The 47,723-nt window shown below is 28.1% G+C and carries 46 protein-coding genes and 1 pseudogene (1 of these 47 only partly in view); 31 read left to right on the top strand and 16 right to left on the bottom strand.

Features of this window, described 5'->3' with window-relative positions; all coding sequences use genetic code 11:
* Positions 1 to 9 precede the first annotated feature (9 nt).
* The gene (locus KJR01_RS10555; RefSeq protein WP_442862436.1) at positions 10 to 138 is read left to right on the top strand and encodes a cation transporter dimerization domain-containing protein; all 129 of its coding nucleotides are present in this window, start codon (positions 10 to 12) and stop codon (positions 136 to 138) included.
* A gap of 19 nt (positions 139 to 157) precedes the next feature.
* On the opposite strand, the gene der is transcribed toward KJR01_RS10555, so the two are convergent.
* Together der and flgK are read right to left on the bottom strand one after the other, a co-directional pair.
* A complete protein-coding gene (gene der, locus KJR01_RS03695; RefSeq protein ID WP_214117279.1) occupies positions 158 to 1,564 on the bottom strand; it encodes a ribosome biogenesis GTPase Der in 1,407 nt (468 codons plus the stop codon).
* Between the two features lie 34 nt (positions 1,565 to 1,598).
* Positions 1,599 to 3,449: a flagellar hook-associated protein FlgK gene (flgK, locus tag KJR01_RS03690; RefSeq protein ID WP_214117278.1), complete on the bottom strand. Its 1,851-nt coding sequence runs from the start codon at positions 3,447 to 3,449 to the stop codon at positions 1,599 to 1,601.
* Between the two features lie 193 nt (positions 3,450 to 3,642).
* On the opposite strand from flgK, the gene aroQ reads away from it, so the two are divergent.
* The 15 genes and pseudogenes from aroQ to KJR01_RS03615 all read left to right on the top strand — a co-directional run bounded on the left by aroQ (position 3,643) and on the right by KJR01_RS03615 (position 19,397).
* Positions 3,643 to 4,128 carry a type II 3-dehydroquinate dehydratase gene (gene aroQ / locus KJR01_RS03685; RefSeq protein WP_214117276.1) on the top strand — a complete coding sequence of 162 codons (486 nt, stop codon included), beginning with the start codon at positions 3,643 to 3,645 and terminating at the stop codon, positions 4,126 to 4,128.
* On the top strand, positions 4,128 to 4,607 hold the full coding sequence (folK, locus tag KJR01_RS03680) for a 2-amino-4-hydroxy-6-hydroxymethyldihydropteridine diphosphokinase (protein ID WP_214117274.1): 480 nt from the start codon (positions 4,128 to 4,130) through the stop codon (positions 4,605 to 4,607). The genes aroQ and folK overlap by 1 nt, the downstream gene beginning before the upstream one ends.
* 39 nt (positions 4,608 to 4,646) lie before the next feature.
* Positions 4,647 to 5,885: pseudogene (flhF, locus tag KJR01_RS03675) on the top strand (flagellar biosynthesis GTPase FlhF); the annotation flags it as partial.
* A 3-nt stretch (positions 5,886 to 5,888) separates the two neighbouring features.
* Positions 5,889 to 6,755 carry a P-loop NTPase gene (locus KJR01_RS03670; RefSeq protein WP_214117271.1) on the top strand — a complete coding sequence of 289 codons (867 nt, stop codon included), beginning with the start codon at positions 5,889 to 5,891 and terminating at the stop codon, positions 6,753 to 6,755.
* 5 nt (positions 6,756 to 6,760) lie between these two features.
* Positions 6,761 to 7,114, top strand: coding sequence for a hypothetical protein (locus KJR01_RS03665; RefSeq protein WP_214117269.1), 354 nt, complete (start codon positions 6,761 to 6,763; stop codon positions 7,112 to 7,114).
* Entirely contained in the window at positions 7,098 to 7,793 is a 696-nt protein-coding gene (locus KJR01_RS03660) for an RNA polymerase sigma factor FliA (protein WP_250325125.1), read from the top strand. The genes KJR01_RS03665 and KJR01_RS03660 overlap by 17 nt, the downstream gene beginning before the upstream one ends.
* Positions 7,786 to 8,886, top strand: a complete 1,101-nt coding sequence (fliM, locus tag KJR01_RS03655; protein ID WP_214117268.1) for a flagellar motor switch protein FliM — start codon at positions 7,786 to 7,788, stop codon at positions 8,884 to 8,886. The genes KJR01_RS03660 and fliM overlap by 8 nt, the downstream gene beginning before the upstream one ends.
* Positions 8,879 to 9,694, top strand: a complete 816-nt coding sequence (fliY, locus tag KJR01_RS03650; protein WP_214117267.1) for a flagellar motor switch protein FliY — start codon at positions 8,879 to 8,881, stop codon at positions 9,692 to 9,694. Before fliM ends, fliY begins: the two co-directional genes overlap by 8 nt.
* A complete protein-coding gene (locus KJR01_RS03645) occupies positions 9,691 to 10,218 on the top strand; it encodes an LOG family protein (protein ID WP_214117266.1) in 528 nt (175 codons plus the stop codon). Before fliY ends, KJR01_RS03645 begins: the two co-directional genes overlap by 4 nt.
* A gap of 44 nt (positions 10,219 to 10,262) precedes the next feature.
* Positions 10,263 to 12,551: a flagellin N-terminal helical domain-containing protein gene (locus tag KJR01_RS03640; RefSeq protein ID WP_214117265.1), complete on the top strand. Its 2,289-nt coding sequence runs from the start codon at positions 10,263 to 10,265 to the stop codon at positions 12,549 to 12,551.
* A gap of 67 nt (positions 12,552 to 12,618) precedes the next feature.
* Complete coding sequence (locus tag KJR01_RS03635; RefSeq protein ID WP_250325124.1) at positions 12,619 to 14,856, top strand: DNA translocase FtsK; 2,238 nt, start codon at positions 12,619 to 12,621, stop codon at positions 14,854 to 14,856.
* A 19-nt stretch (positions 14,857 to 14,875) separates the two neighbouring features.
* Complete coding sequence (gene brnQ, locus KJR01_RS03630) at positions 14,876 to 16,210, top strand: branched-chain amino acid transport system II carrier protein (RefSeq protein ID WP_214117263.1); 1,335 nt, start codon at positions 14,876 to 14,878, stop codon at positions 16,208 to 16,210.
* 108 nt (positions 16,211 to 16,318) lie between these two features.
* The gene (locus tag KJR01_RS03625; RefSeq protein WP_214117261.1) at positions 16,319 to 17,176 is read left to right on the top strand and encodes an isocitrate lyase/PEP mutase family protein; all 858 of its coding nucleotides are present in this window, start codon (positions 16,319 to 16,321) and stop codon (positions 17,174 to 17,176) included.
* A gap of 2 nt (positions 17,177 to 17,178) precedes the next feature.
* Positions 17,179 to 18,255, top strand: a complete 1,077-nt coding sequence (locus KJR01_RS03620; RefSeq protein WP_214117259.1) for a PrpF domain-containing protein — start codon at positions 17,179 to 17,181, stop codon at positions 18,253 to 18,255.
* 11 nt (positions 18,256 to 18,266) lie between these two features.
* A complete protein-coding gene (locus tag KJR01_RS03615) occupies positions 18,267 to 19,397 on the top strand; it encodes a PrpF domain-containing protein (protein ID WP_214117255.1) in 1,131 nt (376 codons plus the stop codon).
* An 83-nt stretch (positions 19,398 to 19,480) separates the two neighbouring features.
* Here KJR01_RS03615 and KJR01_RS03610 read toward each other — a convergent pair whose 3' ends face one another.
* Genes KJR01_RS03610 through rpsU form a run of 4 tightly spaced genes read right to left on the bottom strand, consistent with a single transcriptional unit; the run spans position 19,481 to position 21,192 of the window.
* Positions 19,481 to 19,957: a methylated-DNA--[protein]-cysteine S-methyltransferase gene (locus KJR01_RS03610; protein ID WP_214117253.1), complete on the bottom strand. Its 477-nt coding sequence runs from the start codon at positions 19,955 to 19,957 to the stop codon at positions 19,481 to 19,483.
* A complete protein-coding gene (locus KJR01_RS03605) occupies positions 19,957 to 20,520 on the bottom strand; it encodes a UPF0323 family lipoprotein (protein WP_214117251.1) in 564 nt (187 codons plus the stop codon). The genes KJR01_RS03610 and KJR01_RS03605 overlap by 1 nt, the downstream gene beginning before the upstream one ends.
* Before the next feature lie 8 nt (positions 20,521 to 20,528).
* Positions 20,529 to 20,945 carry a helix-turn-helix domain-containing protein gene (locus KJR01_RS03600; RefSeq protein WP_214117248.1) on the bottom strand — a complete coding sequence of 139 codons (417 nt, stop codon included), beginning with the start codon at positions 20,943 to 20,945 and terminating at the stop codon, positions 20,529 to 20,531.
* 34 nt (positions 20,946 to 20,979) lie between these two features.
* Positions 20,980 to 21,192, bottom strand: a complete 213-nt coding sequence (gene rpsU / locus KJR01_RS03595) for a 30S ribosomal protein S21 (protein WP_214117291.1) — start codon at positions 21,190 to 21,192, stop codon at positions 20,980 to 20,982.
* A 150-nt stretch (positions 21,193 to 21,342) separates the two neighbouring features.
* On the opposite strand from rpsU, the gene ccoG reads away from it, so the two are divergent.
* The 9 genes from ccoG (at position 21,343) to KJR01_RS03550 (ending at position 32,358) form a co-directional block, all read left to right on the top strand.
* A complete protein-coding gene (gene ccoG / locus KJR01_RS03590) occupies positions 21,343 to 22,680 on the top strand; it encodes a cytochrome c oxidase accessory protein CcoG (protein ID WP_214117245.1) in 1,338 nt (445 codons plus the stop codon).
* On the top strand, positions 22,659 to 23,252 hold the full coding sequence (locus KJR01_RS10370; protein WP_214117243.1) for a TetR/AcrR family transcriptional regulator: 594 nt from the start codon (positions 22,659 to 22,661) through the stop codon (positions 23,250 to 23,252). The genes ccoG and KJR01_RS10370 overlap by 22 nt, the downstream gene beginning before the upstream one ends.
* A gap of 65 nt (positions 23,253 to 23,317) precedes the next feature.
* Positions 23,318 to 24,457, top strand: coding sequence for an efflux RND transporter periplasmic adaptor subunit (locus KJR01_RS03580; protein ID WP_214117241.1), 1,140 nt, complete (start codon positions 23,318 to 23,320; stop codon positions 24,455 to 24,457).
* Entirely contained in the window at positions 24,457 to 27,600 is a 3,144-nt protein-coding gene (locus KJR01_RS03575) for an efflux RND transporter permease subunit (protein WP_214117239.1), read from the top strand. Before KJR01_RS03580 ends, KJR01_RS03575 begins: the two co-directional genes overlap by 1 nt.
* Positions 27,593 to 28,933 carry a TolC family protein gene (locus tag KJR01_RS03570; protein WP_214117236.1) on the top strand — a complete coding sequence of 447 codons (1,341 nt, stop codon included), beginning with the start codon at positions 27,593 to 27,595 and terminating at the stop codon, positions 28,931 to 28,933. Before KJR01_RS03575 ends, KJR01_RS03570 begins: the two co-directional genes overlap by 8 nt.
* Positions 28,887 to 29,900 (top strand): bifunctional diaminohydroxyphosphoribosylaminopyrimidine deaminase/5-amino-6-(5-phosphoribosylamino)uracil reductase RibD, encoded by a 1,014-nt coding sequence (gene ribD / locus KJR01_RS03565; protein WP_250325123.1) that lies wholly within the window; start codon positions 28,887 to 28,889, stop codon positions 29,898 to 29,900. Before KJR01_RS03570 ends, ribD begins: the two co-directional genes overlap by 47 nt.
* Positions 29,901 to 30,419: a YqhA family protein gene (locus tag KJR01_RS03560; RefSeq protein WP_214117232.1), complete on the top strand. Its 519-nt coding sequence runs from the start codon at positions 29,901 to 29,903 to the stop codon at positions 30,417 to 30,419.
* A gap of 9 nt (positions 30,420 to 30,428) precedes the next feature.
* Positions 30,429 to 31,430 (top strand): uroporphyrinogen decarboxylase, encoded by a 1,002-nt coding sequence (hemE, locus tag KJR01_RS03555; protein ID WP_214117230.1) that lies wholly within the window; start codon positions 30,429 to 30,431, stop codon positions 31,428 to 31,430.
* Positions 31,423 to 32,358, top strand: a complete 936-nt coding sequence (locus KJR01_RS03550) for an asparaginase (protein ID WP_214117228.1) — start codon at positions 31,423 to 31,425, stop codon at positions 32,356 to 32,358. Before hemE ends, KJR01_RS03550 begins: the two co-directional genes overlap by 8 nt.
* A gap of 23 nt (positions 32,359 to 32,381) precedes the next feature.
* Here KJR01_RS03550 and KJR01_RS03545 read toward each other — a convergent pair whose 3' ends face one another.
* The 5 genes from KJR01_RS03545 to KJR01_RS03525 are packed head-to-tail and all read right to left on the bottom strand — an operon-like array spanning position 32,382 to position 37,168.
* Positions 32,382 to 34,226, bottom strand: coding sequence for a transketolase family protein (locus KJR01_RS03545; protein ID WP_214117226.1), 1,845 nt, complete (start codon positions 34,224 to 34,226; stop codon positions 32,382 to 32,384).
* Entirely contained in the window at positions 34,227 to 35,267 is a 1,041-nt protein-coding gene (locus tag KJR01_RS03540) for a DUF7488 domain-containing protein (protein ID WP_214117224.1), read from the bottom strand.
* Positions 35,264 to 35,566: a YbaB/EbfC family nucleoid-associated protein gene (locus KJR01_RS03535; protein ID WP_214117222.1), complete on the bottom strand. Its 303-nt coding sequence runs from the start codon at positions 35,564 to 35,566 to the stop codon at positions 35,264 to 35,266. Before KJR01_RS03535 ends, KJR01_RS03540 begins: the two co-directional genes overlap by 4 nt.
* Positions 35,559 to 36,899, bottom strand: a complete 1,341-nt coding sequence (locus KJR01_RS03530) for a UDP-N-acetylmuramoyl-L-alanyl-D-glutamate--2,6-diaminopimelate ligase (protein ID WP_214117219.1) — start codon at positions 36,897 to 36,899, stop codon at positions 35,559 to 35,561. The genes KJR01_RS03535 and KJR01_RS03530 overlap by 8 nt, the downstream gene beginning before the upstream one ends.
* The gene (locus KJR01_RS03525) at positions 36,896 to 37,168 is read right to left on the bottom strand and encodes a NifU family protein (protein ID WP_214117289.1); all 273 of its coding nucleotides are present in this window, start codon (positions 37,166 to 37,168) and stop codon (positions 36,896 to 36,898) included. The genes KJR01_RS03530 and KJR01_RS03525 overlap by 4 nt, the downstream gene beginning before the upstream one ends.
* Before the next feature lie 104 nt (positions 37,169 to 37,272).
* Here KJR01_RS03525 and trxA point away from each other — a divergent pair, with 104 nt between their 5' ends.
* On the top strand, positions 37,273 to 37,581 hold the full coding sequence (gene trxA, locus KJR01_RS03520; RefSeq protein WP_214117217.1) for a thioredoxin: 309 nt from the start codon (positions 37,273 to 37,275) through the stop codon (positions 37,579 to 37,581).
* Between the two features lie 4 nt (positions 37,582 to 37,585).
* Complete coding sequence (gene dapB, locus KJR01_RS03515) at positions 37,586 to 38,323, top strand: 4-hydroxy-tetrahydrodipicolinate reductase (protein WP_214117215.1); 738 nt, start codon at positions 37,586 to 37,588, stop codon at positions 38,321 to 38,323.
* Between the two features lie 596 nt (positions 38,324 to 38,919).
* Here dapB and KJR01_RS03510 read toward each other — a convergent pair.
* The 5 genes from KJR01_RS03510 to KJR01_RS03490 all read right to left on the bottom strand — a co-directional run bounded on the left by KJR01_RS03510 (position 38,920) and on the right by KJR01_RS03490 (position 44,043).
* Complete coding sequence (locus KJR01_RS03510) at positions 38,920 to 40,059, bottom strand: tetrahydrodipicolinate N-succinyltransferase N-terminal domain-containing protein (RefSeq protein ID WP_214117213.1); 1,140 nt, start codon at positions 40,057 to 40,059, stop codon at positions 38,920 to 38,922.
* A 9-nt stretch (positions 40,060 to 40,068) separates the two neighbouring features.
* A complete protein-coding gene (locus tag KJR01_RS03505) occupies positions 40,069 to 41,235 on the bottom strand; it encodes a sulfate adenylyltransferase (protein WP_214117211.1) in 1,167 nt (388 codons plus the stop codon).
* Positions 41,216 to 42,082 (bottom strand): response regulator, encoded by an 867-nt coding sequence (locus tag KJR01_RS03500; protein ID WP_214117208.1) that lies wholly within the window; start codon positions 42,080 to 42,082, stop codon positions 41,216 to 41,218. Before KJR01_RS03500 ends, KJR01_RS03505 begins: the two co-directional genes overlap by 20 nt.
* Positions 42,063 to 43,232 carry a 2-C-methyl-D-erythritol 2,4-cyclodiphosphate synthase gene (gene ispF, locus KJR01_RS03495; RefSeq protein WP_214117205.1) on the bottom strand — a complete coding sequence of 390 codons (1,170 nt, stop codon included), beginning with the start codon at positions 43,230 to 43,232 and terminating at the stop codon, positions 42,063 to 42,065. The genes KJR01_RS03500 and ispF overlap by 20 nt, the downstream gene beginning before the upstream one ends.
* Before the next feature lie 115 nt (positions 43,233 to 43,347).
* Positions 43,348 to 44,043 (bottom strand): molybdenum-dependent transcriptional regulator, encoded by a 696-nt coding sequence (locus tag KJR01_RS03490; RefSeq protein WP_214117195.1) that lies wholly within the window; start codon positions 44,041 to 44,043, stop codon positions 43,348 to 43,350.
* 61 nt (positions 44,044 to 44,104) lie between these two features.
* Between KJR01_RS03490 and KJR01_RS03485 the strand changes: the two genes are divergently transcribed.
* The 4 genes in view from KJR01_RS03485 to KJR01_RS03470 are tightly spaced (at most 44 nt apart) and all read left to right on the top strand, a layout consistent with a single transcriptional unit that may run on beyond the window.
* Positions 44,105 to 44,770: an MlaA family lipoprotein gene (locus tag KJR01_RS03485; protein ID WP_214117193.1), complete on the top strand. Its 666-nt coding sequence runs from the start codon at positions 44,105 to 44,107 to the stop codon at positions 44,768 to 44,770.
* Positions 44,767 to 45,309: an MlaC/ttg2D family ABC transporter substrate-binding protein gene (locus KJR01_RS03480; protein WP_214117190.1), complete on the top strand. Its 543-nt coding sequence runs from the start codon at positions 44,767 to 44,769 to the stop codon at positions 45,307 to 45,309. Before KJR01_RS03485 ends, KJR01_RS03480 begins: the two co-directional genes overlap by 4 nt.
* Before the next feature lie 44 nt (positions 45,310 to 45,353).
* Positions 45,354 to 47,576, top strand: coding sequence for an efflux RND transporter permease subunit (locus tag KJR01_RS03475; RefSeq protein WP_250325121.1), 2,223 nt, complete (start codon positions 45,354 to 45,356; stop codon positions 47,574 to 47,576).
* Positions 47,569 to 47,723: the 5' end (the start) of a hypothetical protein gene (locus KJR01_RS03470; RefSeq protein ID WP_214117186.1), read on the top strand. Its footprint extends 2,263 nt past the window's final position; only the first 155 of its 2,418 coding nucleotides appear in the window; the start codon lies at positions 47,569 to 47,571; its stop codon lies off the right edge, out of view. Before KJR01_RS03475 ends, KJR01_RS03470 begins: the two co-directional genes overlap by 8 nt.

Genomic DNA, 47,723 nt, shown 5'->3' with positions numbered 1-47,723 from the left:
GATTATCATATACTAACAGCTCATATAATCTTAGATGATTTAAATGAGTTTAAAAGTGTTTTACAAAAGCTTAATGCTTTACTTAAGAATGAGTTTAATATACATCATATTACTATTCAGCCAGAAATTAGCGAATAATTAGGAATTAACTTCCTAATTACTCTTCAATTAATTCTTTTTCGCCTTTTTTACGAGCTGCTATGATTAGTGGGACTCCACTTAAATCATAATGCTTTCTTAATACATTTTGTAAATAGCGTTTGTAAGAAAAATGAAGTGCTTTTGGTCTATTCATTACAAGTGCTATTTTTGGTGGTGCAACGCTATATTGAGTAGCGTAATAAATCTTAACAAGTTTGCCTTTATCGTGTGGCAATGGATGAGCTAGACAAGCTTCTTCTATTATTTGATTTAGTTTTGAAGTTTGGATTTTTTGAATGTAGTTTGAATGCACTTTTAAGATTAAATCTAAAAGATTTTTAATACGCTTTTTGCTAAGTGCTGAAACGCTAATAATAGGTGCATAGGCTAAGAATTTAAATCTATCAAGCCTTAAATGTTTGCAAACTTCATCAAATTCTTTATCACTCTTACCACATAAATCCCATTTATTTAAAACTATAATCACGCCTAAATAATTCTTACCCAAAAGCCCAGCTATTCTTTCATCAAGCTCGTTAAATCCTTCAGCAGCGTCTAATACAAGCAAGGCGATTTGAGAGTTTTCTAGCATTTTTTCGGTGCGATTTAGAGCGTATTTTTCTATACCTAAAATTTTACTTCTTCTTCTAATTCCTGCGGTATCAACAAATTCAAGCGTTTTGCCATTATATTCAATACTTTCATTTACAGGATCAATCGTAGTTCCTGCAATGCTACTTACAACACATCTTTCATCATTTACAAGTGCGTTTAAAAGTGAGCTTTTGCCTACATTTACACGCCCTAAAATTGAGATTTTTATATGATTTTCATCAATTTCGCTAACTTCATTAATGCCTTCTTCATCATATTCACCAGCTATATTTTCATCTAAGAAATCTTCTAAGCTAAGCTCTGAATTATCAGGCACGAAAGTATCACGCAAATGTGAGCTTAAAAAATCATTTAATTCATCAATTCCCGTTGCGTGAGATACGCTTATATTAAATACATTTTTAAATCCAAAACGAGTAAATTCCAAGCTTCTTTCTTCATCTTTTTTACTATCTACTTTATTAATTACTAAAGCTGTTGGTTTTTTAAGCTTTAATAAATCATAAAAATAAGCCTTATCATCATCATTTGCACCCAATTTACAATCTACCATATAAACGATTATATCAGCGTCTTTTGCTTCTTTTAAGGTGTTCTTTTTAACATTTTGAAATAATTCATCTTTATCATCAAGCCCACCACTATCTACTAAAATAGCCTTTTTTCCATTAATATCAACTATTTTTCTATTAGTATCTCTAGTAGTGCCACTAATATCAGAAGTTATCGCTAAGCGTTCTTTTGCCAAGCGATTAAATAGTGAGCTTTTGCCAACATTTGGCTTTCCTATTAACATTATTTTTTGCATATATATCCTTTATTAAAAAAGCTCATTTTAGCTATTATTGTTTAAGTCCTAGCAAAGTATCTAACATTTTATCAACCGTTGTGATGATTTTAGCACTTGCACCAAAACTTGCTTGATATTTCATAAGATTGCTTAATTCTTCGTTCATATCAACACCACTTACTGATTGAAATTCTGCTGTTACATTAGCCAAGATAGCTTCGTTTGTTTTGTATAAAGTATTATTGTTTTCTGCACGACTTGCTATATCTGTTGTTAAAGACCTATAAAATCCTTCAAAAGTAGCTTGAGTGCTTTCTCCTTTAGTATCATAAAAATCAATTTTATTATATTGAAGTTGATTGATTGCATTTGCTACATCGTTATTTCCATCAGCACCAGAACTACTTGCTCTAAGTAAAGTTGGGTCGTGTCTTAGGCTAGTATCTACATTTATATTGCTACCATTAGTGCCTTCAAAGAATTTTCCAAGACCAAAAATTCCAGGAAAATTAGTGCCATGATCTTCTACACCTACTTTAAATCCATCTAGTTTAGGAATAAGACTAAAAATACCACTATCTTTTGTTTCATCATAAGAATAATCAGCTAAAAAATAATCATCAAAATCGTTTAAATTGTTATTATCATTATTATCATCTGTATTAGAATTAATTTTTTCTAATAAACTAGAACTTCTTACTCCACCTGTCATTGATGTGCTTGTATCAAGAGTGATTGTTTTTCTTGCTACTTCTTTACCATTATCGTTATATACGATTAAATCAAATGTGCCTGTTTTTAATCTATTATCTGCATTCATAATAATATCATCACTCTTTAGATGAGACATTTCATTTGATAATATTTGCTTTTGAGCTGCTCTTGAGTAGATATTGTTTGTTTCTGTAATCATAGTTTTTGCAAAAGAATCAAGATTGTTTATATAATCTTGCAAAATACCATCATCAAATCCATTAGTTTGGGTATTAAACTCACGACCCCTTAAATCAAGTTGAGCTCCTAATTGTCCCCCACTTAATTTAGAAGTTAAATCAGCAGTAGTTCCATCTTGAAGCTCATAATAAATCCTTTGAAAAGGGCTTCCTGCAGCAACACTATCTATTCTTAATGGATGAAATGTTGTCCCATCAACTATAGAAAAACCTTCAATATTTAAATGATAATCTATGCTCCCATCTTTTATATTTGTATCAAATGAAGCATTTTGTTCTAAATTCTCTTTAAAAACTGATGATTTAACGAGTTTTGAAAGTCTTAATTCTAATTCATCTCTTTTATCTCTTAAATCATTTGCCATAGAATCACCAGCACTCTCACTTGCTGCTATTTGAGCATTAATTGTAGAAATATCCTTACCAATTCTATTTATTTCTTCAATAGTTAAAACTACATCATCATTTACTGATTTTTGCATTTTAAACATATCATCTCTAGTAGCTTTTATATCTTTTGCAAGGGTTGTTGCTACTTGAACTAGATTTATTTTTGTAGCACCATCAGCAGGGTTGCTAGCATAATTATTCCAAGCTTTTTGATAAGCTTGTAAATCATTTAAAATTCCAACATCTTTTAAATCAGGAAATCTTTGTGCTGCTTCTTCAAGTTTTGTTTTTAGATATTTAGTATGTTCAAAATTATTTGTATTATCACGCATTTTTGTGAAAACATACTCATCGTGAATTCTTACAATCTTATCAACCTTAGTTCCAAGTCCAATATCACCAGCTGGCACATGTAAAGCATCTGCTGCTGATTGAACCACTCTTTGCCTAGTATAATAAGGATTGTTTGCATTTGTAATGTTATGTCCTGTTGTAGATATTTGAACTTGTGCAGCTCCAAGACCACTTACACCTGTATTTAGTGTTGAAAATATACTCATAATTAACCTTTAAAACTTTAACTTGATTTAAGCTTGTTAGCAAAATATATTCCATATCGTAAAAATTTTATTAATCTTTATATTTATTTGAAATTCTTTTTTTAGATATTGATTTAAAAAATATTTTTTAATAACTTATATTAAAATTAAAAACTTATAATCCAACATTAAAATATTTATTAAAGGAAGAAATATGAAAATAATGGTAATTCAAGGACCAAATTTAAATATGTTAGGTCAAAGAGACCCTAGAATTTATGGAACTATGACTATGGCTCAAATACATGAACAAATGAGTATAGCTGCTAAAGAAAGCAATGTTGATATAGAGTTTTATCAAAGCAATTATGAAGGCGAAATAATTGATAAAATTCAAGAGTGTGTAGGAACTTGTGATGCAATTATTATAAATGCTGGTGGATATACTCATACATCAATTGCGATTGCTGATGCAATAGCAGCTACTAGAATGCCTGTAGTTGAAGTTCATATTAGTAATATTTATGCTAGAGAAGAATTTAGAGCTAAGAGTTTCTTAAGTCCTGTTTGTGCTGGAACTATTAGTGGTTTTGGACCATTTAGTTATCATTTAGCATTACTTAGTGCTATTCAAATGGTTCAACAACAAAGAGCATTTATAGCAGCTCAAGAAGAAGCACTAAAAGCAAATAACGCTTAATGCCAAATATCAAGATAAATGAAGCGAGATATTTTAAAAGGATTAAGTATTATCCGTATTTTAGCAAGGATAATAAAGCTTATAAATATTTAGCTTTAATTTCTCTTGGTAGTAATATAGAGCCTGAGTGTGAAAGATTTGTAAGATTATTTAAAAAATTAAAATCTGATAGAAGATTTAAGATTATTCAAACTTCAGCATTATTAATAAATGAAGCTTTTGGGTATAAAGAGCAAAAAGATTTTACAAATGCTTTAATGTTTGTTAAAACAAGTCTTCACGCAAGAGAGCTTTTAAAAGTTTTACAACACTATGAGAATATTTTTCATAGGACAAGAAGTTTTAAAAATGCACCTAGAACTCTTGATTTAGATATTGTTTATTTTAGTGAAAAAACATATTGCGATAAGAGATTAGTATTACCACATTATGGTGCAGAAGATAGGATTAGTATAACTTTAGTATTAGGAACAATGTAAGGAAAAAATATGGCAATTAGGCAAGATAGTTTTAGAGTAGAAAAAGGACAAGATTATTTAGCTTATGTTAGAGATTATTATGGAGATGAAGCTGAAATCGTTGCTGTAACTCAAGTAGAAGGAAGAACTCCAACAAGCCCTGCTATGGTAGAAGTAGTTGTAGCTATTAATGATACAAAAGAAAAAAAGCAACCAATTGTAAATAAAAGAGCAGCGTTACACTACGAAAATAGTTTAAAAGAATTTAAAAGCGATAATTTTGATAGAAAAATAGCTATAGAAAATAAGCAAAATCAAAATGAAAATAAATCACTTAATCAAGATTTAAATTCTAAAAAAGAATTATCTAGATTAAAGTTTAATCCTAATTCTAGCAATAAGTCAAAAGATGATAAGCAATTATTAAATGAGTTAAATAGCAAAGTAGATTATTTAATGAGTATGAGATGGGGAGAACTTGCTCCTGCTAGAAATAATCTTGAAATTCCACCTGAGTTTGCATTAATTTATGATAAAGCAAAAAAAAGTGATATGTTACAAACTCATTTAGATGAAATTATGAGAGCAACTCTTAAAAATATGCCAAAAGCTTTATTGAGTAATAAAGAAGCAATTACTAGATATTTTACAACCTTACTTAAGAGTATGATACCTTGCAGAGTTGATGCACCTATTAGAAAACAAAAAATAATTATGTTAGTTGGTCCAACAGGGGTTGGCAAGACTACAACATTAGCTAAGCTAGCTTATAGATACGCATACGGAAGCAAAAGATACAAAACTGCTATAGTTTCACTTGATAATTTTAGACTAGGTGCTAAAGAGCAATTAGCTGAATACGCTAGGACTATGAGATTACCAATTGCATTTGTATCAACCGAAGAAGATTTACATAAAAACCTTGAGACTTTAAGTGGTTATGATGTGGTTTTAATAGATTCAACTGGTAATTCTCAATATGATAAGACAAAAATTGAAAAATTAGAAAGTTATTTAAAGGCTAGTGAGAGTGAAATTGAAGTTGCATTAGTATTAAATGCAGGTATGAAGTATGATGATATGGAAGAGACTTTTAATGCTTTTAATGCTTTAAATATTGATACTTTAATACTTACAAAATTTGATGAAACTAGAGCTTTTGGTAATATTTTTTCATTAATTTTTAATATTAAAAAACCTGTTTCGTTTTTTTCAATAGGTCAGAATGTTCCTGATGATATTTTAGTAGCTAATAGCGAGTATTTAATTAAATGCGTTTTAGATGGATTTAAAGGATAAATTATGCAAACACAAGCTGATAAATTAAATGAGCTTATGAAAAATGAGCATAAAGTAAATAAGAAAAATACAAAATTTATTGCAATTACAAGTGGTAAAGGTGGGGTTGGCAAAAGCACAATAAGTGCTAATATTGCTAATTTACTTGCAAATGATGGATATAAAGTAGGTCTTTTTGATGCTGATATTGGTCTTGCAAATCTTGATGTGATTTTAAATGTAAAAATAGGCAAAAATTTATTACATGTTTTAAAAGGAGAATGCAAACTAGCTGATATTATTAAACAAGTAAAACCGAATTTAAAACTAATCCCAGGTGATAGTGGTGGAGAGATTTTAAAATACAATAATTCAAGTTATTTTGATGCTTTTTTAGAAGATGCTGAATTATTAGAAGATTTAGACTTTTTGATAATTGATACGGGTGCTGGTATTGGTGGAACTACTTTACATTTTTTAGAAATTGCTGATGAAGTTATTGTTGTAACTACACCTGATCCTGCTGCAATTACTGATGCTTATGCTACTATTAAAGTTACTTCTGATGTAAGAAATGATTTTTTAATGCTTTTTAATGTGGTAAAAAGCGAAAAAGAAGCACTAGATTTATTTACAAATATTTCAAAAGTTGCATCAGCAAATATTAAAAATAATCCTGAATTAAAGTATTTAGGATATTTAGAAAGCTCTGCTTATGTTATTGATTGTATTAAAAGTAGAGTTTTGTTTTCTCAAAGTTCATCAAGAGAAACTAATCAATTAAAAAAAGCTACTAATAATCTTTTATCAAGATTGGAACGAAATGTGCTTAAAGATTCTGATTCAGGAAATATAAAAAGCTTTTTTAAAAGATTAATTGATAGGATTTAAGGTATATGAGAACGGATAATTATATTGCTTTTGTTACAGTTTGTGGATTTTTTATAGGTTTTATTTGTGCTGTATTTAAGATTGATGATCCGTTTATGATGATAGGTTTTACCTTATTTACTACTTTTGTTTTTTATATTTTAATTCATCTTGTTGTTCTTAATTTTGTTGATGCGAAGAAATTAGGTAGTAGAACTTTTGATAAATTTGCTTACGAAAATACTACAAATCATTTTATAAAAGAGCTTGAGATTAGAGAAAATAGAATGGATAAGATTATTCAAAGTGTAGAAAGTGAATTAGAAATTATCAAAAAACAAACAAAACCTGCAAGGAAATATAATGCAAAAGCGGCTTAATGCGTATGCAAGTGCTTTAAGAAATGCTCAAGATGAATTAGCTGTTAAATATCAACCAGCATTAAGAGCTATGGCATTTAGATTAAAAGAACGCTTGCCTGCTAGTGTTGATGTTAATGATTTAATAGGTGTTGGGACTGAAGAATTAATCAAATTAGCAAGACGCTATGATGATTTACAAAATGATAATTTTTGGGGATATGCTAGAAAAAGAGTATATGGTTCTATGCTTGATTTTTTAAGAAGTCTTGATACTTTAAGCAGAAGCAATAGAAAAATTGTAAAAGATATAGAAAAAATAATAAATGATTATATAAATGATTTTGATGAAGAACCAAGTGATGAGTATTTAGCAAGTGAATTAGGTATAGATATAGATAAGATTAAAGAAGCAAGATTAGCACAATCAATTAGCTATATCGTTCCATTAGATGAACAATTACAAGTATTAAGCGATGAAGACGCTAATGAAAGACTTGATAAAGAAAATTTATTAGAAAAAATTACCGAAGTTTTAGAAGAATTAAATGAAAGAGAACAATTGATTATTCAGTTATATTTTTATGAAGAGCTTAGTTTAAAAGAAATTAGTGAAATTTTGCAAATTAGCGAATCAAGAGTATCGCAGTTGCAAAGTAGGGTAATTAATACATTAAGAAAAAGGCTAATTGATGGCTGATATTTTATCTCAAGAAGAAATAGACGCACTTTTAAATTCCGTTGATTCAGCCGATAGTGTCCCTGAAGTAAAGAAAGAAAACGATGAAAGGCAAATCATAATATATGATTTTAAGCGTCCAAATCGTGTTAGTAAAGAGCAACTTCGTGCAGTAAAAGGAATTCATGATAAATTAGCAAGAAGCCTTGCTACTCAAATTTCTCAAATGATGAGAAGTATGGTGGAAATAAAGCTACATTCAGTTGACCAGATGACTTATGGTGAGTTTTTGATGTCTTTACCAAATCCTACTAGCTTTAATGTTTTTTCAATCAAGCCTTTAGATGGAACTTGTGTTTTAGAGATAAATCCTAGTATTGCCTTTCCTATGATTGATAAATTATTAGGCGGAGCTGGAGAAGGAAGTGAAAAAAATAGAGAATTAACAGATATTGAGATTAACTTACTTGATAGTATTTTAAGAATTATGATGGGTAGGCTTAAAGAAAGTTGGTCAATAATTACTGATATGTATCCTAGCGTAGAAGCTAAAGAAAGTAGCCCAAGTGTTGTTCAAATCGTAAGCCAAAACGAAATAGTAATAATGGTTGTTATGGAGCTTACTATAGGTAATAATAGCGGTATGATTAATATTTGTTATCCTGTAATTTATTTAGAACCAATTTTAGGTCGTTTAGCAAATCGTGATGTAATGCTAGGCGAAACAAGTGCTAAAAAAAGTAGAAATAAAGAAATCAAAACCTTAGTAGGTCGTGCTGATATGGTCTATGAAGTGATTTTAGGTAAGGCTTTTATTAGTGTAGAAGAATTTTTAGGACTTGAAAATGGAAATATTATTAAGCTAAATAGAAATGCTGATGATAAAGCTATTGTGAGCGTTGATGGAAAAGATGTATTTTTAGCTCAATTTGGTATTCATAGATACCAAAAATCAATTAAGATTTTAGATTTAATTAAAACTGATAAAGATGAGGTTAAAAACATACTTGAAGCTTATGAGTTAGAGCGTAAAACAAAGGCTGCAGAATTTGATAAAGTAGTAGAAATTCAAGAAGAATTGTCAATGGAAGATGAGGAAAAATTAGATGATTGATGAGTTTTTAGGTTTATTTGTAAATGAATGTATTGCCACTATTGAAGGGCTTACAGGAAAAAGTGCTAGATTTAGCGAATATAGTGAGTTTGATATTAAAAACAATGCCTTAAAGCCACCTATTTTAAAAGCAGTTTTTAAAAGCGAAGATAAAGAATTTGCATTTTTATCAAGTCCTGTGTTAATGAGTGCGATTTCTGAATGGATGATGGGCGAAGAAGAAATCTCAATGAATGAGAATTTAGGCACAGATGAGCTTGACGCTAGCAAAGAAGCAATTAGCAATATATTTTCAGCATTTTCAACTTCATTAAATGCACAAAAAGATTTACCTAAGTTTAATTTTAGCTTAGAAAAATGTGAGTTTTTGACTGATGAGTGTGATTTATCTAAGTTTTATAAAATTTATTTTTATGATGTAAATATCAATGATTTAAATGAGCAAATAAGTCTTGCTATCAATGAAAAAGCTTATAAGCTTTTAAATCCTAATTCAAATTCTACAAAAGAAAGTGAAGTAAGTGCGCCTAAAATGGATTTGGGTGAGTTAAAAAATATTAATTTAATAATGGATGTAAAGCTTCCGATTAGAGTTAGAATTGGTAGTAAAAAAATGCTTTTAAAAGATGTTTTAACAATGGATATAGGTTCTGTTATTGAGCTTGACCAATTAGCAAATGACCCTTTAGAAATATTAGTTGGGGATAAATGTTTTGCTGAAGGAGAAGTTGTTATTGTTGATGGAAATTTTGGTGTGCAAATTACTAAAATCGGAGATAAAAAAGAAAGGTTAGAAAGTCTTAGATGAAATCAGTTACAATTTTTGGCTCGGCTAGATTTGATGAAAATAATAAATATTATAAAGACGCTTTTGAATTAAGTGAAGTTCTAGCAAAGAACGGCTATAGCATTACTACAGGTGGTGGCGGTGGTATTATGCACGCTGCTAATAAAGCTGCTTTTTTAGTTGGCGGGGTTGAGAGTATTGGTATTAATATAAAATTACCAATGGAACAAAGATTAAATGAATATTGCACTAAATCTATTGAATTTAGTGATTTATCTTTAAGAAAAAAAGCCTTAATGCAAAATGATGTAATGATAGTTTGTGCTGGTGGATACGGAACTTTAGATGAATTATTTGAAGTTTTAACCTTAGCTCAAACAAAATTAAGAAATTATAAAATCATTTTATATAACGAAGAATTTTTTAAACCATTAGTTGATTTTTTTAAAAATACACTTTTAAATTCCGGTGCAATTGATGAGAGTTCTTTAAATATTTTTAGCATAGCAAATACACCTAGTGAAGTTTTAGACTTAATAAAATAATTTTTTTACCGATATACCCTAAAGATTATTAACAAGGAAAAAGAATGAGAATAACAAGCTCTTATATTTATTCACAAAATTTAGGCAATTTTCAGCGTCAGCAAAATATGATAAATGACGCAAATAACCAATTAACAAGTGGTTTGAAGATTAATCAATCTTATGATGACGCTGGAATTTATTCAGAAGGTTCAAGACTTGTTTATGAGATTTCTACATTTCAGCAAATTAGCGAAGCTGCTAGTAAAGCTATAAATATTACAAAAAACTCTGATAAAGCAGTAGATGAAATGAGTAAGGCACTAGACCAATTTAAAAACAAATTAATTCAAGGTGCAAACGAAGTTCATTCTGATACTTCTTTAAACGCTTTAGCAAATGACTTACAAAAAATAAGAGATCATATTGTAAATATTGCAAATACAAGTATTAATGGACAATATTTATTTAGTGGAACTAATGTTGGGACTAAGCCTTTTGATGAAAAGGGTAATTATTATGGCAATGATGAAAATATGCAAGTTTTACTAGGGTCTAATGTGTATAATGATTACAATATTTCAGGTCAGGAGCTTATGAAAGGTGTTGATAATGATTACAAAAAAATAATCAGCACAAATGTTCGTTTGGTTGATAGAAGATATGATATTAATAAACCAGAAGAAGTGCATTATATTACTCAAGATAGTAAGATTAAAGACTTAATTGGTAAAGAATATTTAAAACCACAAGCTAATGGAAAAGAGCTTAATGTGAATGATCATTTTTTAAAAAATGATGAAGGAAGATTTCCTGATACTTATTTTTATGTTCGTGGGACTAAGGGAAATGGTGAGAGTTTTAAAGCTAAGTTTAAGATGGGTGCTGATGAAGATGTTGGTGCTATGTTTAATAAAATAGGTGAGTTATATGGAAATACTAAGGAAAATAAGGTAGTAGATGTAACGCTTAGCAATAATGGAACAATAGAAATTACTGATTTAAAAAATCAAGAAAGTAGAATTAATTTTTCTATATTTGCAGCTACTGCTAAGGCTGATGATTTCGGACAAATTTATCCACCAAAAATACCTGATACACCACCAATGCCTATCATTCCTTTTCCTGTTAAAAGTGAGTTAGCAAGTGTAACTAATCCAAATGATTTAAGAAATAATAATGATGTTTTTGTTTTAGAATTTACAAATACAGGTAATATTGATACTTCTTTTACTAGCGATGGGATTGATTATTCTAGGTCTTTATTTAGTAAAAAAGATAATATCTTAAGCTCAAACATAGCTCAAGTAGATAAAAATAATAATGTAGCTACTAATGAGACTAAATTAGTTGAGGCTTCGCAAGGAACATTAAAGCTAAATCCAAATGATGCTACAAGACCTGATAGTGTTTTAAAACTAGAAATTACTTCAAAAAATAAGGTGCATTATTCAATAGATTTTAATATTACTCAAGGCACTGCAACGGCTAGTTATAAACAAAATGGTCAAGATAAAAAAGTAACTTTACCTATTACAAATGTGGTTTATGATAATAATCAGCATATTTCAGATAGTGTTAAGACAAATCCTGAAAATATAACATATAAGCAATTAGGAGATATTATTTCTATGTTTGCTAGTGATAATATCCCAACTAAAGATTATCAATTAGTGCCAAAATATCCAAATCAAGCTAATTCTCCTATGATTTTAAATAATGATGATAAAGCAGAATTAGAAAGGCTTTTAATTAATTCTAAAAATTCAGTTGATGTAGGTCTTAATGAAAAAGGTCAAATGACTTTAATAGACAAAGGTGCGACTACTACTAAAATAGATTTAGCTATATTTGATGCTAATACTATGAATAAAGATGAATTTGATTTTGGCGTTGATGCTAATGGTGTGGCTATTACTGAAGGTTCTAAAAAGGGAGATTTGTTTAATTTTAATACAAATTCTACTTTAATTGTTGATGAAGGCAGGGTTGATATTATAAAAGACCTTGATAAGATGATAGAAGCTGTTAGAAATGGAAATTATAGAGCAGATAGTAATAATCCTGAATTGTTAAAAAGTGTTGGTATTCAAGGAGCTTTAAAAAGGATTGACCATTTACAAGATCATATTAATAAAGTTCATACAAAAATAGGTGCAACTCAAACAAGTATTCAAAATTCTCAAGATAGAGCGGATTTAATGAAAGTAAATGTTGAACAAGTTAAGGCGAAGGTTCTTAATTCAGACCCTGTAGAAAGCCAATTAATGCTAATGCAAGCGACAATTACCTTACAAGCTACTTTACAAGCTAGTGCGCAGGTTTCAAAATTAAGCTTATTAAATTATATGTAAGATGAAAAAAGAATTTATATTTATATTTGTTTCATTTATATTATTTTATTTTAGTTTCGGGCTGTTTTTGCCCGAAGCTAATGGATTGTTTTTAGCAAGTGCTTATTTTAGCAAGGGCTTAAGAATTTGTTTTGGAAATCTTTCTTATATTTTTTTATTAGCATTTGTAGGAAATTACTTATTTGTATATAAATCTTTTAAATATGCTTTAAAAATATTAGCCAATATAATTTGTAGTATTTTGATATTATCTTTACCTTTTTCTAGTGTTTTTGATTTTGGAATTATTAGCTTTTTAGGTTTTGTAAATATTGTATTTTTTATCTTGCTTGTATTTGTTTTAATTTATTTTAATCATTCTTATATTTATTCAAAATTACAAGATAAAGATAAGTTCAAAAATCTTTTTAAAAGCAAAGAAAAACCTATTAAAAAAGAAAAAATCATAAAAGAAATAAAAACTCCTAAAGAAGACAAATCAAAACCAAAAGAAGAAATTTTAAGCGATTTAGGCAATATTAGATTTGTAAAATCATATGAAATAAAAACCACTAAAGAAGATGAAAAGACTAAAATTAATTTTACAAACGAACAAGGCAAAATAATTAGTGAGCCAAAAATAATCTTAGAGCCTTTAATGCAGAAAATAAACAAAGATAGCATTAATAAAGATGATTTTAAAATAGTTAAAAACGAAATAAAAGAAGAAAAATCAGTAGAGCAAACCGAAGAAATACAAAATGAAATTCCTGTTTTAAATTCTAATGATTTTCAAGATATTTTGATAGTAGATGAACAAGATTCTCAAAGTTTTGTCCCTAAAAAAGGCAAAAAAGTAGAGATTTTAAATGAACTTGAAGAAAATAAAGCAATTTTAAAAGATATTGAATTAGGAGCGATTGAAATACCAAGAGATTTTGAGCTACCTAGTGTGGAATTATTAGATAAAGCCGTAACTACAGAAATAATAATTAATGAAGATGAGCTTGATGAGAAAATAAACGAGCTTTTAGCAAAATTAAAGCATTTTAAGATTGATGGAGATGTGGTTAAAACCTATTGGGGTCCTGTGGTTACTACATTTGAGTTTAGACCTGCTGCTGATGTAAAGCTTAGCAAAATTTCAGGCTTAGCTGATGATTTAGCTATGGCACTTAAGGCTACAAGTATTAGAATTCAAGCACCAATTCCAGGAAAAGATGTGGTAGGGATTGAAATTCCAAATAAAACTTCTCAAACAATTAACATTAGAACTATTTTTGAAGATGAATTATTTTCAAAATCTAAAAGCAAATTAACAATAGCCTTAGGTAAGGATATAGTAGGAAATACTTTTGTAACTGATTTAAAACGCTTACCGCATTTATTAATAGCAGGAACTACAGGAAGTGGTAAGAGTGTAGGTATTAATGCTATGATTTTAAGTCTTTTATATAAAAATAGCCCAAGGACTTTAAGGTTATTGATGATTGACCCTAAAATGCTTGAATTTTCAATGTATAATGATATTCCGCACTTATTAACTCCTGTAATTACAAGAGCAGAAAAAGCAACTTTAGCTTTAAAAAATATGGTTTTAGAGATGGAAAGACGATATGAATTAATGGCTAGCGTTTATACTAAAAATATTGAAAGTTTTAATGAAAAAGCACCTAAATTAGGACTTGAGCCTTTTGCTTATATTGTAATTATTATTGATGAATTGGCTGATTTAATAATGACTAGTGGAAAAGAAGTAGAAACTTATATAGCAAGATTAGCTCAAATGGCAAGAGCAGCAGGAATTCATCTAATAGTAGCTACACAACGCCCAAGTGTAGATGTAATAACAGGTCTTATTAAGGCAAATTTACCTAGTAGATTAAGCTATAAAGTTGGAACTGGAGTTGATAGTAAGGTTATACTAGATTCTAAAGGAGCTGAGAGTTTGCTTGGTCGTGGAGATAGTTTATTTACTCCACCAGGAACAAGTCAGATAGTAAGATTGCACGCTCCATTTGCAAGTGAAGAAGAGATAATTAGAGTAGTAGAGCACCTAAAAAAACAAGAAAAAGCAAATTATGATGAGAGTATTTTACAAGATTCAAGCTTTACTCAAACCTATGTTAAAAATAATGATGATAGTGTAGATGAATTATTCGGTGAAGCTGTAAGAATTATGCAAGAGAGCGGAAAAACTAGTATTTCTTATATTCAACGCCAATTAAATATAGGTTACAATAGAGCTGCTAATATTGTAGAGCAGTGCGAAAAGCAAGGAATTTTGAGCGAACCTAATTCAAAAGGTGTAAGAAGTCTTTTATAAAAAAAATCTAAGGAGAAATATGACAAAAATAGGAAAAAAAGAATTTTATGTAGTAGCATTAATGTTGTTTGCTATGTTTTTTGGTGCGGGGAATTTTATTTTGCCACCAAAACTAGGAATGGATGCGGGGAATAATTTTTATTTAGCGATTTTGTTTTTTTGTGTAACAGGTGTTGCTTTACCTGTTTTAGGCGTTGCTGCAGTTGCTAAAGCAGGAACATTAAAAGAATTAGCAAGTAGAGTAAATGTAACATTTGCAGTAATTTTTGTAGCAGTTATTTATATTACCATAGGGCCTTTAGTAGCAATTCCAAGAGCTAGCACTATGCCTTATGAAATAATGATTTTACCTTTTGTTGATAATGAATATAATGTATATTATTTAGCTTTTTATAGTTTTATATATTTTGCACTTAATTATTATATATGCTTAAATCCTAGCACTATGTTAGATACATTAGGCAAGTATTTAACACCGATTTTACTTATTTTAATAGCAGTATTTTTTATATGCACTTTAATTTATTCAGAAGTAAATGTTAGCATTCCTAATCAAAATTACACTACCCACCCAGTAGCAACAGCATTTGTAGAAGGCTATCAGACTATGGATGCGCTTGCTGCTTTAGTATTTGGAATTAGCGTTGTTGGAGCTTTAAAATCATTAGGAGTTACTAATAAACATCAATTATCATTACTTACTATAAAAGCAGGATTATTTTCTGGAATTATTTTAATGATAGTTTATTTTGCTTTAGGGTATTTAGGCTATGTTTATGGTAATACCTTTAAAGACGCTAGTAATGGGGCTATTTTATTATCATTAATTAGTGATGATTTATTTGGTAGTTTTGGTAGATTTATTTTAGGATTTACTGCCTTACTTGCTTGTCTTACTACTACGATTGGTTTGATTGGCTCAAGTGCTAGCTATTTTAGTAGTGTTACTAAGATTTCTTATAAAACTTGGGTTATTATTTGGGTAGTTGCTAGTTTTGTTTTATCAATTCAAGGTTTAACGCAGATTTTAAAAGTAAGCGTTCCTATATTAATAGCGATTTATCCAATAGCTATAGTTTTAATAATTTTATCTTTAATAAATAATTTAATAAATGAGAGCAAAATCATTTATAGATTTAGCGTTTATACTGCGGCTTTTATAGGAATTTTAAACGCAATTGATAGCTCAATTTTAAGCATAAACGATGAAAAAATATTATCTTATTTAGGTATAGCTAAATATTTAGAAATGTTGCCATTTTACTCATCTATGCTTGGCTGGGTTATACCTGTGATTGTTATGTTTATATTAGGATATATTATTAATGCCTTTAGTAAAAAAGATGATTTTTAATTAAATCATCTTGTTACAATTCTACACACTTATGTCTTATTAATTAACAATTAATATCAAAAATTAAAATTTTGTGTTAAGATTAAGCATTTTTTAAAAGGAGTGCTAATGAAAGCAAAAATTTTAAAAGAAGCACTTAATTCACAAGAAATTCTAGTAGCACCAGGAGCTTCTTGTGCTTTATATGCAAGACTTATTGAATTAGTAGGTTTTAAAGTTGTTTATGCTACAGGAGCAGGTATGGCAAATATGCAGTTTGGTTTTCCTGATATAGGACTTGTTAGTATGAATGAAATGTTAGAAAATACAAAGAGAATAAACGACGCTACAAATCTTCCCGTAATAGCAGATATAGATAATGGCTACGGCAATGCTTTAAATGTTTATAGAACAGCAAAAGAATTTAGCAAAAACAAAATAGCAGCAATTCAAATAGAAGACCAGCAACTACCAAAAAGGTGCGGGCATTTTGATGGGAAAAAATTAATATCTCAAGATGAAATGTGTGCGAAAATCAAAGCTTGTAAAGACGCTTTAGAATATGATACTTTAATAATTGCAAGAACAGACGCAATTGCTGTTAATGGTTTTGATGATGCTATTAATAGAGCTAATGCGTATTTAGAAAGCGGAGCTGATATATTATTTATAGAAGCTCCTACTAGCATAGAACAAATGGCAAGTCTTCCTAAATTAGTAAAAGCTTATCATATTGCAAATATGGTAGAAGGTGGCAAAACTCCGATATTAAGCAATGATGAATTACAAAAAATGGGCTTTAATATAGTTCTTTATGCAAACGCTACTTTAAAAGCTGCTATTAAAGGTATGAATGATTTATTAAATCATTTAAAAACTACAGGCAGAACAGATAATGCAGAACATTTAATGATTTCTATGAAAGAAAGAAATAGAATATGTGAATTTGATAAGTGGATGGATATAGAAAATAAATTTAAAGGATAATTATGAAAATTAAATGCAGTGTTTATAGGGGTGGCACGAGTAGGGGGCTAATATTTAACGCAAATGACTTGCCTAAAGATAAAAGCACTTGGGCTGATATATTTAAAAAATCTATTGATTGTCATAACCAAAACGCTATTGATGGGCTAGGTGGTTCTATATCATCAACCAATAAAATATGCGTTGTAAAAAGTGTAAATAATAAAAATTATGATATTGAGTGGGAATTCTTTCAAGCTGGGGTTATGAAAGATAGTATAGATAATAAAGGCACTTGCGGGAATTTAATAGCTGCTGTTGGAGCTTATGCTATTAATGAAAAGTTATTTAGTTTTGATAGGTTTGCAAGCAATGTATGTGTTAGAATTTACAATACAAATATTCAAAAAATTATTGAATTTAAAGCTAAGATTAAAGATGGAGAATTTGTAGAAAAAGGCTCTAGTATTATGCAAGGAGTTTTTGGTGGTTGTGAGCTGGCTGATGTTTTTATTAAAAATGCAGGGGCTGAACAAACAGGACTTAAATATCCATTAGGAAAAATTAGCAATTTTAATGGTTATAGAGCTACTTTACTTGATTTAATAAATCCATTTTTATATGTTGATGCAAGGGAATTTGATTTAGATTTTAATTTAAATTATAATGATTTTAGTGCTTTAAAAGCTATTGAAGATTTAAACAAATTAAGAGATTTTTATGCTATTAAATTAGGTTTTGCTAAAGATGAAAATGATTTAGAAAACAATCAAGCTATACCAAAAATAGCAGCACTTTTTAAATCTGATAATAAAAGTGAATTTGATATAGGAATTAGGGTTTTAAGTCTTAGAAATCTTCACAAAAGCTCTCCTGCTAGTGGATTATATAATTTAGCCGTTGCAGCATTAGAAAATGGCACTTTAGCAAATGAGCTTAGTGGTTTAACTATGATACAAAATGGTATTCAAGATGTAAAAATTAAACATTTTTTAGGCGTAGTAGATGTTAGCGTAGAGATAGAAAGTGGTAAAATCATAGGTGTTGGACTTAAAAGAAGTGCAAGAAGAATAATGGACGGATTTATTTACATTAATTAAAAGGAGAAAATATGAAGAAATTTAAATGTAGTATTTATAGAGGTGGCACATCTAAAGCTGCTTGTTTTTATGAAAAAGATATGCCAGCAAGAGTTAAATGGGGCGAGTTTTTAGCTGATGTTATGGGAACTGCTACAAAGCAAATTGATGGAATTGGTGGTGCTGCGTCAGTAACTTCAAAAGTAGCTATAGTTGATATTAAAAATAATGAATTAACTTATACTTTCGCTCAAGTAAATATTGATAAAGAAATGGTTGATTTTAATAGTAATTGTGGAAATATTAGCTCATGCGTTGGTGCTTTTGCTTATGATTTGGGTTTGATTGATTTAAATGATTCTAAAATGTATGAAAAAATCATTATAAAAGATGAGTGTGATTTAGAAAATAAAATAATTTGCGTTAGGATTTTAAATACCAATACAAATAAATATTTAAAAGCTAGATTCAAATTAAGCGATGATTTAAAAAGTTTTGAACCAGCAGGAGATACTAAAATAGCAGGAGTGCCAAATACAGCTAGTGAAATTAAATTAGGTTTTATTAATCCTGAAGGCTCTATGAATAAAGGATTATTGCCTACAAATTCTGCAAAACAAGTTGTAAATACAAGTTTTGGCAATATTGAAATAAGTATAGTAGATGCTGGAGCAGCGCTTGTGTTTATGAGAGCTAAAGATTTATTAAGTGGCAATATATATGATGAAATTTCTCAAAACGAGCTTGATAAAATTGAAGAAGTAAGAAGTATAGCAAGTGAGCTAATTGGCTTAGCAAAAAAAGAAGAAGCAACAGCAAAAAATCCATCAGTGCCTAAAGCTTGTTTGGTTGATTTTGTGCAAGATTACACTAGCACAAGTGGTGCTAAAATATCAAAAAATGATATAAATGTATGCGTTAGAATGATGAGTATGCAACGCCCACACCCATCAATTGCAGTTACAGGAACGGTATGTATTTCAATGGCAGCAAAGACACAAGGCACATTAATTAATGAGCATTTAAGTAGCTTTTCTAATGAATTAGTAATAGCTCATCCAAGTGGGACAATTACGGGATTTATTGATAATGATAGCGTGAGTGTGATTAGGACTGCAAGATGCTTAATGCAAGGCTATGTATTTACTAGAAAAGATTATTAAGTTAAATTTCTAATTTAAATTCCTTTTTGGAATTTAAATTAGGATTAAGTATTTTATAAATTAATAATGGCTTATAAAATACTTTAAAAATTATTTGGTTTGATATTATTTTTTTCGTGTTTATTTAAAAACTCTTTCATATTAGACACTTCACAAGTAAATCTTCCTAGACTTTCATCAGAGCGAATTACTCTATGGCAAGGTAGTATTATTAAATAAGGGTTTTTTGATAATGCAGTTCCTACTGCACGATAGGCTTTAGAATTTATTCTATATGCTAATTCTTTATAAGTTATAGTGTTTGCATAAGGTATATTTTTAAGTTCATTTAAAACTTCTTTTGTAAAAGTAGAAAATTTATCAAGATTAAGTTTTATATTTGTAAAATCAAAATCTTCTCCCTTAAAATACTTTAAAAGTTCAGATTTTACTAATGAAGTTATTTGATTTGGTTTTTCTTTTAAAGTAGCAAGATTTGTAATATCAACTGAAATCAAATACTCATCATTAGCTTTTATTAAAACTATAAAGTTTTTAAATTTTATAATTTCAATATACATTAAGAGCCAAAACTACCAGAACTACTAGCACCACTTGTGCTTTGGCTTTTAAAAAATCCACTACTTTTTGAAGCTCCTGCACTAGGTGTGCTTTTAAAGCTATTTACACTTCTTTGATATGTGCTTGGGTTTTGATAATGCGTAGCTTTGTTTGCATTAAAATGTGAATTATTAAATAACTTATTGCCTATCCAAGAGCCAATTATTGCACCTGCTACAGAGCTTAGCAAAACTTCGCCTAATGAATGATTTGAACCAATACTTTCATTTGTTAATGAGCTTTGATTTGCTTCTATTTTTGCATTTTCAGCTTTTATTAGCTCATCCATCTCAGCCTTGCTTAATACTCTTTCATTTCCATTTAATTCTTTTAGAACTACTCTTGTTTCATCGCTTGGAAATTCATCTTTAATTCTGTATTGTTTAGGAGCATATTCTTCTATTATTAAAAATGAGCCTTTAGCTTGTTGTTGCTCTTCACCACCACAAGCACTTAATAATGAACCAGCTACAATTGCAGTTAAAGACGCTTTGTAAGTTAAGTTATTTAAATTCTTAAACATTTTTCCTCCTAAATCTTTGATAATTTTTTGTTTCTTATAAATACTTGATTGTTTTCTAGTTTTATTTTTTTACTTTTAAAAAGCCTTGATATGAGATATTTTTTTATTTTTTCACGCTTTTTTTTCTTAAATCTTAATAAATATTCATCTATTAAAATCCATTTTGCTTTTATAATTACTGGTAGATTTATTTTATTTTTTAATTCTTCGTTTTCTTTTTTTAATTCTTCGTTGCTTAGTTTTAAGATTTTTATTTGTTCTAATAGCTCATCTTTAATAGCTAAACTATTTTGTTCTGGTTCTATTAAAACATAGGTTTTATTATCTTCTTTTATTGATTTTAAAGTGCCTCTTCTAATTCTATTATAAATAGCTTCTTTGCTGATATTTAAGTATTTTGCGGCGTCTTTTACTAAGAGTTTCATTTCTAACCTTTAAAAAGGGGATAACCCCTTTTTATTAAAGCTTTGCTTCGTAATGTCTTAACATATATAGGCGTTTTAGCATTTTTTTTCTAGCTGAAATTTTTTGTTTTTTGCGAATTTCAGTCATAGGTTCAAAAAAGCGTCTTGCTCTAACTTCTGTTACGATTAGGTTACGATCAGTTTGCTTTTTGAATTTGCGATAAGCCTCGTCAAAAGATTCGTTATTATGAACTTTAATCCCTGGCACGGCAATCACTTCCTTTCGTTGTAAAATTAAAAGTGCTAATTTATAAAAAAATTGTTAATAAACAAAATATTTTTTAATTTACTATTCTTAATTTTTAAAGACTAAAATTATCTTAAAATTACAAATTAAGTTAAAATTAAGGAGAACGTAATGGGAAATATTACAAATTATTTTAAAAAGCGGACTACATTTTATGTTTTACTTACCTGTATTATTTTTATTATTCCATTTATTAGAATAAATGGTAATCATTTATTTTTGCTTAGTTTTGATAAACAAAAATTAGATTTATTTTTCATATCTTTTAATACAAACGAGTTGTATTTAATGCCATTTTTATTAATTATGATGTTTGTATTTATTTTTTTTATTACAAATTTACTTGGTAGAGTTTGGTGTGCTTGGGGCTGTCCTCAAACTATATTTAGAATAATTTTTAGAGATTTAATACAAACTAAATTATTTAGAATTTATAGTGGCAGAAAAAATAAACAAAATAAACCAAGAAATAAAATATTTGCAAGAATTGCAAGTGTTATTGTGTTTTATCCAATTAGCTTAATTGCTGCAAGTAATTTTTTATGGTATTTTGTTCCACCTGAAGATTTCTTTACTTATCTTGACCATTTTAATGAACACTTACTTTTATTTGGAATTGTTTTATGCTTATCTTTATTTATAACATTTGATATTACTTTTATTAAAGAGAATTTTTGTGCTTATATTTGTCCTTATGCAAGAATTCAAAGCGTTATGTTTGATAACGACACAAAAAGTGTTATATATGATGAAAGTCGTGGCGGAATTATTTATAAAGATGGAGAAAAAATTATAAAAAAACCAATAGGCGGAGAATGTATAGCTTGTGAAGCCTGTGTAAAAATATGTCCAACTCATATAGATATTAGAAAAGGAATGCAACTTGATTGTATAAATTGTCTTGAATGTGCTGATGCTTGTTCAAATGTTCAAGCAAGATTTAATAGACCATCATTAATATCTTGGTCTAGCACAAAAGAAATAAAAACTAAAGAAAAACTTAAATTCTTTAGATTTAGAACTATTGTTTATATAGTTGTATTGTGTGCTATGTTTATTGGGTTAGTTTTAACGGCTGGTAGCAAAGAAACTATGCTTATGAATATAAATAGAACTACTGAATTATATACAATAAATAAAGATGAAAATTATGTTGATAATGCCTATGTTATATTATTTCACAATACTAGCAAGCAAGACCATAGATTTTATTTAGAAATATTAGATGATGATATTAGTATTTTAAAACCTAAAAAAGATTTTAGAGTTAAAGCTGGTGAGAAATTAAAACAAATTGTTATTTTAAGAAGCGAGCTTAAGAAAGTTAAAAAACATCATAAGCATATTAATATAAGAGCTTATGCCTTAGATGATGATAAAATATTTACCATAAAGGATACAATATTTATATATCCTAAGGAGAAAAAATGGAAGGAAAAGAAGAAATAATTTTAAAAGTAGCCCTTGAACTATTTTTAGAAAAGGGCTACGAAAATACAAGTTTAAACGATATTGTTAAAGTAACTGGCGGTTCTCTTGCGACGATATATAAAAAATTTGAAAATAAAAATAATTTATTTTTAAAGGCTTTAAAATTTAGGGCAGAAACTAGGTTAGAGAATTTAAAAATTATGATTTCTTCAAAAGCCAACTTGGATTTACCAGATTTTTTAAATGTATTTGGTAATGAATATTGTAATTTTTTTATAGGCGAAGATAATGCAAAATTTTTAAGATTAGTTCTTGAGAGAACTTATCAAGATATTAATTTTAAACAAGAATGTGCAAAAGCAGATAAAGATGTAATAATTAGATTTTTATGTGAAGTATTTGAGAAAAAAATCAAAAAAGAAATTCTAAATGAAATAAGTGCTTATAATTTAGCTAATTTATACTGCTCTATGATTAGAAGTAATAAGATTTTTGATTTGATTTTTAACTCTAAAGAAATCTTTACAAAAGATGAATTAAGTGAGCATGTAAAAAATGTAAATATCTTATTTTTAAGGGCTTTGCGTTAATTTCATTAACTTAAATGTAATTATAATTACATCTTTAAAATTTAAAATTACAACAAGGAAGATTTATGAAAAGACTTATTAAATTAAGTTTCGTTGCTAGCTTATTATTATTTACAGCTTGCAATGACAAGGTAGAGCAAAAGCAGCAAGAAATGCCACCTTCTATTGTAGATATTAAAAAAGTAAGTTTAGAAAATGCTGAAATTTATTATCAATATGCAGCGAAATTAGAAGCTAATAAAGATGTAGTAGTTTTGCCAAAAGTATCGGGCGAGATTAAAAAAATATTATTTAAAGATGGCGATTTTGTAAAACAAGGAACAATTTTATATAAGATTGATGATGAGCAATATAAAGCTAGTTTGGATTTAGCGTTAGCTGATGTTGGTGTTGCTAAAGCAAACTATGAAAATGCTAATACTGATTATAATAGAACTAAAGACTTATATGCTAAAAAAGCAGTTAGCCAAAAAGAATTTGATGCAAAAGAAGCGGCATTTAAAAGTGCAAAAGCTAGTTTAGATAGAGCTAACGCATCTTATAAGATAGCTAAATTAAACTATGATTATACTAATGTAAAAGCTCCATTTGATGGATATGTGCAAGCTTCGTTAGTTGATGCTGGAAGCTATGCTAATGCAAATAATACTCAATTAGTAAAAATTGTAGATCAAAATACTTTAAAAGCTACATTTTTTATATCAGATACAAATATGGAACAAATTAAAAGAAATAATAATGATTTAAAAAGTGCAAAAGCTAATTTTACTTTAAATGGTAAGACTTATGAAGGTAAAGTTGAGTTTATATCAAATTATAATGAATTAGCAAGTACTAAAGCTTATGCGGTTTTTGAAAATACTAATCAAGAATTAAGTGCAGGAACATTTGTTAGTCTTAAACTAAGCAATATTATGCAAAATGATTCTTTTGTAATTAGTAGAGAAAATTTATTACAAGATATTGATGGATATTATGTATTTGTTAAAGACAAAAATATAACAAAACAAATTCATGTTAAAACAATTTTTGATGATGAGAAAATTGCCGTAATTGATGCAAAAACAAGTGATTTAAAAGTTGATGATGAATTGATTTTAAACAATTATAAAAAGATTTATCCTGGCGCAAAAATAGCAACTAAGGCAGAATTTGGTGCGATGATGCAAAAGCAAGCTCCTAAAGAGCAGACTAAGGAACAATAATGTTTTCTAAGTTTTTTATATATAGACCAGTATTTGCGATAGTTGTTTCAATTATAATTACTATTGCTGGTATTTTAGGAATGAAGGGTTTGCCTATTGAAGAATATCCTAATGTAACATCTCCAACGGTTAGGGTAACTGCTAATTATTCTGGCGTTGATGCAGCTACGCTTTCTCAAAATGTAGCAAGTATTCTTGAAGACGCAATTAATGGTGTTGAAGATATGATTTATATAACTTCAAGCTCAAGTTCAAGTGGTTTGATGTTTTTAAATGTTTATTTTAAGGTTGGAAAAGACCCATCAAAAGCATTAATTGATGTTAATAATAAAGTTCAAAGCGTTCAAGCAAAAATGCCTGAAGAAGTTAAAAAATTAGGTGTTAGTGTTGATGAAACTAGCTCAAATATTTTAGCTGTTGTTTCGTTTTATTCTCCTGATGATAGCCGTGATGAAACTTATCTAAGTAACTATGCTACATTAAATGTGGCTGAAGAGTTAAAGAGATTAGAAGGTATTGGTAGTGCTGAAGTAATTGGAGCTAAAGATTATTCTATGAGAATTTGGCTTGATTCAGAAAAGCTTAATAAATATGATTTAAATCCAGCTGTTGTAAGTGCAGCTATAAGAGAACAAAACTCACAATATCCAACAGGAACAATAGGCGATTTACCTATGAAAGAAATTAGTCCATTTGTTTATACAATGAGCGCTAAAGGTAAGCTTAGTAAGGTAAGTGATTTTGAAAATATCATAATAAAAGCACTTCCAAATGGAAATATTTTATATTTAAAAGATATAGCAAGAGTAGAGATAGGAACTAAAAACTATGGTTTTGCCGGACTTAATAATGGTAAAAAAATGGTTCCTATGATGATTAATTTAAAATCAGGTGCAAATGCTATAGCAGTAGCTAAAGCTGTGCAAGAAAAATTAGAAGAGCTAAGCAAATTCTTCCCAAGTGGTGTTGCTTATAGTATGCCTTATGATACTACCGATTTCGTAAAAGATAGTATAAGCGAAGTTGTTCAAACATTTGTTGAAGCTATTTTACTTGTTTTAATAGTTATGTATATGTTCTTAAAAAACCTTCGTGCAACTATTATTCCATTAATCGCTGTGCCGGTTTCTTTACTTGGAACTTTTGCTTTCCTTTATGTTTTTGGTTTTACAATCAATCTTATTACATTATTTGCTTTAGTTTTAGCAATCGGCATTGTTGTTGATGATGCTATTGTTGTTGTAGAAAATGTTGAGCGTGTGTTTAGAAGTGGTATTACAAAAGATGTAAAAGCAGCTACTAAAATGGCAATGGATGAAGTAACCGGACCTGTAATTTCTATCGTTTTAGTATTAAGTGCGGTATTTATTCCTGTATCATTTTTAGATGGATTTGTAGGGCAAATTCAAAGACAATTTGCAATTACTCTTGTAATTTCTGTTTGTATTTCAGGTTTTGTTGCATTAACGCTAACTCCTGCATTATGCGGTATATTATTAAAAGACCATGAAGATAAGCCTTTTTATTTAGTTAAAAAATTTAATGACTTTTTTGATTGGAGTATTAATATTTTTGGTAGTGCAGTTGCAAAAGTTTTAAGACATGTAATTCCAAGTTTAATAGTAGTTGCTATATTCTTTTATGGAATTTTTGCCTTACTAAAAATTATTCCTAGCTCACTTGTTCCTAGCGAAGATAAGGGTGCTGTATTAGTTTTATCACAATTAAAATCTTCTAGCAACCTAGATAAAACTCTAGCCTTTAATAATAAAATCTATGATATGGTTAAGAATAATCCTGCAGTAGAAAGTATGATTTCTTTAAATGGATTTGATGTAGAGAGTTCAGCTCTTTCTCCAAGTGCTGGAATTTCATTTATTACATTAAAAGATTATAAAGATAGAAAAGATTTAGGTATTAATGGAGATAGTGAAAATTTAGCTAATACTTGGATGAAAAATATGTGGCTTGACCCTGATGGTTTTGCATTTTTCTTAAATCCACCACCGATTATGGGGCTTTCTTTAACAGGCGGATTTGAAATGTATGTGCAAAATAAATCAGGTAAAAGTTATGAAGAAATTAAAAAAGATATAGATACTTTACTTGCAGCAGCATCAAAAAGACCTGAATTAACTCAAGCAAGAACGACTTTAAACACTGATTATCCTGAGTTAAAAGTAAGTGTTGATGAGAAAAAAGCTAAAATTTTAGGGCTTAGTTTAAGTGATATATATTCAAATTTAAATTTAATTTTTGGTTCTGTTTATGTGAATGATTTTACTGCTTTAGGTAAAAATTTCCAAGTAAATGTGAGAGGCGATGAAGAATTTAGAAATAAAAGAACAAGTCTAGAAAATATTTATGTTAAAAATAGTGAAGGCAAAAGTATATCTTTAGCTAGTGTTGTTGATATTAAGCCAAGTGTAGCAGCGTTTTCAGTAACTAGATTTAACCTTTTCCCAGCTGCAAAAGTTACAGCTTCGCCAGCTCCAGGATATACTAGTGGAGATGCTATTAATGCTATAGTTGAAGTGTTTAATGAAACTATGAATAAAGATGAATATTCTTATGCTTGGGCAGGAAGTTCTTATGAAGAAGTAAATGCTAGTGGTAGTGGTTCTACTGCATTTGCATTAGGTATGGTATTTGTATTTTTAATACTTGCAGCTCAATATGAAAGATGGTTAATGCCACTTGCAGTAATTACGGCAGTTCCTTTTGCAGTATTTGGAAGTTTAGCAGCAACTTATTTAAGGGGTATGCAAAATGACATATATTTTCAAATAGGTTTATTATTGTTAATTGGTCTTAGTGCAAAAAATGCTATATTAATTGTTGAATTTGCTATGGAAGAAAAATATAAACACGGCTTAAATACTTATGATGCAGCTATAAAGGCGGCAAAACTTAGATTTAGACCTATTATTATGACTTCTTTAGCGTTTGGTTTTGGTATTTTACCTTTAGTATTTAGCGAAGGTTCAGGTAGTGCTGCTAGACACTCACTTAGCACAGGGCTAGTTGGTGGTATTATTATAGCTTCTAGTATATCTATTTTATTTGTGCCTTTATTTTTCTATTTACTAGAGAGTTTAAATGATAAGGTTTTTAAAAAGAAAGGAAAGCAAATTAATGAATAAGCTTTTAATATCAGCAATCGCAGCTTTATTTTTAGCTGCTTGCTCTAGTGTTAATAATTATGAGCTTAAAACTCCAAATAATTTAGATAATAATACTAAATTTGAAATTAAAGATTGGAGAAGCTTAGGCAAAGATGAAAATCTTAATCGTTTGATTGAGATTGCTATGGAAAATAATGAAGATGTTAAAATAGCTATTAATAATCTTTTAATAGCTGAATCAAATTTAGTAAGTGTTGGGATTAAAAGAGAGCCTAGCATTAATCTTGGCATTAATGCAAATGAGAGATTAATTAAACACCAAAAGCCAACTTACGGGCATTCTTTAGGTCTTAATTTATCTTATGAAATAGATTTATTAAATAAATTTGGTAAGGCTAAAGATAATGCTATTTATAGTGCTAATATTAGCGAATTTGATGTAGAAAATACTTATCAAACTATTGGATTTAGTATTGCAAAACTTTATTATCAAGTTGTAGCAACTAATAAAAAAATAGAAATTTTAGAAGACTTTATAAATAGCTATGAAAAAACTTTAAAATTAAAAGAAGAGCAATATAAATTAGGCTTTATTACAAAATCAGTTCTTTTACAAACTAAAGAACAATTTACTCTAAATCAAACTAAATTAAGAAGTTTAAAATTAGAAAGAGATTTATATATTAATTCTTTAGATATTTTAGTTTATGGATTAAATCAAGAAAAAGAACCAATTAAATTTGCTAATAACTTAATAGAAGATTTTGTTATGCCAGCTACTATACCAAGCTCTGTTATGACAAATCGTCCTGATATAGCAAAAGCAATTTTAGATGTAAAAATAGCTCATAATAATGCAAAAATTGCTTGGGATAGCTTTTTTCCAACCTTTACAATAGGTGCTGGTGTTAGTTGGAGTGGAGATACACATAATGTATTTTCTGACCCTGTTGGCTCAATTACTGCTAGTTTGTTACAACCTTTATTTAATTTAGGTGATGTTGATGAGCAAGTAATTAGAGCAAATTTAGCTCAAGATAATGCAGTATTAGGCTATGAAAAAGTAGTAAAAACTGCGTTAAAAGAAATAGAAGATGCTATTTTAAAATATAATAATGCCGAAGTTAAATTAAGAGATTATGATGAAATAGTAAAACTAGAAGAAGAAATTTATGAGTTTAATAAGCTTAAATTTAATGAAGGAGAAATCAGCTTTTTAGAATTCTTAGATAGCGAAAGAGCTTTACAAAATAGCTTAATAGAGCAAATTGATTTAAAATTAGGCAAGATAACTGCAGGAATTGATGCTTATAAAGCTATTGGAGTTAAAAAACTTGAATTTAGGAAGTGATTTTTATATGAACCTAGCCTTAAAAGAGGCTTGGAAATATCAATTCTTAACTTATCCAAATCCTGCCGTAGGTTGTCTAGTATTAGATAAATACGGCAAGATTTTAAGTATTAAAGCACACCAAAAAGCAGGAACATTTCACGCAGAAAGATTATGTGTGAATGAAATCTTAGAAAAATATGGAAAAGATGCTTTAAAAGATAGTGTTTTTTATGTAACTTTAGAGCCTTGCAGTAAGCAAGGTCGCACTCCACCTTGTCATGAATTATTAATAAAATATAAAGTTAAAGAAGTAAATATAGGCTCAAGTGATAGTTCTCAAAATGGTATAAATGAATTAAGGCAAGCTGGAATTAAAGTAAATCTTGGGATTTTACAAGATGAATGTGATAAACTAATTGCTCCATTCAAATTCTGGCTAGATAATAAGCCTTTTGTTTTATTTAAATTAGCAATTAATCTAAATTATAACAATGAAGGTAGTATTAGTAATGAGTATTTAAGGACATATTTTCACGAAATTAGAACTAATATAGATTATTTAATAATTTGTGGCAATACTTTAAGACTTGATAATCCTATGCTTGATGCTAGATATTCTACTAGCAAAAAAGCACCTAATTTATTAGTATTTTCAAAATATTTTCAAGATTTAAATTCTAATTTTAAATCTCTAAATATTTTTAAAACTAATAGAGAAATTATTTTTGGTAAAAATCCTTTAAAATTAAAAGATGAATTGCAAGAGCAAAATATTAAATTTGTAATGATTGAAGGTGGGTTTAATGCCTTAGAACTTTTCAAAAATCAAATAGATTGGTTGTTTTTACAACAAAGTAATTCTACTTATAAAAATTCAAATAACTTTAAGTTAAGTTTAAGTCCTATTTATCAAAGCACTACAAAAGATTTTTATAATAAACCACACGAATACCAACAATTCGGATTTTATGAAATAAGGGAATAAATGTTAGAAAAATATTTTGAAAAATTCCTAGTAAATTCTAGGTTTATTACAATCTTACCTGTTATTTTTGGTCTTTTAGGTGCTTTTATGTTATTTTTTATTGCTAGTTTTGATGTGTATAAGGTCATAAAAGTTACATATACTTATTATTTTTTAGGTGCTGATATTGACATTCACGAAGAAGCTGTAAGCACTATAGTTGGAGCTGTTGATTTATATTTAATGGCTTTAGTTTTTTATATATTTTCTTTTGGAATATATGAATTATTTATAAGCGATGTTGAAGAATTTAAACAATACAAACAAAGCAAGGTTTTAGAAGTTCATAGTTTAGATGAGCTAAAAGATAAGCTTGGTAAAGTTATTATTATGGTTTTAGTTGTTAATTTTTTCCAACACGCACTTAATTTAAAATTTAGCTCAAGTATGGATATGCTTTATTTAGCAATCGGTATTATGTGTATTTGCCTTGGATTATGGGCTTTACATAAAAGTGATAATAAATCTAAAGAACACTAAGGAGCAAAGATGATATTTATAGATACTTGTTTTGGAAAAAAAAGTGATGTTATGCCTATTTGGATGATGCGTCAAGCAGGTAGATACCTAGCTGAATACAAGGCTACTCGTGCTAGAGCAGGAGATTTTTTAAGTCTTTGTAAGGATTATAAATTAGCTAGCGAAGTTACGCTTCAGCCAGTGGATATACTAGATTTTGATGCGGCTATTATATTTTCAGATATTTTAGTAGTGCCACTTGAGATGGGCTTACCACTTAGATTTGAAGCAGGTGAAGGTCCTGTTTTTGACGAGATAATATCAAGTGAAATTGATGTAGAAAAATTAAATATAAATGCAGCTAATAAATTAACTTATGTTTATGACGCTATAAAATTAACTCGTGAAAAATTAGCTTCAAATAAAGCTTTAATAGGATTTTGTGGTGCTCCTTGGACTTTAGCAACATATATGATAGAAGGAAAAGGCTCTAAAACTTATGCAAAAAGTAAAAGAATGATTTATGAAAATCCAGCCCTAGCACATAAATTATTAGCAAAAATTACTGAAGTTTTAAAAGAATACTGCGAAAATCAAATAAAAGCAGGTGCTAATGCTATTCAGATTTTTGATAGCTGGGCTAATGCACTTGAGCCTAGTGCTTATTTGGAATTTGCTTGGAAATATATTCAAGATTTAGCAAGTTATTTAAAGACAAAATACCCACATATTGCAATAATTGCTTTTCCTAAAGGAGTAGGTGGTTTTATTGAATGCTTGGATGCAAAAATTGATGTTTTAGGTGTTGATTGGAGCACTCCACTTCAAGTAGCAGCAAAAACTCCTTATGTATTGCAAGGAAATCTTGAGCCTTGCAGACTTTATAGTAAAAAAGCTATAAAAGAAGGCGTTGAAATTATAAAAGAACTTACAAAAGATAAGGCTCATATATTTAATTTAGGGCATGGAATTTTACCTGATATTCCAGTAGAAAATGTAAGATATTTAATAGATTGTGTAAGAAATGCTTAGTTTAATATCTCTTGGCGGGACAATTTCTATGCGTAATTTAGGCGAAGGAGCAATTCCTAGCCTAAATGCTGATGATTTAACAAGTTCATTTAAAGACATTAATGCAATAACTTTTAGCAATATCTCAAGTCCAAATATAACTTTTTCAATGTTAATTGAAGTTTTAAATCTTGCAAAAGAAGAGATTAAAAAAGGCTCTCGTGCTGTAATTATTACTCAAGGAACTGATACTTTAGAAGAAAGTTCATTTTTTTGTAATTTATTTTGGGATTTAGATGAGCCACTAATTTTTACAGGTGCTATGAAAAATCCTAGCGAGTTAGGAAGTGATTATCTAGCTAATATTAGCAATGCAATTACTTTAGCAAATAGTGAGTTAGCAAGGGGTTTAGGTGTGCTTTGTGTATTAAATGATAGCGTTCATTCAGCACAATTTATCCATAAAAGCAATTCATTTAGTCTTGAAACTTTTACAAGTTTTAATCGTGGTTTGGTTGGAGAGATTAAAGAAGGTAGGTTTTATTTATTTAATAATAATTATAAAAGGCTAAAACTAAAGCCTTTAAAAGAAATTACTAAAAAAGTAGCCTTACTAAAAATGTGCCTTGATTTTGACAATGATATGCTTGAATATGCTTTAAATAATTATGATGGTTTGGTAATTAGTGGCTATGGAGCAGGGCATGTAATGGCTAGAGCTATGCCAATTATTCAAAAAGCAAATATTCCAATAATTATGACAAGTAGATGTGAAAGTGGTAAAGCAGGTCTTAGAACCTATGCTTATGCTGGAGCTGAAGTTGATTTGATTAAAAATGGTGTAATTATGAGTGAATATTTAAGTGATGTTAAGGCTAGAGCTTTATTAATTAGTGCTTTATCTTTAGGAATTACAAATATAAAAGGTATGATTGAAGAATTGATTTAAAGGCAAATAAATTGCCTTTAAACTTATAGTTTTTCTTTTATTTTTTCTGCATCAAATCCAAAATATTTAAATACATCTTTTTCTTTACCACTAGCGCCAAAACTATCCATTATGAAAAGTTCATCGCAGTATTTATATAATTCATAAGACCTTGCAGCTTCTATTCCGATAATCTTGCCTTTTAATAAAGATTTATCAAATTCTTTATCAAATAATTCAAAGCAAGGCATACTTAATACATTTATATTTTTATCTTTTGCAACTTCAAGTGCAAGTGCAACCTCACTACCACTTGCAATTATTGTAGCTTCTGCATTATCGCTATATTTTATAAAATAAGCTCCTTTGCTAATATCAGGAATACTTGTATTTAAGCTTGGAAGTGCTGAGCGACTAAGTGTGAATGCACTTGGATTATTTAGCTTTAAAGCTACTTGCCAACAAGCTATATTTTCAGCCATATCAGCAGGACGGAAAGTGTATAGATTAGGAATATTTCTAAGAGTGCTGATTTGCTCAATTGGTTGATGAGTTGGACCATCTTCTCCTACTCCTATGCTATCGTGTGAAAATACAAAAAATGCTTTCAAATTCATTAAAGCCGCTAATCTTATTGAAGGCTTTAAATAATCACTAAATACTAAAAATGTAGCACAAAACGGATGCAAACCATATCTTGCCATTGCATTTATAATTGCACCCATTGCATGCTCACGAATACCAAAAGCTATATTTTTACCACCATTTCTAATATCTGCATAATCTTTTAGATAAGTTTTATTTGATGGTGCTAAGTCTGCTGAACCACCTAAAAATGTAGGAATTTGTTTTGCTATTTCGTTTAGACAAGCGTGGTTGCTATCTCTTGTAGCGTAATTTTTACTTAAATCAAGTTTAGAAAAATCCACATTTAAATCTTTTTTACCTTCTAAATAAGCTATAAATTCTAATTGTTCATCATTAAATTTATTTGCTTTATCCCAACTTGCAAAATACTCATCACTTCTTCTACACATTTTCTCAAAGCCATTTTTAGCTTCGCTATCTATATAAAACTCTTCTTCATTCCAATTAGCTGCTTTTTTAGCTTTTAAAGCTAGTTCAGCACCTAGTGGTGAGCCGTGAGTTTTCTCGCTTCCTTCTAATTCACAAGCACCTTTTCCAATCTTGGTTTTAGCTATTATAATACTTGGACGCTCAGCATTTTTAGTCATTTCTAAAGCCTTGCTAATTTCATCAAAATTATGCCCATCAATAGTATAAACATCAAAGCCAACGCTATTAAATCTAGCCTTTATATCATCACGAAATGCTTGTTTTACATCGCCTTCAATACTAATTTCGTTACTATCATAAATTAATACTAAGTTATTTAAATTATGAACATTTGCTAAAGAACAAGCCTCATAGCTAATTCCTTCTTGCAAATCCCCATCTCCACAAAGGCAGTATATTTTATGATTTAACGAATTATTTAGTTTGCTACTAGCAAATTTTGCTGCCATTGCAAAACCAACAGCATTTGCAATACCTTGACCAAGTGGACCTGTATCTATTTCTACTCCGTGAGTTTTAATCTCAGGATGCCCTGCTGCAAGTGAGCCTAATTGGCGAAAATTTTTAAGCTCATCAAGACTTAAATTAAATCCACTTAAATGTAAAAATGAATATATTAAAGAACTTGCGTGTCCACCTGAAAATACTAATCTATCACGATTTATATGATTTTTTGTATTTAGATTAATTTTTGTGCTAAGCACTGCTAAAATATCACTAAGTCCCATTGCTACGCCTGGATGACCACTATTTGCACGATTAATCATATCTACACTTAAAAATCTTAAATTATTTGACATTTTTTCTAACATTTATTTTCCTTTGTTAATTGTTATAAAGAATTGAAAATCCCCGTTTTTATTCTCGTCTTTAATATATCTTTGAATTAATATATTTAAAACACCGCTTTGTTGAATTTGTTTATTAAAATCTGCTTTAGTATTTACTATTACATTATTTACTCTTAGGATTTTATCTTTTAGCTTAAAGCCTAAATTTTTATTTGAAATTCCTATTACATTTAGATTATTATCTAAAGTTATTCCTAAAGAATTTGAAATCTGTTTTTTAACAATTGCTTTTTTTGTTGTAAATACTGGTTGTTCATATATTTTAGGACTTACAACAGAGCTTATATTAATTTCTTCATTATCTCTTAAAACTTTTAAATAAATAGTGCTTTGATTTTCTGCAAAAAGTATTCTTTCATTTAATGCCCTAAGTGATTCTATAGGCTTATCATCTATGCTTAAGATTTCATCATTTAATCTTAAGTTGCTATTAAAAGTAATACCACTTACAAAATATCTATCCCCTCTTTGAGTAAATGTAGCACCAATATCGCCCCAATAAACATCATTATATTTTTTAAAATGATTTAAATAGCGATTTCCTATAAATTCTCCATTTAATAAACTAATACCCAAAACCTTGCAACAAGGAGAATTTAATAAGCCAATTTTTGTATTAAAATCAAGCTTATCTCTTTCAAACAAACCTTGAGCTAGATATTTTAAATGTCCTATATATTCTTTTTTAGCATCAATAATTCCTAGCCAATCATTTCTAGTTCTTGTTGTTTCATCATCTGTGATTGGCTTTATTAAAGAAAAATCAGTCCTTACTAAATAAAGATTTAAAAATGGGTCGTATTTAATGTATGAATTTAATTTTGTATCAGGTAATTTTACTACAGCTAAAAGATTTTCATCTAACACAAAAGCAGGTAAGCCTTCGTAATTTAACATACTTGCTTTATTTTTTTCATAACATGCTAAATAATCATCAAATGTAGGTCGCTCTACGCCAAATAAGGTCGCTACTAACATTAAAGATAATGCAAGTTTTCTCATTTTCCTGCCTTAAAAAACATATCAGCCGCAGCATTTTTTGTGCTTGAACTTGCACTTTCTAATGCTTCATTTAGTGCAGAAATTAATAATATTTGCATAGATGATTTGTCTTTTAATAATTCATCATCTATTTTTATATCAATTACTTGAAATTTGCCATTTACTTTAACTTCTACCATTCCAGCACCACTTTTTGCTACAAATTCTTTATTTGCTAATTCGTTTTCAAATTCTTTAGCTTTATTTTGGACATCTTGCAACATTTCTTGCATTTTAGAAAAATCAAAATCTTTAAACATATTCACCTTTCAATCTAATTTTTTCTTCATAATTGTGTATTTCATCTAAGCATTCAAGTGCTATTTTTTCATCTAAAAATGGATATTTTACACCTTTTATTTCTTGGTAATCTTCATCACCTTTACCTAAAATCATAACACATTCATTTTTATTTTGAGCTAAAAGTGCTTTATAAATTGCTAATCTTCTATCAATTACAATATTTATATTTTTTAATTCGTTTTCGCTTAAGCCATCTATCATATCTTTAAGAATTGCAATAGGTTCTTCATCTCTTGGATTATCACTTGTTAAAAATAAAGTTTTTGCATAATGACTAGCTATTTTTGCCATAGGAGTTCTTTTGCTTTTATCGCGATTACCACCTGCGCCTAATACTACTATTAATTCTTTATGCTTCATTGCTTCTAGCACATTAGCAATTCCATCTGGAGTATGGGCAAAATCTACTATTATTTCTTTATTATATTTATTAGGAATGCTTTGCATTCTTCCCATTACCCCTGCATAATTAGCAATAGCATTAGTTAAATCATCTTTATTAGGTTTTACTAATTCATTAACACAAGCAAAAGCTGCAAGAAGATTATAGATATTAAATAAGCCTTTTAAAGAAGAGCTAATCTCATAAAGCTCATTTTTAACAGCAAAAACTGCTTCAATACCATCAATTAATGTATAAGCTTTTACGCTATATAAAGCAGGATTTTCTATACCATAAGTAATAGCACCTTTTACATTATAAGAAAATTTATAAGCATCTTGATTTATTATTTTTAAGCATTCATCTTGAAAAAAACTTGCTTTACAATTTGCATAATTTTCAAAAGTTTCGTGAAAGTCTAAATGGTCTTGAGTTAAATTAGTATAGATTTTAGCAGTGAATTTCATATCTCCACAGCGATTTTGTGCAATTGCGTGAGAGCTTACTTCCATTACAAAATATTCGCAATTATTTAAAGTTGCAATTTGTAAATACGATAATAATTCTAATAAAAATCCTGTTGTTAAAGATTTTGCCGCAACTTTTTTATCATTACAAAATGCCCCACGAGTTCCACATAAAAATACTTTTTTACCTAAATCAAGCAATATAGAATAAATTGCAGCAGCGGTAGTGGTTTTACCATTTGTGCCTGTTATACCTATAATTTTTATATTTTCATCGATTTTTAAAAGTTCTCTTGCTTTTGCTTCGTTAATTACTAAAGCACCTTTAGATTTTGCATCGTTTTCGTATTTGGAATTTGAATTAGTTAGTAAAAAATAACAACCTTTTTCACATTCATTTGAATTATCTGTTATGTAAGAATTATCTAAATTAACTTTCATAGTTTTTCAAAAGCTTCCTTTCCACCTTCAAGATTTATTAGCGAAATATTGCTATCAATTTGTTCTTTTAAAGCCCTTTCAAGCCCTAATTTTAAAGTGGTATTTGCAGCAGCACAACCATGACAAGCACCAAGTAATTTTATATAAACAACCCCGTTTTTAACACCCAAAAACTCCAAATCGCCACCATCATTATGAAGTATGTGAAGCTTTGATTTTAGGACATTTAAACAAGGTTCAATTAATTCTTCATCACTAAATATCATAATTTTTCCTTATTGTAATTTGTGTTATTGTGCTTTAATAAAATAAATATTCATTAACTAAGTTAGATGATAATTTTTATTTACAAATATTTTTTTAGGAGAATAAAATGGCAAAAGAATTAACAAGTGAAAATATTAATTTAGCTAAAAAAGGCGTTGCTTTAGTAGATTTTTGGGCACCATGGTGTGGACCTTGCAGAATGCTTGCACCTGCTATTGAAGAATTAGCAAATGAATTTGAAGGTAAAGCATTAGTGGCTAAAGTTAATATTGATGATTGTGAAGAATTAGCTGCTGAGTTTGGAATTCGCTCAGTTCCTACTATGTTATTTTTCAAAAATGGCGAAATAGTTGATACGGTAATTGGTGCTCAAGCAAAACAAGCTTTAGCTGATAAATTAAACTCACTATTATAATAAAATGATAAATCTAGCAGTATTTGGGGCAAATGGTAGAATGGGTAAGGAGCTAGTAAAACTAGCTTTGGCTGATGAGAATATTGATTTAGTATATTCTTTTACTAAGGAAAATAATGATTATAATGAGCTTTTTAAAGCTAATGTTATAATAGATTTTTCTACTCCTGCTGCTAGTGTTGAGTTACTTGAAAAAGCTAGCTTATTAGATAATCCACCAGCTTTAGTTGTTGGAACTACTGGGCTTAAAGATGAATATTTTAAAAAAGCTAAAACTTATAAAGGTAAGTTTTTTTGGGCTTCTAATACTTCATTGGGTGTTGCAATATTAAATGAACTTACGAAAATTGCTGCACTTGCTTTAAAAGAATTTGATATAGAAATTTATGAAAAACATCATAAGCATAAAGTTGATGCTCCTAGTGGAACAGCTCTAACATTAGCAAAAAATGCACTTGAAGCTAGAAATAAAGCTTTAAATAAAGAGCATAAGATTTGCTTTAATAGAGAAGGCAAAAGAGAAGATAACGAAATAGGTTTAGTAAGTCTTAGAGGTGGAAGCGTTGCAGGGTATCATAGTGTTGGATTTTATGGAGATGATGAAAGTATAGAATTAATTCATAATGCAAATTCTAGAGTAATATTTGCTAAAGGTGCTATTAATGTAGCAAAATGGCTTATTACTAAAGAGAATAAAAATTATTCTATGAGTGATTTTGTAGGTGAATTATTAAATAAGTAATTATAAAACATATTTTATTTTTAAGGTTGCTTATAAAATTTACAATTAGTATTGCTTAATAACGAATAAAAATAATACCTTAAACAATACAGGTTTAAAATTTATAATCGTTATTTGAGCTTAATTTTTACAATATAAGTGATTTATAAAAAGGGCTTTTGCTTTATAAAATGTTTTTAAAGTCCTTAAAATGTAATTTAATAATTTTTGTAAAACCTACTAAATAGATTTTAAAATTAATTTATGTGTTAAAATTGATAGATTTTTTTATTAAAACAGATATTACAATTTTTAAGAGAATTTAAGCTAAGATATTTTAAAGCTTCACAAAATAATTAGTATTCAAATTTATGGATTGTATTTGCTTAATTAAAATATTTATAAAATTTTTTATTGCAGAGCAATTGTTGTTGTAAAATAAATTTGTTTTTATATTCTTTTATATTCATAAAATTATATATCAAACTAGAAATAAACTTATAATTCAAAGAATTTTATAAGCATATTATTATTGATTTATAAGTTTATATTTAATACTAATAAAATACATATTTTAAGTGATATTTAGAAATTACGATTTCTCGTAATTTCTTAGTTTAATGTAAATCTTTATTTAGTTTAATTGCTTTTTTATTAAAGCCTACTTGAAGTTTTCCATTAGTTGAGTTTAGTCTAAAGTGTAGGGCATTTAATCCTGATAATTCTTTAGCTTTATAAACATTTTTATCAAAATTAAAATTAGGATTTGCATTCTTAAGTCCATCACATAATAACAATTCAACCTTGCTTCCACCTAAAATTGCAATACCTGCATCAATTACACAATCATCTCCTAAAACTATTCCTGTAACACTATTTGCTCCTAATAAACATCTTTTACCAACACTAATTGGTGTGCCATCAGTCCCGCTTAATACTCCTAAAATACTTGCACCACCGCCAACATCACTACCTTCGCCTACTATTGCAGAGCTTGAAATTCTACCTTCACACATTACTGAACCTAGAGTTCCTGCGTTAAAATTCACATAACTTGCACCTGGCATAATCGTTGTTCCATTAGCTAAATGTGCTCCTAATCTAACCTTAGAAGTATCTAAAATCCTTGTATTATCAGCTGGGATTATTGTTTGTAAATATCTTGGGAATTTATCTACAAAATCAATTTCAGGATAAGTTTTGCTAAATTTTAATTCAGCTTCAAATTCTCTTAAATATTCTAATTCATAAGGTTTTGAATTGCTCCAAGCAAGATTTTTTAATAGTCCAAAAGCTCCATTTAGATTAATCTCTCTTGGTTTTACGAATTGTCTTGATAATAAATGTAGTTTTAAATAAACACTAGCAATACTTTTAGGTGCTTCATCGCTATTTAGTGCAACTAGAAAAAATCTTTCATTTTTTATATTTTTTAAAGCTGCTTTTAGACTTATTATATTTTCGTGTCTTTTACCATCGTTTTCAAAGCATTCAAAATGTTTTAAGATATTTTTGATTTGCTCTTCTTTAAGCTCGATACAAAACTCACTTTCATTTTTGTAATTATTTAGTGCTAATTCTTTAAAATACACAGCAAAAGTGCCAAAATTTTGCATATAATTTACATTTGCAAAATCAATATAAATTAATTCTTTGCTTTTTTGTCCGAAATACCCAACACCTAAAGCAAAAGCAAGTGGTTTAAAAAAGTCTTTTTCGCTTTGAACTTTTTCACAAAATTCATTAAAATTATTCATAAAATCTCCTTAAATCATATAACTTGTTTGATATAAAGTAATTAGCTCTTTATAAAGGTCTTCATCACTTCGTTTTTCTATAATACCATTACTTGGAAATAATCCATCATAAATCATTTGAACATTTTTAAATCTATTAGGGTGTAAGTGTGCTAATAGCTTTGCTGATATTTCTTTTCTTACTAAAACGGTTGGCGGGATTAGCCCTGAATGAAGCATTTCTCTAATCATTGATGAACGATATTTTATGTGATGATGAGCTCCGTGTGGGCATGATTTTGTGCTTACCATTACATTGCATTTATTACAAAATACAAATTCAGGTAAAACTATTAGCTCTAAGCCTGTTTTTTTAGATAATTCATCTATAGCTGTATGAGCTAAATTATTATCATAAAACAATCCTAAACCTTGATGATTTTGTCCTATTACTAGCTTATTTGCACCAAACGAACTTGCCAATAAACATTCGTAATTTGGGTCAAGGTAAGGACTAAATAAATCTATGTTTTTTAAATACACAGGGAAAATTCTCTCAAGTGGTAAAAAGTTTTTCGCATAGTATTCAAAGCATTCTTTTTTTGCTTGAAAATTTAAAGAATTTGTATCATATCCTTCAACTACGAAAATTATCACTAAATCAGCCTTATCAATAGTCCATCTTAGCATTCTTTCGTGTGCTCTTGTGATTGGGTCGGCATTTAGGATTAGGGCTGTTATTTTCTTAGCATTATTTTTTTTGATTTTATTATTTAGAGCAGTTTTTACTTTTTTAAATTCATTATTAAAAATCTCAACCTTTCCTGCTATGCAAGGATTTAATTCTTTATCTAATTTGCAAGTATTTGCACTAAATATATTTGTATATGCTTTATCATTATCAAAAGTAGTTGCTTGAGTGATTTTTCCTACTTTTTTATCATTTAATATTAATGTAATTTCATTGTTAAATTGATAGTTTTTAATATTATCATTTAATTCATAATTAGGAGAAAAAGCTAAAGTACAGGCTGATATATTTTTATCAATTGTGGCGGAATTAAATTCCTTAAAAACTTCTTCTTTATTTGGTAAATATCCATTGGTATTAAAAGAATTAATTTCAATTAAACTTAATATACTTAATTCTTTTTCAGTAATTTTTATTTCTTTTATTTTATTTTTTATTGATTCCATATTTTCTCCTTTTTTCCCAAAGTGATTTTCTGCTTAATCCTAATTTTTTACTAAGTTCTGTATCAGAATAGCTTTTTTGCCAATTAATTATCATATTTTTTATGTAATCATCAATTGTTAGAATTTCTCCTAATGCTAGTGTATTTGAATTGTCTTCTAGCTCAATTATGTTAAAGCCTTCAATATCGGCATTTCCATTAGTGTGAAATATAAAATTTTGCCCTTTACTAAGCTTGATAATTTGCTCTAATTTAGAGCCTTTTAAAACTTGAAAATTTGTAAAATATCTAATATCTCTATCTCCTACTAATAAATTATTTAGATTAAATGAGCTACTTAAATCAGTAAAATGAATATTTACATTATGAGAGAATACATAATTAAAAACATAGCTATCTGCTAAGATTTGCTTATTTGTTTTTATTAGTGTTGGAAATACTAATCTTTTTGCTGTATGAAATTTTGAATCAATAACTGATTTTATATAGCTACTTAATGCGGTATTTTGAGCTTTTAGCTTGTTGTAGCCATAAAAATAGTTTATTTTTCTAATAAGTTCTTCTATCATAAAAGGTTTTTGTATGTAATCATACGCTCCAGCTTCAATAGGCATACTAACTGTATCACTACTCACATAAGAAACTAACAATAATATAACGCTATTTTTATGATTTTGAATAACTTTTAAAAAATTATCTATATTAGTAGATAGCAAAATAACATCATAATATTTGTTTTTTATATCTTTAAAATCATTTGCAACTTCACAAATATATCCAGCATCATTTAGCTTTAAAGCCATACTTTGAGCTAAGTAAATCTCATTTTCAACTATTAATATTCTCATACTCGCTCCAATCAAATAATTTCATATTAACAACTACGCTTACGCTTATACCTTCGCATCGCCCAACAAAACCTAGTTTTTCTGTTGTAGTAGCTTTTATATTAATATTGCTTGTTTTTAGGGTAGTGATTAAATTTTTTAGCATTTCTTGTTTATATTTTAAGAGTTTTGGTTTTTCAGCACATATTGTAATATCAGCATTAATTAGCTCGTATCCATAAGATTTGCATTTATCATAAGCAAGTTTTAATAGTTGCATAGAATTTGCGTTATGATAATTATCATCATCAGGGCTAAAAGCAGCCCCAATATCTCCTAAGCCACAAGCTCCAAATAAAGCATCAGTAAATGCGTGAGCTAATACATCTCCATCAGAGTGTGCTTTTAGAGCATATTCTTTTCCTAGTCTTACACCTGCTAAGATTAATTCTTCATTTTTATTATCTTCATCTAATTTATGCCCTACATTAGAGTGGCAAAACTCATGAACATCGTATCCATATCCAACAAAAATATCTTTACTTGGCTTTGCTAGATTGAGTAATTTTAATTTTTGCAAGTCATTTTTTGTAGTTATTTTAAAGCTTAATTCATCTCCATTTATAGCTTTTATAGTTCCGTTATTTGCTAATATTGCCGAGCTTTCATCTGTAAAATTTTTTAAATTCGCAGATTTTAAAGCAGAGCTTTTGCTAAGTTGTGGGGTTTGAACCAATCTTAGTTCATTTCTATTTAAATAGCATTGTTTTTCTTCATTATAAATTGTATCAACAATTTTAATAGCTGGAAAAACGCAATCATAATTTTTAGCATTTAATATAAGTTCATTTAATACATTAGGATTTATAAAAGCTCTTGCTACATCAGTAATTAAAACATATTGAGAATTTACTTTTTCTAAAGCATTTTCAATACTTTCAAATCTTTCTTTACCGCCTTTAACATAAATATAATTTGGCTCTTTAACTTCATAAAAACAAGGCTCATCACAAACAATTATTATTTTTGAAAACTTATATAATTTCTCAAATTCTTTTGCTAAATATAGCCATAATGGGGATTTATTTATATATAAATTTTGCTTTTTACAAGGTAAATTAAACCTAGTAGAATTACCTGCAGCTAATAAAATAAGCGTTATATCCAACATAATTATCCTTAAAATTATGATTTTGAGTAAGTTTTTAACATAATTTTATTTAAATCTTATCTAAAATGTAACATTTTTATAAATTAAATTAAAAATTGTTACATTCCGTAACAAGTTATAAAGATACTATGATTTTTTTAGCGGGAATTTGAAATTGAATTACATCATTTATTGAGTAATTTTTACATAATTTATTTTTTTTACCAATTGCTTTGATGATTTGATTATTGAAATTTAATGTAAAATAAATTAACTCATCTTTAATATCTATATTTTGAATAATTGCATTAAAGCTATTTTCTTTATTATTTTCTAATTCTATAAAATTAATTTTTGTTATTAATATAACTTCATCAAATAATTTTAGATTTAATTCAGTAAGAGCAGCTACTGAAATATTTGCTTTTATTAAGTCATCACCGCATTTGCAAGTTAGATTTATATAATTTTTCTCATTTTTAATCTCAACTATTTTAGCTTTAATTTTATTTTGAGCTGATAGTTTATAGGTAAAATCATCATTGAGTTTTGCTTTAAATTTGCAAAACTCTTCATATTTTTTTAATATATCTTCGCTAAAAGCACTTAATTTACTTCCTTCTTTTCTTGAAGTATTTGAAAATAGATTATACTCACTAGCTTTGCTTATTTCATCAAGACTATCCCAAGCATTTTTATAAGAAATATTCAAATTCTTAGCAGCTTTGCTAATGCTTTTGTCTATTTTGATTTGTTGCAAAAGCAATATATGTTTTTTTGTAATTTTTACATTATCATTTAAAATAAATTCAATTTCTAGATTAATTTTCATAGTTTGTTCTTAATATTTTTTTGTTATTATTTGCCAAAAATACTAAATATGGAGTAATTTTGTGATAAAAAAATTATTTTTTATCCTTTCTTTGATTACGCTAGTAGTTGCGAACGAAATTGATGATTTTGAAGCAGAATTTAATCAAGTAGAAAGAGTAGATAAATTTTATAATTACAATAAAGCTGTTACTAGTTTTAATTATGCAGTTTATAATATGAGTTTAAGACCACTTAGCAATATTTACAACACTATCACCCCTCCAATAGTTAAAAAAGGTGTTAATAATTTTTTCCACAATTTAGGGTCTCCGCTTAGATTTATTACTTTATACTTGAGTGGAGAATTTAAATCAGGAACTGCTGAATTAGGAGCATTTTTAGGTAATACCACATTGGGTTTAGGTGGTATTTTAAGACCTTTTAAATATGAAAAAGAAAGTGATTTTGGCTTGATGCTTGCTAGATGGGGTGTTCCACCAGGAGAGCATATTGTTTTACCATTTTTAGGGCCTGCAAATGTAAGAGATGCTTTAGCTTTGCCGTTTGATTATGCTTTAAAGCCTAGTTTTTATTTAACTAATAATGCTAGTATTAGCGTTTCTGCTTTTGGGCTGATTGATAAAACAAGTAGTAATTCTGCTTTAATTAATGAAGCTTATAAAAGTATAAATCCTTATGTAACAATAAGGGATTTTTATGAAAAAAACCGAAAGGAATTAGAATGAAAAAATTATTAATAATAGCTTTAAGCTTAGCAAGTTTATATGCTTACAAAATTGATACTTTTAAAGATGATATTGTTTTAGATGTTGCAAAAATACAAGATATCTTTAAGGGTGATAGCAACGATAAATCACAAGATTTATTTAATTTATTAAAAGATGATTTAGATATTGAATTAATGACGAAATTAGTTCTTTCAAAAAACGCTAATGAGTTAAGCGCTGAAAAATTAGCAGAATTTCAAAGTATTTTTATAGAAAGACTTAAAAAAGATTTTTCATCTAAAATTGATTTGGTTAAAGGTAGTAGCCTTGAATTAACAAGCACTAATATAGATGATAAAAGATGTCAGGCAAATATGAAAGTTGAGTATGAAGAACAAGTTAAAGAAATGATATTTAAGTTTAGAATTATCAATAACGAATGTAAGTTATATGATATTGATATTTTAAATACAAGTTTAATAGCTAGTTATAGAGCTCAGTTTTTAGATATTATAAAACAGAGTGGAATTAATGGCTTATTTGAAAAGCTTAAATGAATAAAATAATTAATTTTCTTCTTGTAAATTCTAAAAAAGTTTTTATGATAACTCTATTAATTTGTTTAGGGTTATCATATTATTCTACTAAGATAGAAGTTGAAGCAAAATCAACTAGCTTTTTCTTAGAAGATGATAAGGATTTACAACTATTTAATGAAAGTATAAAAACTTTTGGTTCCCAAGATTTTTTAGTATTAGCCTATAAAAGCCAAGGCGATGTCTTTAGTATTGAAAGTATTGAAAAACTTCAAAATATAGAGAAAAAACTATTAAAAATAGATGGTGTTAAATCAGTTCTTAGTATTTTAAATGCTCCATTATTTTTAAGTGATGGAAAAAGTATAAATGAAGGAGCTAATTTATTAAAAGCTAAAGATGAAATAAGTAAAAATAAATTCTATTTAAAGAATTTAATTAGCCAAGATTATTCTGTTGTTGATTTTTTAATATATGCAAATAACCCAGATGATTTGATTGTTACATTAAAGCAATTTGCGCTTGATAATGATTTGATTTTAGGTGGGATGAGCGTTATTGCAAGTGATATGATTACTTATGTTAAATCTGATTTATATGTTTATGGAATAGGGTTGTTTGTATTATTATCAATTGCTATTTTTATATTTTTTAGAAGTTTGTATTTTGTATTTGTTTGTATGTTTATATGCTTAATTTCTCTTTTTAGCACGACGGGAATTTTGGCGATTTTGGGTTATAACATAACCGTTATTTCAAGTAATTATGTAGCATTGGTTTTAATTATTACAATTTCTGTTATAGTGCATTTATTATCTCATTTTTCAGAACTTATAAATTTTAATAAAAATACAGATAGATTAACACAAGTAAGACACACATTATTAGCTAAGGCTAAACCTAGCTTTTATGCTATTTTAACAACCGTAGTTGGGTTTTTAAGTCTTGTTTTTTCAGGAATAAAACCTATTAGTGAATTAGGTGTTATGATGAGCATTGGTATTAGTGTTAGTTTGCTTTTATGCTATTTATATTTGCCTTATTTGTTACTTGCAAAAAAAGATTTTAAAAATGTATATTTTGCTAAAGAGCCTAAGTTTTTATTGTTTTGTGCAAATACTGCAATAAATCATAGAAAAATAGTATATTTTGTAAGCTTGATAATAGTTGTTTTTGCTATTGTTTCAATTCCAAAGCTTAGTGCTGAAAATAGTTTTGTGAATTATTTTAAAGATAGTAGTGATATTAAAAAAGGTTTATTATTAATTGATGAAAAACTAGGTGGAACGCTTCCGTTAGATGTAATTGTTAAATTTAACGATGAAGACGATGAACAAGCTGATGAGTTTGCTGAATTTTTAGATAATAGTGATAAGTACTATTTAACACCATCAAAAGTAGAAATTCTAAAAAAAATTCATAATTTCTTAGAAAATCAAAATTATGTAGGCAGTGTTTTAAGCCTTTATTCGCTTTTAGATTTTGCAAAATCTATGAATAATGGTAAAGATATTGATGGCTTTTTGCTAAATATATTGCAAAATAACCTTGAAGAAAGCACTAAAAAGCAAATTATTTATCCATATTACAACGAAAAATCAAAAGAATTTAGAATAGCAATTAGAATGGTTGATAGTGATAAAACTTTAAAAAGAGCTAAATTTTTAAAAGATTTAAATGATAATTTAAGAGAACTTACAAAAAATGATAATATAAATATTCAAGTAAGTGGAGTTATGGTGCTTTATAACAATATGCTAAGCTCACTTATAAGCTCTCAAGTAGATACTCTTAATTTTGTTATACTTAGCTTATTTGCATTATTTTTAATAATTTTTAGAAATATAAGATTTAGTATTATTGGAATAATTGCTAATTTGATTCCTATTTCATTATTATTTGCGATTATTGCTTTTAGCGGGTTAAGTCTTGATTTAATGAGTATTATAATTGCAGCAATTTCTATTGGAATTGGAGTTGATGATATAATACATTATGTTCATAGATTTAAAGAAGAAATCAAAAAAAGGAATTTAAATGATGCTATTAGGGCAAGTCATCAAAGTATTGGTTCAGCACTTTATTATACAACTTGCACTATTGTTTTAGGATTTTGTCTTATGATGAGCTCTAATTTTACACCTACTATTTATTTTGGATTACTGACTGTTTTAGTTATGATTTTATTATTATGCGGTTCTTTGTTTTTATTACCATCACTTATAATTAGTTTATATTTTAAGGGTTATTTTAAAAACGAATTATCAAAGAAGGATTTAAGTGCTTAAGTTTAATAATATAATTTGGCTTTTAAGAAAAAATTTTTTTATTACTTTTATTTTACTTGTATTAGTATTATTTTTTAGTTTTTATGTAAATTTTACAACAGTCAATGATAAACTAATTAATAATAACAAATTGATTTCTCATAGTAT

The sequence above is a fragment of the Campylobacter sp. 2018MI10 genome (genome assembly GCF_018501175.1).
GTDB lineage: Bacteria > Campylobacterota > Campylobacteria > Campylobacterales > Campylobacteraceae > Campylobacter_E.
This window is presented reverse-complemented; position numbering and strand designations above follow the sequence as displayed.

What these genes read in the sequence shown, in the direction of transcription:
- der (WP_214117279.1), bottom strand. Translation starts at nt 1,564, where the DNA reads ATGCAAAAAATAATGTTAATAGGAAAGCCAAATGTTGGCAAAAGCTCA.
- flgK (WP_214117278.1), bottom strand. Translation starts at nt 3,449, where the DNA reads ATGAGTATATTTTCAACACTAAATACAGGTGTAAGTGGTCTTGGAGCT.
- aroQ (WP_214117276.1), top strand. Translation starts at nt 3,643, where the DNA reads ATGAAAATAATGGTAATTCAAGGACCAAATTTAAATATGTTAGGTCAA.
- folK (WP_214117274.1), top strand. Translation starts at nt 4,128, where the DNA reads ATGCCAAATATCAAGATAAATGAAGCGAGATATTTTAAAAGGATTAAG.
- KJR01_RS03670 (WP_214117271.1), top strand. Translation starts at nt 5,889, where the DNA reads ATGCAAACACAAGCTGATAAATTAAATGAGCTTATGAAAAATGAGCAT.
- KJR01_RS03665 (WP_214117269.1), top strand. Translation starts at nt 6,761, where the DNA reads ATGAGAACGGATAATTATATTGCTTTTGTTACAGTTTGTGGATTTTTT.
- KJR01_RS03660 (WP_250325125.1), top strand. Translation starts at nt 7,098, where the DNA reads ATGCAAAAGCGGCTTAATGCGTATGCAAGTGCTTTAAGAAATGCTCAA.
- fliM (WP_214117268.1), top strand. Translation starts at nt 7,786, where the DNA reads ATGGCTGATATTTTATCTCAAGAAGAAATAGACGCACTTTTAAATTCC.
- fliY (WP_214117267.1), top strand. Translation starts at nt 8,879, where the DNA reads ATGATTGATGAGTTTTTAGGTTTATTTGTAAATGAATGTATTGCCACT.
- KJR01_RS03645 (WP_214117266.1), top strand. Translation starts at nt 9,691, where the DNA reads ATGAAATCAGTTACAATTTTTGGCTCGGCTAGATTTGATGAAAATAAT.
- KJR01_RS03640 (WP_214117265.1), top strand. Translation starts at nt 10,263, where the DNA reads ATGAGAATAACAAGCTCTTATATTTATTCACAAAATTTAGGCAATTTT.
- brnQ (WP_214117263.1), top strand. Translation starts at nt 14,876, where the DNA reads ATGACAAAAATAGGAAAAAAAGAATTTTATGTAGTAGCATTAATGTTG.
- KJR01_RS03625 (WP_214117261.1), top strand. Translation starts at nt 16,319, where the DNA reads ATGAAAGCAAAAATTTTAAAAGAAGCACTTAATTCACAAGAAATTCTA.
- KJR01_RS03620 (WP_214117259.1), top strand. Translation starts at nt 17,179, where the DNA reads ATGAAAATTAAATGCAGTGTTTATAGGGGTGGCACGAGTAGGGGGCTA.
- KJR01_RS03615 (WP_214117255.1), top strand. Translation starts at nt 18,267, where the DNA reads ATGAAGAAATTTAAATGTAGTATTTATAGAGGTGGCACATCTAAAGCT.
- KJR01_RS03610 (WP_214117253.1), bottom strand. Translation starts at nt 19,957, where the DNA reads ATGTATATTGAAATTATAAAATTTAAAAACTTTATAGTTTTAATAAAA.
- KJR01_RS03605 (WP_214117251.1), bottom strand. Translation starts at nt 20,520, where the DNA reads ATGTTTAAGAATTTAAATAACTTAACTTACAAAGCGTCTTTAACTGCA.
- KJR01_RS03600 (WP_214117248.1), bottom strand. Translation starts at nt 20,945, where the DNA reads ATGAAACTCTTAGTAAAAGACGCCGCAAAATACTTAAATATCAGCAAA.
- ccoG (WP_214117245.1), top strand. Translation starts at nt 21,343, where the DNA reads ATGGGAAATATTACAAATTATTTTAAAAAGCGGACTACATTTTATGTT.
- KJR01_RS10370 (WP_214117243.1), top strand. Translation starts at nt 22,659, where the DNA reads ATGGAAGGAAAAGAAGAAATAATTTTAAAAGTAGCCCTTGAACTATTT.
- KJR01_RS03580 (WP_214117241.1), top strand. Translation starts at nt 23,318, where the DNA reads ATGAAAAGACTTATTAAATTAAGTTTCGTTGCTAGCTTATTATTATTT.
- KJR01_RS03575 (WP_214117239.1), top strand. Translation starts at nt 24,457, where the DNA reads ATGTTTTCTAAGTTTTTTATATATAGACCAGTATTTGCGATAGTTGTT.
- KJR01_RS03570 (WP_214117236.1), top strand. Translation starts at nt 27,593, where the DNA reads ATGAATAAGCTTTTAATATCAGCAATCGCAGCTTTATTTTTAGCTGCT.
- ribD (WP_250325123.1), top strand. Translation starts at nt 28,887, where the DNA reads ATGCTTATAAAGCTATTGGAGTTAAAAAACTTGAATTTAGGAAGTGAT.
- KJR01_RS03560 (WP_214117232.1), top strand. Translation starts at nt 29,901, where the DNA reads ATGTTAGAAAAATATTTTGAAAAATTCCTAGTAAATTCTAGGTTTATT.
- hemE (WP_214117230.1), top strand. Translation starts at nt 30,429, where the DNA reads ATGATATTTATAGATACTTGTTTTGGAAAAAAAAGTGATGTTATGCCT.
- KJR01_RS03550 (WP_214117228.1), top strand. Translation starts at nt 31,423, where the DNA reads ATGCTTAGTTTAATATCTCTTGGCGGGACAATTTCTATGCGTAATTTA.
- KJR01_RS03545 (WP_214117226.1), bottom strand. Translation starts at nt 34,226, where the DNA reads ATGTTAGAAAAAATGTCAAATAATTTAAGATTTTTAAGTGTAGATATG.
- KJR01_RS03540 (WP_214117224.1), bottom strand. Translation starts at nt 35,267, where the DNA reads ATGAGAAAACTTGCATTATCTTTAATGTTAGTAGCGACCTTATTTGGC.
- KJR01_RS03535 (WP_214117222.1), bottom strand. Translation starts at nt 35,566, where the DNA reads ATGTTTAAAGATTTTGATTTTTCTAAAATGCAAGAAATGTTGCAAGAT.
- KJR01_RS03530 (WP_214117219.1), bottom strand. Translation starts at nt 36,899, where the DNA reads ATGAAAGTTAATTTAGATAATTCTTACATAACAGATAATTCAAATGAA.
- trxA (WP_214117217.1), top strand. Translation starts at nt 37,273, where the DNA reads ATGGCAAAAGAATTAACAAGTGAAAATATTAATTTAGCTAAAAAAGGC.
- dapB (WP_214117215.1), top strand. Translation starts at nt 37,586, where the DNA reads ATGATAAATCTAGCAGTATTTGGGGCAAATGGTAGAATGGGTAAGGAG.
- KJR01_RS03510 (WP_214117213.1), bottom strand. Translation starts at nt 40,059, where the DNA reads ATGAATAATTTTAATGAATTTTGTGAAAAAGTTCAAAGCGAAAAAGAC.
- KJR01_RS03505 (WP_214117211.1), bottom strand. Translation starts at nt 41,235, where the DNA reads ATGGAATCAATAAAAAATAAAATAAAAGAAATAAAAATTACTGAAAAA.
- KJR01_RS03500 (WP_214117208.1), bottom strand. Translation starts at nt 42,082, where the DNA reads ATGAGAATATTAATAGTTGAAAATGAGATTTACTTAGCTCAAAGTATG.
- ispF (WP_214117205.1), bottom strand. Translation starts at nt 43,232, where the DNA reads ATGTTGGATATAACGCTTATTTTATTAGCTGCAGGTAATTCTACTAGG.
- KJR01_RS03490 (WP_214117195.1), bottom strand. Translation starts at nt 44,043, where the DNA reads ATGAAAATTAATCTAGAAATTGAATTTATTTTAAATGATAATGTAAAA.
- KJR01_RS03480 (WP_214117190.1), top strand. Translation starts at nt 44,767, where the DNA reads ATGAAAAAATTATTAATAATAGCTTTAAGCTTAGCAAGTTTATATGCT.
- KJR01_RS03475 (WP_250325121.1), top strand. Translation starts at nt 45,354, where the DNA reads ATGATAACTCTATTAATTTGTTTAGGGTTATCATATTATTCTACTAAG.